The sequence below is a fragment of the Pandoraea terrigena genome (genome assembly GCF_902459705.1).
GTDB classification, from domain to species: domain Bacteria; phylum Pseudomonadota; class Gammaproteobacteria; order Burkholderiales; family Burkholderiaceae; genus Pandoraea; species Pandoraea terrigena.
Genome location: NZ_CABPRU010000010.1, coordinates 55,906 through 113,576, shown reverse-complemented (window position 1 = coordinate 113,576; position 57,671 = coordinate 55,906). Strand labels below are relative to the sequence as shown.

50 protein-coding genes and 2 tRNA genes (2 of these 52 only partly in view) are annotated in these 57,671 nt (G+C 64.6%); 30 read left to right on the top strand and 22 right to left on the bottom strand.

Going from position 1 to position 57,671, the window contains the following annotated elements; translation table 11 throughout:
* Positions 1-272 carry the start of an acyl-CoA dehydrogenase gene (locus tag PTE31013_RS18540; protein ID WP_150614240.1) on the bottom strand. It extends 922 nt beyond the left edge of the window, so the window shows 272 of its 1,194 coding nt (coding positions 1-272); the start codon lies at positions 270-272; its stop codon lies off the left edge, out of view.
* A gap of 231 nt (positions 273-503) precedes the next feature.
* Here PTE31013_RS18540 and PTE31013_RS18535 point away from each other — a divergent pair, with 231 nt between their 5' ends.
* Positions 504-1,352, top strand: a complete 849-nt coding sequence (locus PTE31013_RS18535; protein ID WP_246174694.1) for an IclR family transcriptional regulator — start codon at positions 504-506, stop codon at positions 1,350-1,352.
* 34 nt (positions 1,353-1,386) lie between these two features.
* Here the strand turns inward: PTE31013_RS18535 and kynA are convergent, their stop codons facing one another.
* The 5 genes from kynA to PTE31013_RS18510 form a co-directional block, all read right to left on the bottom strand.
* Complete coding sequence (gene kynA / locus PTE31013_RS18530) at positions 1,387-2,355, bottom strand: tryptophan 2,3-dioxygenase (RefSeq protein WP_150614239.1); 969 nt, start codon at positions 2,353-2,355, stop codon at positions 1,387-1,389.
* Between the two features lie 16 nt (positions 2,356-2,371).
* On the bottom strand, positions 2,372-3,625 hold the full coding sequence (gene kynU / locus PTE31013_RS18525) for a kynureninase (RefSeq protein WP_150614238.1): 1,254 nt from the start codon (positions 3,623-3,625) through the stop codon (positions 2,372-2,374).
* A gap of 76 nt (positions 3,626-3,701) precedes the next feature.
* Complete coding sequence (gene kynB, locus PTE31013_RS18520) at positions 3,702-4,367, bottom strand: arylformamidase (protein WP_150614237.1); 666 nt, start codon at positions 4,365-4,367, stop codon at positions 3,702-3,704.
* Positions 4,368-4,624: 257 nt separating this feature from the next.
* A complete protein-coding gene (locus tag PTE31013_RS18515) occupies positions 4,625-5,098 on the bottom strand; it encodes a MarR family winged helix-turn-helix transcriptional regulator (RefSeq protein ID WP_150614236.1) in 474 nt (157 codons plus the stop codon).
* 8 nt (positions 5,099-5,106) lie between these two features.
* Positions 5,107-5,625 carry a flavin reductase family protein gene (locus tag PTE31013_RS18510; protein ID WP_150614235.1) on the bottom strand — a complete coding sequence of 173 codons (519 nt, stop codon included), beginning with the start codon at positions 5,623-5,625 and terminating at the stop codon, positions 5,107-5,109.
* A 160-nt stretch (positions 5,626-5,785) separates the two neighbouring features.
* On the opposite strand from PTE31013_RS18510, the gene PTE31013_RS18505 reads away from it, so the two are divergent.
* The 10 genes from PTE31013_RS18505 (at position 5,786) to msrA (ending at position 15,580) form a co-directional block, all read left to right on the top strand.
* Complete coding sequence (locus PTE31013_RS18505) at positions 5,786-6,835, top strand: 2,5-dihydroxypyridine 5,6-dioxygenase NicX family protein (protein ID WP_150614234.1); 1,050 nt, start codon at positions 5,786-5,788, stop codon at positions 6,833-6,835.
* Positions 6,832-7,647, top strand: a complete 816-nt coding sequence (locus PTE31013_RS18500; protein ID WP_150614233.1) for an alpha/beta fold hydrolase — start codon at positions 6,832-6,834, stop codon at positions 7,645-7,647. The genes PTE31013_RS18505 and PTE31013_RS18500 overlap by 4 nt, the downstream gene beginning before the upstream one ends.
* A gap of 10 nt (positions 7,648-7,657) precedes the next feature.
* Complete coding sequence (locus tag PTE31013_RS18495; RefSeq protein ID WP_150614232.1) at positions 7,658-8,902, top strand: acyl-CoA dehydrogenase family protein; 1,245 nt, start codon at positions 7,658-7,660, stop codon at positions 8,900-8,902.
* A gap of 117 nt (positions 8,903-9,019) precedes the next feature.
* Positions 9,020-10,570, top strand: a complete 1,551-nt coding sequence (locus PTE31013_RS18490; protein ID WP_150614231.1) for a class I adenylate-forming enzyme family protein — start codon at positions 9,020-9,022, stop codon at positions 10,568-10,570.
* A gap of 243 nt (positions 10,571-10,813) precedes the next feature.
* Positions 10,814-11,560, top strand: a complete 747-nt coding sequence (locus tag PTE31013_RS18485; protein WP_150614230.1) for an IclR family transcriptional regulator — start codon at positions 10,814-10,816, stop codon at positions 11,558-11,560.
* A gap of 37 nt (positions 11,561-11,597) precedes the next feature.
* Entirely contained in the window at positions 11,598-12,335 is a 738-nt protein-coding gene (locus tag PTE31013_RS18480; RefSeq protein ID WP_150614229.1) for a transporter substrate-binding domain-containing protein, read from the top strand.
* Between the two features lie 102 nt (positions 12,336-12,437).
* Complete coding sequence (locus tag PTE31013_RS18475) at positions 12,438-13,106, top strand: amino acid ABC transporter permease (RefSeq protein ID WP_150553077.1); 669 nt, start codon at positions 12,438-12,440, stop codon at positions 13,104-13,106.
* Complete coding sequence (locus tag PTE31013_RS18470) at positions 13,103-13,879, top strand: amino acid ABC transporter ATP-binding protein (RefSeq protein WP_150614228.1); 777 nt, start codon at positions 13,103-13,105, stop codon at positions 13,877-13,879. Before PTE31013_RS18475 ends, PTE31013_RS18470 begins: the two co-directional genes overlap by 4 nt.
* Before the next feature lie 19 nt (positions 13,880-13,898).
* On the top strand, positions 13,899-14,846 hold the full coding sequence (gene hutG, locus PTE31013_RS18465) for a formimidoylglutamase (RefSeq protein ID WP_150614227.1): 948 nt from the start codon (positions 13,899-13,901) through the stop codon (positions 14,844-14,846).
* 158 nt (positions 14,847-15,004) lie between these two features.
* Complete coding sequence (gene msrA, locus PTE31013_RS18460) at positions 15,005-15,580, top strand: peptide-methionine (S)-S-oxide reductase MsrA (protein ID WP_246174692.1); 576 nt, start codon at positions 15,005-15,007, stop codon at positions 15,578-15,580.
* Between the two features lie 111 nt (positions 15,581-15,691).
* Here msrA and PTE31013_RS18455 read toward each other — a convergent pair whose 3' ends face one another.
* Positions 15,692-16,051 (bottom strand): hypothetical protein, encoded by a 360-nt coding sequence (locus PTE31013_RS18455; protein ID WP_150614226.1) that lies wholly within the window; start codon positions 16,049-16,051, stop codon positions 15,692-15,694.
* Between the two features lie 430 nt (positions 16,052-16,481).
* Between PTE31013_RS18455 and PTE31013_RS18450 the strand changes: the two genes are divergently transcribed.
* Positions 16,482-18,020, top strand: a complete 1,539-nt coding sequence (locus PTE31013_RS18450; RefSeq protein WP_150614312.1) for an MFS transporter — start codon at positions 16,482-16,484, stop codon at positions 18,018-18,020.
* Positions 18,021-18,188: 168 nt separating this feature from the next.
* Complete coding sequence (gene fabV, locus PTE31013_RS18445; RefSeq protein ID WP_150614225.1) at positions 18,189-19,382, top strand: enoyl-ACP reductase FabV; 1,194 nt, start codon at positions 18,189-18,191, stop codon at positions 19,380-19,382.
* Positions 19,383-19,558: 176 nt separating this feature from the next.
* Here the strand turns inward: fabV and PTE31013_RS18440 are convergent, their stop codons facing one another.
* The 4 genes from PTE31013_RS18440 to PTE31013_RS18425 form a co-directional block, all read right to left on the bottom strand.
* Positions 19,559-20,704: a DUF72 domain-containing protein gene (locus tag PTE31013_RS18440; RefSeq protein ID WP_150614224.1), complete on the bottom strand. Its 1,146-nt coding sequence runs from the start codon at positions 20,702-20,704 to the stop codon at positions 19,559-19,561.
* Complete coding sequence (locus PTE31013_RS18435; protein ID WP_150614223.1) at positions 20,701-21,912, bottom strand: SAM-dependent methyltransferase; 1,212 nt, start codon at positions 21,910-21,912, stop codon at positions 20,701-20,703. Before PTE31013_RS18435 ends, PTE31013_RS18440 begins: the two co-directional genes overlap by 4 nt.
* A gap of 113 nt (positions 21,913-22,025) precedes the next feature.
* Entirely contained in the window at positions 22,026-22,673 is a 648-nt protein-coding gene (gene pdxH, locus PTE31013_RS18430; RefSeq protein ID WP_150614222.1) for a pyridoxamine 5'-phosphate oxidase, read from the bottom strand.
* A 293-nt stretch (positions 22,674-22,966) separates the two neighbouring features.
* Positions 22,967-25,045 (bottom strand): AsmA family protein, encoded by a 2,079-nt coding sequence (locus PTE31013_RS18425; protein ID WP_246174690.1) that lies wholly within the window; start codon positions 25,043-25,045, stop codon positions 22,967-22,969.
* Between PTE31013_RS18425 and tcdA the strand changes: the two genes are divergently transcribed.
* On the top strand, positions 25,044-25,880 hold the full coding sequence (gene tcdA / locus PTE31013_RS18420) for a tRNA cyclic N6-threonylcarbamoyladenosine(37) synthase TcdA (protein ID WP_150614221.1): 837 nt from the start codon (positions 25,044-25,046) through the stop codon (positions 25,878-25,880). The two genes, PTE31013_RS18425 and tcdA, sit on opposite strands and share 2 nt — an antisense overlap.
* A 204-nt stretch (positions 25,881-26,084) precedes the next feature.
* Here tcdA and PTE31013_RS18415 read toward each other — a convergent pair whose 3' ends face one another.
* Positions 26,085-27,737 (bottom strand): AMP-binding protein, encoded by a 1,653-nt coding sequence (locus PTE31013_RS18415; protein WP_150614220.1) that lies wholly within the window; start codon positions 27,735-27,737, stop codon positions 26,085-26,087.
* 406 nt (positions 27,738-28,143) lie between these two features.
* On the opposite strand from PTE31013_RS18415, the gene PTE31013_RS18410 reads away from it, so the two are divergent.
* Positions 28,144-28,220: transfer RNA gene (locus PTE31013_RS18410), tRNA-Arg, on the top strand.
* Positions 28,221-28,375: 155 nt separating this feature from the next.
* Positions 28,376-28,452, top strand: a tRNA-Arg gene (locus tag PTE31013_RS18405).
* A 188-nt stretch (positions 28,453-28,640) separates the two neighbouring features.
* On the opposite strand, the gene PTE31013_RS18400 is transcribed toward PTE31013_RS18405, so the two are convergent.
* From PTE31013_RS18400 to PTE31013_RS18390, 3 genes are all read right to left on the bottom strand, one after another.
* Positions 28,641-30,095, bottom strand: coding sequence for an efflux transporter outer membrane subunit (locus PTE31013_RS18400; RefSeq protein ID WP_150614219.1), 1,455 nt, complete (start codon positions 30,093-30,095; stop codon positions 28,641-28,643).
* Between the two features lie 6 nt (positions 30,096-30,101).
* The gene (locus PTE31013_RS18395) at positions 30,102-31,616 is read right to left on the bottom strand and encodes a DHA2 family efflux MFS transporter permease subunit (RefSeq protein WP_246174723.1); all 1,515 of its coding nucleotides are present in this window, start codon (positions 31,614-31,616) and stop codon (positions 30,102-30,104) included.
* Between the two features lie 178 nt (positions 31,617-31,794).
* Entirely contained in the window at positions 31,795-33,111 is a 1,317-nt protein-coding gene (locus PTE31013_RS18390; protein ID WP_246174689.1) for an HlyD family secretion protein, read from the bottom strand.
* Positions 33,112-33,213: 102 nt separating this feature from the next.
* Between PTE31013_RS18390 and PTE31013_RS18385 the strand changes: the two genes are divergently transcribed.
* Complete coding sequence (locus PTE31013_RS18385; RefSeq protein WP_150614218.1) at positions 33,214-33,963, top strand: CerR family C-terminal domain-containing protein; 750 nt, start codon at positions 33,214-33,216, stop codon at positions 33,961-33,963.
* Here PTE31013_RS18385 and PTE31013_RS18380 read toward each other — a convergent pair.
* Positions 33,938-34,216 (bottom strand): hypothetical protein, encoded by a 279-nt coding sequence (locus tag PTE31013_RS18380; protein WP_150614217.1) that lies wholly within the window; start codon positions 34,214-34,216, stop codon positions 33,938-33,940. The two genes, PTE31013_RS18385 and PTE31013_RS18380, sit on opposite strands and share 26 nt — an antisense overlap.
* On the opposite strand from PTE31013_RS18380, the gene PTE31013_RS18375 reads away from it, so the two are divergent.
* Entirely contained in the window at positions 34,216-34,689 is a 474-nt protein-coding gene (locus PTE31013_RS18375) for an Lrp/AsnC family transcriptional regulator (RefSeq protein WP_017235024.1), read from the top strand. The genes PTE31013_RS18380 and PTE31013_RS18375 overlap by 1 nt on opposite strands.
* A gap of 65 nt (positions 34,690-34,754) precedes the next feature.
* On the top strand, positions 34,755-35,942 hold the full coding sequence (locus PTE31013_RS18370; protein ID WP_150614216.1) for an alpha-hydroxy acid oxidase: 1,188 nt from the start codon (positions 34,755-34,757) through the stop codon (positions 35,940-35,942).
* Positions 35,943-36,033: 91 nt separating this feature from the next.
* On the opposite strand, the gene PTE31013_RS18365 is transcribed toward PTE31013_RS18370, so the two are convergent.
* Together PTE31013_RS18365 and PTE31013_RS18360 are read right to left on the bottom strand one after the other, a co-directional pair.
* Positions 36,034-36,462 (bottom strand): hypothetical protein, encoded by a 429-nt coding sequence (locus PTE31013_RS18365; RefSeq protein ID WP_150614215.1) that lies wholly within the window; start codon positions 36,460-36,462, stop codon positions 36,034-36,036.
* Between the two features lie 133 nt (positions 36,463-36,595).
* Complete coding sequence (locus PTE31013_RS18360; protein WP_150614214.1) at positions 36,596-37,522, bottom strand: LysR family transcriptional regulator; 927 nt, start codon at positions 37,520-37,522, stop codon at positions 36,596-36,598.
* 305 nt (positions 37,523-37,827) lie between these two features.
* Between PTE31013_RS18360 and tcuC the strand changes: the two genes are divergently transcribed.
* The 3 genes from tcuC (at position 37,828) to PTE31013_RS18345 (ending at position 41,775) form a co-directional block, all read left to right on the top strand.
* Positions 37,828-39,147, top strand: coding sequence for an MFS transporter (gene tcuC / locus PTE31013_RS18355; RefSeq protein WP_150614213.1), 1,320 nt, complete (start codon positions 37,828-37,830; stop codon positions 39,145-39,147).
* Positions 39,148-39,254: 107 nt separating this feature from the next.
* Entirely contained in the window at positions 39,255-40,070 is an 816-nt protein-coding gene (locus PTE31013_RS18350; RefSeq protein ID WP_150614212.1) for a substrate-binding domain-containing protein, read from the top strand.
* Between the two features lie 148 nt (positions 40,071-40,218).
* Positions 40,219-41,775 (top strand): amidase, encoded by a 1,557-nt coding sequence (locus PTE31013_RS18345; protein ID WP_246174687.1) that lies wholly within the window; start codon positions 40,219-40,221, stop codon positions 41,773-41,775.
* A gap of 34 nt (positions 41,776-41,809) precedes the next feature.
* Here PTE31013_RS18345 and PTE31013_RS18340 read toward each other — a convergent pair whose 3' ends face one another.
* Positions 41,810-42,052: a DUF3820 family protein gene (locus PTE31013_RS18340; protein ID WP_150614211.1), complete on the bottom strand. Its 243-nt coding sequence runs from the start codon at positions 42,050-42,052 to the stop codon at positions 41,810-41,812.
* Positions 42,053-42,159: 107 nt separating this feature from the next.
* Between PTE31013_RS18340 and PTE31013_RS18335 the strand changes: the two genes are divergently transcribed.
* The 3 genes from PTE31013_RS18335 to PTE31013_RS18325 all read left to right on the top strand — a co-directional run bounded on the left by PTE31013_RS18335 (position 42,160) and on the right by PTE31013_RS18325 (position 45,932).
* Positions 42,160-42,816 carry a cysteine dioxygenase family protein gene (locus PTE31013_RS18335; protein WP_150614210.1) on the top strand — a complete coding sequence of 219 codons (657 nt, stop codon included), beginning with the start codon at positions 42,160-42,162 and terminating at the stop codon, positions 42,814-42,816.
* Positions 42,817-43,054: 238 nt separating this feature from the next.
* Positions 43,055-44,635, top strand: a complete 1,581-nt coding sequence (locus tag PTE31013_RS18330) for a rhodanese-related sulfurtransferase (protein ID WP_246174720.1) — start codon at positions 43,055-43,057, stop codon at positions 44,633-44,635.
* Between the two features lie 172 nt (positions 44,636-44,807).
* Positions 44,808-45,932, top strand: a complete 1,125-nt coding sequence (locus tag PTE31013_RS18325) for a glycosyltransferase family 9 protein (RefSeq protein ID WP_150614208.1) — start codon at positions 44,808-44,810, stop codon at positions 45,930-45,932.
* 155 nt (positions 45,933-46,087) lie between these two features.
* Here PTE31013_RS18325 and PTE31013_RS18320 read toward each other — a convergent pair whose 3' ends face one another.
* A complete protein-coding gene (locus tag PTE31013_RS18320) occupies positions 46,088-47,248 on the bottom strand; it encodes an iron-containing alcohol dehydrogenase (protein WP_150614207.1) in 1,161 nt (386 codons plus the stop codon).
* Positions 47,249-47,371: 123 nt separating this feature from the next.
* Positions 47,372-48,820 carry an NAD-dependent succinate-semialdehyde dehydrogenase gene (locus PTE31013_RS18315; protein ID WP_150614206.1) on the bottom strand — a complete coding sequence of 483 codons (1,449 nt, stop codon included), beginning with the start codon at positions 48,818-48,820 and terminating at the stop codon, positions 47,372-47,374.
* Positions 48,821-49,067: 247 nt separating this feature from the next.
* Here PTE31013_RS18315 and PTE31013_RS18310 point away from each other — a divergent pair, with 247 nt between their 5' ends.
* On the top strand, positions 49,068-49,892 hold the full coding sequence (locus PTE31013_RS18310) for an IclR family transcriptional regulator (protein WP_150614205.1): 825 nt from the start codon (positions 49,068-49,070) through the stop codon (positions 49,890-49,892).
* Positions 49,893-50,229: 337 nt separating this feature from the next.
* Complete coding sequence (locus PTE31013_RS18305; RefSeq protein WP_150614204.1) at positions 50,230-50,871, top strand: flavodoxin family protein; 642 nt, start codon at positions 50,230-50,232, stop codon at positions 50,869-50,871.
* Positions 50,872-50,922: 51 nt separating this feature from the next.
* Here the strand turns inward: PTE31013_RS18305 and PTE31013_RS18300 are convergent, their stop codons facing one another.
* Positions 50,923-51,639 carry a GntR family transcriptional regulator gene (locus tag PTE31013_RS18300; RefSeq protein ID WP_150614203.1) on the bottom strand — a complete coding sequence of 239 codons (717 nt, stop codon included), beginning with the start codon at positions 51,637-51,639 and terminating at the stop codon, positions 50,923-50,925.
* Positions 51,640-51,814: 175 nt separating this feature from the next.
* Between PTE31013_RS18300 and PTE31013_RS18295 the strand changes: the two genes are divergently transcribed.
* From PTE31013_RS18295 to PTE31013_RS18285, 3 genes are all read left to right on the top strand, one after another.
* The gene (locus PTE31013_RS18295; RefSeq protein ID WP_150614202.1) at positions 51,815-53,035 is read left to right on the top strand and encodes a pyridoxal-phosphate-dependent aminotransferase family protein; all 1,221 of its coding nucleotides are present in this window, start codon (positions 51,815-51,817) and stop codon (positions 53,033-53,035) included.
* A 191-nt stretch (positions 53,036-53,226) separates the two neighbouring features.
* Entirely contained in the window at positions 53,227-54,504 is a 1,278-nt protein-coding gene (locus PTE31013_RS18290) for an MFS transporter (RefSeq protein WP_150614201.1), read from the top strand.
* Between the two features lie 172 nt (positions 54,505-54,676).
* Positions 54,677-57,671, top strand: partial view of an FAD-binding and (Fe-S)-binding domain-containing protein gene (locus PTE31013_RS18285; protein WP_150614200.1) — the 5' portion only. Its footprint extends 68 nt past the window's final position; 2,995 of the gene's 3,063 nt are visible here — the first part of the coding sequence; it begins with the start codon at positions 54,677-54,679; the stop codon falls past the right edge of the window.

Below are 57,671 nucleotides of genomic sequence, written 5' to 3'. Positions count from 1 at the left end.
TCGACTTCACGCGCGATCAGACCGTAGGCCACGTAGTTCAGGCCCGGGCCACCGTACGTTTCAGGAATCGTCGGGCCGAGCAGGCCAATCTCGCCCATCTCCCGGAAGATGGCTGCGTCGGTACGCTCGTGGCGGAACGCCTCGAGCACGCGCGGCGCGAGCTTGTCGTTCGCGTAAGCGGCGGCCGCGTCGCGAATCATGCGCTCCTCGCTGGTGAGCTGCGCGTCGAGCAACAGCGGATCTTCCCAATGAAACTGTGCATTGCCTGCCATGACCTATCTCCTCCGATGTTCTCGAAAAATGCGCTGACACAATCCTCGTCGGCCCCGCCCCATTGTCCGGCGGACGTTGGGGCACGCCGAACCCATAAAGCGCTACGACTTGACTAAAGTTCCGCAATGCGGAACAATGTTCCGAAAGTGAAGTTAGTTTAACACTAAAATTTTTCGCTCGGCAACGGTCAGTTGTTGCATGGGTCGACCCTTTTTGATGTGGAGCGCGCGATGGTTGTGGTCAAAACGTCCCTGTCTGCCTTTTCCGGCGCGCCGGCGCATGGTGTGCCGCCGTCGCACGACGAGCGCAAGTTCGTGACGGCGCTTGCCCGTGGTCTTGAACTGCTGCGCGCCTTCGGCCCTGACGACGTTCTGCTGGGCAATCGCGACTTCGCTGCCCGCACCGGGCTGCCGAAGGCGACCGTGAGCCGGCTGGCCTATACGCTCACCGAGCTGGGCTATCTGCGTTACGACGCCGAACTGGGCAAGTACGCGCTCGATGCTGGTGTGCTGGCCCTCGGATACGCGTTCCTGAACGGCACCGACATGCTGACGTTGGCACGTCCGCACATGCGCGCGTTGGCCAAGGAAATGGGGTGTTCGATTTCGCTGGGTTGCCGGGAGGGCATCGACATGATGTATCTCGAGACCATCCGCAGTGATTCGGCGCATCTCACGCTCGGCCTGACGGCGGGTTCACGCTTGTCGATGTTGACCAGTTCCATGGGGCGCGTCCACCTGGCGGCCATGACGCCGGTCGAGCGGGAGACGATGCTGGCTGATCTGCACGACGCCTACGACGCGAATCCGGCGGCGCTGCGCCATGTCGGTTGGGACGCGCTGCGATCGGGCGTCGACAAAGGGATCGAGACATACAAGCGCGAGGGGTGCTGCTACTCGTTTCGCGAATGGCATGAGGGCGTGAATGCGGTGGCGGTGCCGCTGCGCGACGTCAGGCAAAACCGGTGGCTTGCGATCAGTTGCAGCGGCCCGTCGTCATCGATCCCGGATGCGGTCTTTCGCGAGGAGATCGCGCCGCGTTTGAAGCAGCTTGCCGCGCGTCTCAGCGGGCAAGCGTAAGTCGGTGGGCGTGGTCACTGCACCGAAAAAAACCTCACAGCAACGTCCGCACATGCCAAAGCTCGGGGAACAACACGACATCGAGCATCTTGCGAAGATAGGGGGCGCCATTGGTGCCACCGGTGCCTTGTTTGAAGCCGATGATTCGCTCGACGGTCGTAACGTGACGGAAGCGCCATTGGCGGAACGCGTCTTCAAGATCGACCAACTCCTCGGCCATCTCGTACAGTTCCCAATGTTGCGACGGGTTGCGATACACCTCTAGCCAGGCGGCCTCGACGGTCGCGTCGTGCGGCGTCGGCATCGTCCAGTCGCGTTCCAGGCGTTCAGATGCAATGGCAAATCCGCGACGCGCCAGCAGACGCACCACCTCGTCGTAGAACGACGGAGCACACAGCGCGGCTTGCACCTGCTCGAAGAGATCCGGGCGATGCGAATGGGGCTTCAACATCGCCGCATTCTTGTTGCCCAGGATGAACTCCAGAATGCGGTACTGATACGACTGAAAGCCCGATGAACTGCCGAGCGACGGGCGCATCGACGAATACTCCGACGGCGTCATCGTCGCCAGAACGCTCCACGCCTGCACCAGTTGTTCGAGAATGCGCGACACACGGGCGAGCATCTTGAACGCGGGTGGCAGGTCGTCGTTGTGCACCGCTGTACGTGCCGCCTGCAGCTCGTAGAGCGCGAGTTTCATCCACAACTCGCTCGTCTGATGCTGAATGATGAACAGCATCTCGTTGTGGTCGGTCGAGCGCGGATGTTGCGCATTCAGAATCGGATCGAGCGACAGATAGTCGCCGTAGCTCATGCTCTTCGAGAAATCTAGCTTCGCCTCGTGCCATTGCGTGGCATCGGTCGACGCGTCCGTCGGGGCGGACGACGCGCCCGGTGTCATGTCGTCCGTGTCCTGATGCCCGAACGGGCACCCGCCCGATGCGGGGGTCGTCTGGGGCGGGGTGTCCTGCGGGGCATGCGCGCGGGGAGGGGTCTTGCTCATGTTCATGACTCCTCGTTCAGGTCACCGCACCGCGGCGATGGAACTCGGGCTTGTCCCATGAGCCCGTCGTCAGCAAGTCGCGCAGAATCTCGACCGAATCCCAGACATCGGCAAAGCTCGTGTACAGCGGCGTCATGCCGAAGCGCATGATGTGCGGCTCACGATAGTCGCCGATCACCCCGCGGGCAATCAGCGCCTGAATCACGGCGAACCCTTCCGGATGCTCGAAGCTGACTTGCGACCCGCGCGCCGCGTGATCGCGCGGCGTCACCAGCGTGAGCGGGAATTCGGCGCAACGCGACTCCACCAGTTGGATGAACAGGTCGGTCAGCGCGAGCGACTTGCGACGCAACGCCTCCATCGAGGTCTGCGCAAAGATGTCCAGACCGCACTGCACCAGCGAGAGCGAGACGATAGGCTGCGTGCCGCACAGGTATCGCCCGATGCCGTTGTCCGGCGTGTATTCCGGCTGCATGGCGAACGGCGTGCGATGGCCCCACCAACCCGACAGCGGTTGCCAGAACGTATCCTGAAGACGCTTGTTGACCCACACGAATGCCGGCGCCCCCGGGCCGCCGTTCAGATACTTGTACGTGCAGCCCACCGCGTAGTCGGCATTGGCACCATTCAGGTCGACCGGCACCGCCCCTGCGGAGTGGCACAGATCCCACACGCACAATGCACCGGCCGCGTGAATCTCGGCCGTGCGCGCGGCCATGTCGTACATGGCGCCGGTGCGGTAGTTCACGTGTGTGAGCAACACCACGGCGACATCATCTCCGAGCGCAGCCGGCAGCTCGTCCGGCGAATCGATCAGGCGCAGCGAGTAACCGTCGTCGAGCAGTCGTGTGAGGCCCTGCACGATGTACAGGTCGGTCGGGAAATTGCTGCGCTCTGAGACAATCACCTTGCGGTGCGGCGCAAGGGCACGCTGCGCGTCGAGCGCGGCAGCCATCACCTTGAACAGGTTGCTCGACGTGGTGTCCGTTACCACGACTTCGCCTTTGCCGGCACCGACGATCGGGGCCAGCGCGTCGCCCAGCGTGCGCGGCAGCGCGAACCAGTCGGCCTCGTTCCAGCTTCGAATGAGGCCCACGCCCCATTCGGCCGTAATCACCTCCTGGGCACGCTTGGCCGAGGCGGCCGGTCGCGCGCCCAGCGAGTTGCCATCGAGATAGATCACGCCGGGCGGCAGATCGAATTGAGCGCGCAGCGGGGCGAGCGGGTCGGCCGCGTCAAGGGCCAGACAATCGTTGCGAGAAGACGTCATGGTTTGCGTTGTGTCAGTGAAAGCAATGCAAGAAAGGGAAGTCGTATGTCGTGCGCCCAAACCCGGGCGGGACCGCTTAGAGTGAACGCAGCACCGCGCGCACCGGACTCGCATCGAGCCGCATGAACTTGAGCGGCAATGCGATGAGTTCGTAATCGGACGGTGCGATGGCATCGAGCACCAGTCCTTCCAGAATGGCCATGCGATGTGCCCGAATGCGGTGGTGGGCGTCCATCGTCTTGCTCGCCTGAGGATCGAGCGACGGCGTGTCGATGCCGACCAACTTCACCCCGTGCGACGCGAGCAGGTCGATGGTCTCGGGCGCCACGGCGCAGAAGTGGCTGTCCCAGTGAGCGACGGGCGCCTGGGTATAAGTGCGCAACAGCACGCGCGGCGGCACGTTCGCCAAGTGCGGCGCGACCCTGTCGGGCGTGACGAGCGGCGATGCGCCGAGGCAATGAATCACACGGCATGGGCCCAGATAAGTCTCGAGCGCCACTTCTCCGATGTACGCGCCGTCATCGTCGTAGTGGCGTGGCGCATCGGCGTGCGCCCCGGTGTGCGGCGAGAGCGTGATGCGCCCGACGTTGACCGGGCAGCCCGGTCCGATTTGCCACACCGCCGCTTCCGAGAACGGGGTGTCGCCGGGCCAGACCGGCGTGTCGCTCGAGAGCGGGGCGCTGATATCCCATACGCGGCGCTCGTTGCGCGCATCGGCTGGTCGGTGGCTGGGTTCGGTCATGGGCGTGCGCAAAATCGTGAATCGATATGCGCATCTTAGAAGAATTCGCGTTGCAAGTGCTTGCGTATTCGGGGATGGCGGGACGTCGAATTGATTGCAAAAACTGTATTTTCTGGATTAAATGAAAGAATATTCGAAGATATCGTGATGTGGTCGAATATTCGACGATTCCCAGCGAAAGGCTTTTCGAGATTTCAGACCCCGCCGCGCGGTGATAGGACTGCGCCCACGGGGGAGCGTTGTGTGCCCTGCGCGCTTTACTTCCCCGACGTTCCTGATGTTCCCGACGTCCCTTGCGCCATCTCGTCGATCAACCGGCGCAGCGTCGCTTTGAGCAGGGTGGATTGTTCCGTGCCGAAGCGAGCGAGCACACTGGCCTCGTGGCGTCGCGCGCTGGCGAGCAATGGGGTAACGCGTTCGCGTCCGACATCGGTGAGCGAGACCAGCGACTGACGCCGGTCCGTGGCGCTTTCGCCGCGCACCACGTCGCCGGTTGCCGCCAGCCGGTCGACGATCTTGGTGAGCGTCGGCTGCTTGGCGAGCACGATGTCGGCCAGTTGATTGATGGTGCGTGCGCGACCGTCGGAGAGCGTGGCGAGAACACGCCACTCTGTCACCCCGAGTCCGGCCGCAGCAACTTCACGGTGGAATTCATCGGACACCAGCGTGCTCGCGCGGGCGAGCAGATACGCCAGGTAGTCGTCGACGAACGGCACACCGGCGGCAGACACGAGGCGGCTCAGCCGAGCGACTGCGGCTTGTGGAAGCCGCCCGCGTGGAAGATCAACGGCATGCGCTCGGCAACGCCGGCATGCACGCCGCAGCGCTCGACCTCGCCGACGAAGATGACGTGATCGCCCTCATCGTAGCGGCTCCGGTTATGACATTCGAACCAGGCCAGCGCGCCGTCGAGTACCGGCGTGCCTGACGCCGAGAGCGTATAAGGCACGCCCGCAAAACGGTCGCCCTTCATGCTGGCGAAACGCTTGCAGATCTCAAGTTGATCGGACGCCAGCACATTCACGGCATAGTGCGAGTTCTCGCGGAAGACCGGCATGCTGCCTGCGCGCGCGGCAAGACTCCACAGAATGAGCGGTGGGGTGAGCGATACTGAGTTGAACGAACTGGCGGTGATCCCGATGAGCGAGCCGTCGTCGGCGCGCGTGGTGATCACAGTCACCCCGGTCGCAAATTGACCGAGCGCATGACGAAAGGCTGCACTGTCGAAATCTGGCGCCGAGGCGCGTTTGGCGTTCACTGTCCCTGCACTCCCGTCCGGCAAATTTGATCGGGTTGATTTGTATGAATATTCATATACTATGGCATGAACAACAGATCGACAAGACGCATGACGGCCCGCCGCGTGTCGTGGGGCAAAGCCCCCGACGGGCGAGAGGGTCACACGCTCAGGAGACGAAATGCTGATCGAGCGAATCGAGCATAAGTGGATCGACGTATTCGCCGAGACCTTGCGGCGCTGCGACATTGGACCCGGTGATGTGGTGGCGATTGTAGCCGAAACGCAATCCCGGCCTGTCAACGTGGAATTGGCGCAACTTGCCGCCGAGTCGCTTGGCGCGGCGCCTTTCCGACTGGTCGTACCGAGTCCGCGCCTGCGTGCGCCGGTGCCGGTGCGCTCGACTGGCGCCAGCGATGCGCTGGGCGGATTGGCGCCTGTCGTCGCCGCGCTCAAGGCCGCCACGCTCGTCGTCGACTGCACCGTCGAAGGCTTGCTGCACGCCCCCGAACTGCCCGAAATACTGGGCGGCGGCGCGCGCGTGCTGATGGTCTCGAACGAACATCCCGAAATTCTGGAACGCTGCGCTACCGACCCGGCGCTCGAGCCGAAGGTGCGCGCTGCGATCAAGCGCTTGCGCGCGGCCGCGCAAATGCACGTCACCTCCCCTGCCGGAACCGATCTGCGCATCGGGCTTCGCGAGGCGCGCGTGGGCGGAGTCTGGGGCTGGTGCGCCAAACCGGGGCAGGTGGCGCACTGGCCGGGCGGCCTGGCACTGGCATTTCCCGCCGCGCATAGCGTGAACGGACAACTCGTGCTCGCGCCGGGCGACATCAACCTCACGTTCAAGCAGTACTTGCGCGATCGCATCGCGCTCACCGTCGAAGACGACTACGTTGTCGCCATCGACGGTGAAGGCGTGGACGTCGATCTCATGCGCGACTACTTCGCGGCGTGGGGTGATCGCGATGCCTATGCCGTCTCGCACGTCGGCTTCGGCCTGAACCCCCGGGCGCGCTGGGACGCACTCGCCTGTTACGACAAGCGTGATTGCAACGGCACCGAGCAGCGCGCCTTTGCGGGCAACTTCCTGTATTCGACCGGTGCCAACGAAGTGGCGGGACGTCATACGCTCGGGCACTTCGATCTGCCGCTGCGGCGTTGCACGATCGCGCTCGACGGCGACGTCGTCGTACGCGACGGGCAACTGCAAGGAGCGTTCGCCGCATGACGCTTCCCGTGTCCGCCTGTCGCATCGCCGGCGACGGCCCGCTCACGCTCGTGTTGTTGCATGGCATCGGCGGCAATTGTCAGGTGTGGCCCGCGCAATTCGAGGCGTTCGTGGCGGCGGGCTATCGCGTCGCCGCCTGGGACATGCCCGGTTACGGCGAGAGTGCCATGCCCGCGGAGCCGACGATGGCGGCGTTGGCCGACAGGTTGCGGAGTTGGCTCGATGCGTTGGGGCCGTCACGTTTCGTGCTCGTCGGTCACAGCATGGGCGGCATGGTCGCGCAGGAGCTGATGGCGCGCGGCGCGCCGTTCACGCGCGATATCGCCGCGCTCGTCCTGTGTGGCACCTCGCCCGCGTTCGGCAAGCCCGACGGCGACTTTCAGCGCGAATTCGTGCGGCAGCGTACGGCGCCGCTCGACGCAGGCAAGACCTTGCGCGAGATGGCCGAAGCCATCGTCCCGGGCATGCTCGGCGAACCCAGTGAATCCAACGAACCCGCCGCAGCCGGGCGGGCGCGCGCGCACGCGCTGGCCGTCGATGCGATGGGCGCGCTCACGCCTGCCGCCTACCGCGCGGCGCTCCAGGCGCTGGTCGGTTTCGAGCAACGCGCCGCACTCGCACGTCTCGCGGTGCCGGTACTGCTCATCGCCGGCGAGCACGACGCCAACGCACCGGCGAAAGTCATGGCACGCATGGCCGAATCGATCCCGCATGCGCGCTACGTCTGCCTGCCCGGTGCCGGGCATCTCATGAACCTGACGCATCCTGCGGACTTCAATGCCGAGGTGCGCGCCTTCCTCGCAACACTTTAGGAGACAACCCGTGGCCTATCAGCCCCCTTCGATCGTCGGTGAGCATTTCCCGCTCACGGACAAGCAGCGGCGTCTACTGGCGCTGGCCGAACAGGTGGGGCGCGAGTCGCTCGCGCCGCGCGCTGCCCGGTGGGATCGCGAAGCGTCGTTCCCGTTCGAGAACTACGACGACATGCGCGCCGCCGGCTTGCTGAAATTGTGCATCCCCGAATCGGACGGTGGCCTGGGCGCCGACTTCGCCACGTACATGATGGTTTCCGCGGAACTTGGCCGCCACTGTGGTGCAACGGCGCTCACCTTCAACATGCACACGTGTTCGATGATGTGGACCGGCATTCTCGCCGACGATCTCGACATGACGCCCGAGCAACGCGCCGACCATGCGCGCTATCGCGCGCATCACTTCGCGCGTGTGATCCAGGACGGGGCGATCTATGCGCAACCGTTCTCCGAGGGCAGCGCGGCCGCGGCGGGCAAGGCGCCGTTCGGCACGACGGCGACGAAGGTCGACGGCGGGTGGAAGATCAATGGACGCAAGATCTTCGCATCGCTTTCGGGCGCGGCCAACTACTACGGCGTGCTGTGTACCGAAGAGACGCCGGAGCTGTCGATGAAGGACACGTTCTACATCGCCGTGCCGGGCGACGCCCCGGGCGTCACCGTGACCGGCGACTGGGATCCGCTCGGCATGCGGGGCACCGTCTCGCGCACGTTGCTCTTCAAGGACGTGTTCGTTCCCGACGAATTGCAACTGATGCCGCGCGGGGTCTACTATCAGGCCGCGAGCCGTTGGCCGCACATGTTCATGACGCTCGCGCCGACGTACATGGGCATCGCGCAGGCGGCGTACGATTTCACCGTGCGCTATTTGCGCGGGGAAGCCGAGGGCATGGGGGCGCCGGTCAAGCGTCGCATGTATCCGACCAAGCAGATTGCCGTCGCCCAGATGCACATCATGCTCGAGCAGACGCGTGCGCTGTTCCTGCGTGCGTTGCAGGACGGCCGGGCCGACCCGGGCAAGGAGGCGCGTCTGCGTGCCTATGCGGCGCAGTACACGATCATGGAGAATGCCAACGAATTGTGCCGTCTGGCCATCCGCACGTGCGGCGGGCAGTCCATGCTCAAGTCGCTGCCGCTCGAGCGCCTGTATCGCGATTCGCGTTGTGGCGCGCTGATGCTGCCGTGGACCGCCGAGCTGTGCCTGGATCGCATCGGCCGCGAGGCGCTCTACGAACCCGGCGAGCGCGACGAATAAGCCGCGCACCGACAGCGCGACGCCGTGAACCACGGGGACGTGCGCGGAATCGCAGGACATCACCGAAGCCGGGCGCAGCACTGACGCCTTGCCGTCTCTCTTGTTACGGAGAACACGTTGACGCCTTTTGTAGAAGCGCTTGCCCGTCACGCACGTGCCACGCCGCAGCGGCTGGCGCTGCGCTGCGGCGTGGGCGACGAAGCGCAGCAGACCGACTTTGCTGCATTGTGGCGCCGCATCGAGCGCGTTGGCGGGCATCTGCGCGGCACGTGGCACATCGCCCCGGGCGACCGCGTTGCGTGTCTGGGGCTGAACGACGAGCTGCAACTGGCGCTGCTGTTCGCGTGCGCACGTGCGGGTGCCATCTTCCTGCCGCTGAATTTCCGTCTCGCCGTGCCCGAACTGGCGGCCATCGTGCGCCACGCGGGCGTGCGCGTGCTGTGGTCAGACGCGGCACATCGCGACATGGCCCGTCAGATTCGCGACGCGCTCGAACCCGTCACCAGCACCGACGTGCCGCCGCCGTCGATTGCGTCGATCGAAGGGCTGATCGCGGTGCCGTCGATCAAGCCGGTCGACTACCCCGACGTCGCGGCCGACGCCCCCGTGCTGCTCGCCTATACGTCGGGCACGACCGGCGAGCCCAAGGGCGCGCTGCACACGCAGTCCGGCCTGCTGGCCAACGCCGGGGCCAGTTGGTGGGCGCATGAGATGTGCGCCGACGACCACGTGCTCTCGACCTTGCCGATGTTCCACGTCGGCGGTTTGTGCATCCAGACGTTACCGGCGTTGTTGTGCGGGGCGAGCGTCACGCTGCATCCGCGTTTCGATCCGGCAGCCTGGCTCACCGATGTCCTAAAACATCGTCCGACACTGTCGTTGATGGTGCCGGCCACGATGCGCGCGGTGCAATGCCATCCGCTATGGCAAACGACTGACCTGTCTTCATTGCGCGGGGTGATGGCCGGATCCAGCGTGGTGCCGATGTCTGCCATCGACGCCTTCCATGCCCGCGGCATTCCGCTTGGGCAGGTCTATGGCGCAACGGAGACCGGCCCGGTGTCGATCGCGTTGCGGTTCGGCGAAGCGAAGGCACATCCCGGCGCGGTGGGCCGGCCGTGCCCGGGCGTGGACATCCGCCTGATCGACGCCGCAGGCCAGGATGTGCTCACCGGCGAGGTTGGCGAGATTCTCGTGCGCGCACCGAATGTGATGCGCGAATACTGGCGAGCACCGAACCACGTCGCGTTCGAAGACGGCTGGTTTCACTCCGGTGATCTGGCGCGGTGGGGCGAGGACGGCTGCCTCGAAGTCGTGGGCCGCAGCAAGGACATGATCATCTCGGGCGGCGAGAACATCTACCCGGCAGAAATCGAAAACGCGCTCATCGACTGTCCGGGCGTGCTGGAGGCGGCTGTCGTGGGGGTGCCGGATGAGCGATGGGGCGAGGTGTCCGTTGCCGTCATCGTGGCCGCGCCGTCGGCGAGTGCGACACAACAATCCGTGCTTGATTTCCTCGGCACACGTATCGCTCGCTTCAAATTGCCGAGACGGGTTGTCGTCGTCGACGCGCTACCCAAGAGCGCGCTTGGGAAAGTACAAAAGCCGATTCTCATCGAATGGTTATCGAGCGCGTACGAATCTGGAAAATCGACGGTACGTCCTTAACAAAAAGCGCCTCCCGGTTTTCAATGTAAAACGCCAAACCCCTTGCCACGTAAGGGGTTTGGCGTTTTTTGTGGGACGCGCTCGTTATGCGTAAGGGAAAATACCTATGCGTAATCGTTCGGTTTGTTACCATCTGCTGAGAATTCAATTTTTTACTTTGGGAATTGCGTCGCAAGATAGCGCCCATGTCGTCATCAACGGGGCAGCCCGCTGATTTTCTTGCTTTTTTGGGTCTTTAAGACGATGGACACCACCGAAGCGCAATCGGTCTCAGAACGTGTGTTGCAAGTCCTTGTGACTGTCGCACGTCATGGCCGACCGATCGCCGCGCGCGAGATCGCCGCGCAAACGAGCCTCCCGCTCTCTACGGTTTATCGCCACCTCGTGCCGCTCAAGAAGTGGGGCCTGGTGCAGGAGCACGCCCATGAGGCGCTCTACGAACCGGGTCCGGTCGGCGTGCAATTGGCATGGGGTTTCGACCACAACTCGCATCTTGTCACCCAGGCGCGCGAAGAGATCGAAGCCCTCGTGCAGCGCACCGGCGAGACCGTCGGCCTGCTGGTAGCCGCGAACGGTCAGGCCGTTTGCCTGGACATGCATGAGAGCGAGCAATCGCTGCGTTGCTCGTTTGCGAAGGGGCGCGCGCACCCGTTGGTGCATGGCGCTTCCGCCAAGGCGCTGCTCTCGTTTTTGCCGCAAGCCGCCCGCGAGAGTCTGATCGCCCGACAACTGGCGGGCCAGCCGGTGGCGCAGGAGCGCCTGGTCGCGCAGGTCGAAGAGATCCGTCAGCAGCGGTATGCGGTGTCCGAGAGCGAAGTCGACTTCGGCGTCTGGGGCGTGTCGGCCCCGGTGTTCGCCGCCAAGGAGCGTCTGGAAGGCACCATCACCCTGATGGCGCCGGCCGTGCGTGTGGCTCAGCGCCACGATGAGCTGATCCGCCTCACGGTGGCGGCAGCCGAGCGTATTTCGAATCGATTGCAATACTTTTAACCGGTTATCCGACCGAGACTACACGAAGGAGTCCCAGATGAAATTGCGTCACATCCTGTTCTCGATGGCGCTGGCCGTCACCTGCTCGAGCAAGGTTTTCGCGGCTGACGACGTGCTGCGTGTCGCCACCGACGCGACCTTCCCGCCGTTCGAATACGTGGAAAACGGCAAACGCACCGGTTTCGACGTCGAGATGATCGAAGCCCTCGGCAAGGTCATGGGCAAGAAAATCGAGTGGACGGACATCGATTTCAAGGGCCTGATCCCGGCCGTGCTGTCCAAGCGCGCCGACGTGGCCGCATCGGCGATCTACATCACCGATGAGCGCCTGAAGGTCGTGAACTTCACGCATCCGTACTACACCGGGGGGCTGGCGATCCTGGTCAAGGCCGACAACACGGCGATCAAGGCACCGGCCGATCTGAACGGCAAGAAGGTGTCGGTCCAGGTGGGCACGAAGTCGGTGCAGTTCCTGAAGGACAGCTACCCGAAGGTCGAGCGCGTGGAAGTCGAGAAGAACGACCAGATGTTCGAACTCGTCAAGATCGGCCGTGCCGACGCCGCCGTGACCGGCAAGCCGGCGGCGCTGCTGTACGCCAAGGCCAATCCGGTGGTGAAGGTGCTCGACAAGACGCTGACCGTCGAGCGTTATGGCTTCGCCGTGCGCAAGGGCGACACGGAACTGACCAACGAGATGAACAAGGCGCTGGAGACGTTGCGTGCCAACGGCACCTACGCCGCCCTGGTCGCCAAGTACTTCGGGACTGCAAAGTAATTCATTCGCCAACGCAATACCGGGCGGGCTGACCGTCGCCCCCGAGTGGGGCGGCGGTGCCCGCCGACGCAATAAAGCCGTAGAACTACTGACGGAGTATGCATGGAACTCGATTTTTCGCCGGTGTGGGCCAACTGGCAGGACCTCGCTCGCGGCGCGCTCGTTACGGTCGAAGTCACGGCCTGCGCACTGGCGCTGGGCTGCGTGTTGGGTTTGCTGATCGGCATGGGCCGCCTGAACCCGGCGTATCGCATTCGCTACAGTATTTGTACCGCCTACGTCACATTCATTCGCGGTACGCCGCTGCTGGTGCAACTCTTCATCCTGTTCTTCGGCCTGCCGCAGTTCAACATCCTGCTGCCGGCATTCCTGTGCGGCGTGCTGGGCCTGGGCATCTATAGCGGTGCCTACGTCTCGGAAATCGTGCGCGGTGCCATCCAGTCGATCGAGCGCGGTCAGATGGAAGCCGCCCGCTCGCTCGGCATGCCTTACGGCATGGCCATGCGCTCGGTGATTCTGCCGCAGGCGATCGTGCGCATGATCCCGCCGCTGGGCAACGAATTCATTGCGCTGATCAAGAATTCTGCGCTCGTGTCGCTGCTCACGATTCATGACGTGATGCACGAAGGCCAGAAAATCATCAGCGTGTCGTATCGCTCGCTGGAAGTGTATTTGGCGATCGCGTTTGTCTATCTGATTCTGACCGGCACCACCACGCTGCTGCTGCAGCGCGCCGAGAAGTCTCTGCGTGCCGGAGGTGCCGTGCAATGAACCAAGAGAAGAAGGAATTCGGCGCGCCGATCCTGAAGATTGAAGGACTCGGCAAGGCTTACGGCAGCCTGCAGGTGCTCAAGGGCATCGATTTCGAAGTTGATGCCCGTCAGGTGGTGGTTGTCATCGGCCCAAGCGGCTCGGGCAAGAGTACGTTCCTGCGCTGCTGCAACGGGCTGGAGACAGCCGAGCAGGGCACCATCGAGATCGTCGGCCAGAAGCTCGTCAATCACGGCAAGATGATGGGCGAGAACGCCCTCAATCATCTGCGCACCGAGGTGGGCATGGTGTTCCAGTCGTTCAATCTGTTCCCGCATTTGACGGTGCTCGAGAACGTTGCGCTCGCGCCGCGGAAGCTGCGCGGCATGAAAGCCGCCGAGGCCGAGACGCTGGCGCGTGAACTGCTTGCCAAGGTGGGGCTGGCCGCGAAGGCTGACGTCTTCCCGGGCACGCTCTCGGGCGGCCAGAAGCAGCGTGTGGCGATCGCCCGCGCCCTGGCCATGAAACCGCAGGTCATGTTGTTCGACGAGCCGACGTCGGCACTCGATCCGGAACTGGTGGGCGAAGTCTTGCAGGTCATGAAGGCGCTGGCGAACGATGGCATGACGATGCTCGTCGTCACGCACGAGATGGGGTTCGCACGCGAAGTGGCGGATGTGGTGGTGGTGATGGACCAGGGCCGGATCATCGAAGCCGGGTCGCCCGAGCAGATTTTCACCGCGCCGCGCGAAGCGCGTACGCGAGAGTTTCTGCAAGCGGTCATTGCACGGTAAGGCAAGGCAGGCAAAACGTATGACAATTGATCGAACGGTCTGGCAAGGCCGCGTGGATACCGGCGAGGCCGGCCCGACGCTGCGTCTGCACCAGGTGCTGCGCGACTACGATGTGTCGCAGGTGGCCGGTGGCGCCGTCGTGCTCGGTTTTTGCAGTGACGAAGGCGTGCGTCGGAACCATGGACGTCAGGGGGCGGTCGCCGGCCCTGACATGCTGCGTCGCGCCCTGGCGAGCTTGCCTGTGCAGGGCACGCCCGCCGTGTTCGACGGCGGCAATATCGTGTGTGCCGACGGTCGGCTCGAAGCGGCGCAGGCCGCGCTCGGCCATCGCGTGGCCGAGGTGCTGGCCGCGGGCGCGCGCCCGGTAGTGCTCGGCGGCGGACACGAGATCGCCTACGGCACGTTCCTCGGCGTGGCCGAGCATTTCGGCGACCGACTGCGCGACGAGCCGATCCTGATCCTCAACTTCGACGCGCACTTTGATTTGCGTGCCCAGCCGACCGCCAGTTCGGGCACGCCGTTCTGGCAGATCTCGCAGTGGCTCGCGGGCCACCAGGCGCCGTTCCGTTATGCGTGTCTCGGCGTGAGCCGCTACAGCAATACCGACGCGCTGTTCGAGCGGGCGGCGGCGTTGCAGGTGACGTATTGGCTCGACGACGCGATGCTGGCCCATCATTTGTCGCAGATGTGCGAGCGACTCGAGGCCATGCTCGACCCGGTGAGCCATGTGTACCTGACCATCGACATGGACGTGTTGCCCGGCGAGAAGGCCCCGGGGGTGTCGGCACCGGCGGCGCATGGTGTGGCGCTCGAAGTGGTCGAGGCGCTCATCGGCGTGGTGCGTCGGTCGGGCAAGCTGCGCGTGGCGGATATCGCTGAATACAACCCGACGTATGACCGGGACGGTCTCACGGCACGTGTCGGCGCGCGTCTGCTGCATCCGCTCATCACGCAATTCCAGGACTAGGACGTCAGACTTGCGAGGGCGCGACATGCATGGCGCATAGGGTTATTTGCGCCATTCACCGGACTTCTGCGCGACAATAGGGCGGGCGATCCAGGCATGGATCGCCCGCCCTATTGGTTTGGTGCGCCGCCGCAAAATCATTGTCGACAAGCGAGGTCATGATGACAGAGCAGACGAACTCCCTGAGCAATACCCATATGGAAGTTGCCACGCTGGCTGGTGGTTGTTTCTGGTGCCTCGAGGCCTGCTACCAGCAGCTCGACGGCGTCAAGTCCGTGGTCTCGGGCTATGAAGGCGGTCACGTCGACAACCCGACCTACGAGCAGGTCTGCGAGGGGGAAACCGGTCACGCGGAAGTGGTGCGGCTGACTTACGATCCCGATGTCGTCAGCTTCGAGGAACTGCTGATCGTGTTCTTCCAGATCCACGATCCGACCACCGTCAATCGGCAGGGCAACGACATTGGCACGCAATATCGCTCGGCCATCTTCTACCAGGACGAGGCGCAGAAAACGGCGGCAGAACATCTCATCGCCGAATTGATGGCGGAGATGACCTATGCGCACCCGGTCGTCACGCAAGTGGTGCCCGCGCAGACGTTCTGGCCGGCCGAAGCGTATCACCAGAACTACTTCCGCCAGCATCCCGATCAAAGCTACTGTGCTTATGTCGTGGCACCGAAGCTCAAGAAATTCCGCGAGAAGTTTGCGCGCCGGCTCAAGACGGCGGCGTAACCCGGGCATTTGCCGGGCGGAGTCTGGGCGGACCAGCCGGCGGATTGTGACGTCGTCGCGTGCCTTGCCTGCCGGAACCCACCGCGCAGGCGGGCGACGCACCCGGGCGCCTCAACCGACGATGTGCGCGGGCGCGCCCGCCGCGTCGGCGCCCAGGATCACGTACGGTTCGTCCACTTCGGCGGCATGCCCGTATGCGGCGTCGACGCTGTCGAAGTAGAACGCGTCGCTGGCGCGGGGCACCTGCTGCGTCACGATTTCGAAGCGATCGTGATCGAAGCGGATGTCGAGATAGGTAAGGCTCACGTAGAACCAGACGACGTACCCTGTCAATGGCAAGGCAGCGGGGAGCGCGGGGAGTGCGGGGCGCGTGGCCGTCGCGAGCGACCTGTTATGTGCCGCCATCGTGGTCGGCGCGCTCGGTGTCGTCAGCCTGCGTCGATCGTCTTTGAAGGCGGGGCGTGGGTTCATGGGCGTATCTCCTGATAGGGGCCTGCGGCGAATGAGGTCCGGCGAGGATCGTCAATGATCTTTGGTAGCCGGGACACCTTCATGATGCCGGGCTCGCGTGCCGTTGGGCTAAAGGCGCGTCCGAAACGGGTATCGGACAATGCCTGGTTCTGGCGATACCGATGAGACGACGTGCCCCGAGGCGACTGCCGTGATGGTGAAGGTGGCGCTGTCTGCCGTTGAATTGTTTTCGGAGCGCGCTGCCATCATCGGTTTTGCATGGCCGGATCGCCGCCCACCGGGGCATGGCGGGCAATAGGACCCGGAAACCCGCGCCGTGCCTGACCATTCATATGTTCATTATTTTTCACGTAGAATGGCGACTCCCCTCCATGTCGTCTTCAGGTAGCCCGCTGTGCGCCCCCTGCCTTTTCGCGATGCGTTGATGGCCATGATTGGCATTGCGCTCGTCAACATGCTGGTCGCTCTCGACCAGACCGTCGTCAGTACGGCACTGCCGTCCATCGTTGCCGAACTCAAGGGTTTCGAGTATTACGCCTGGATCGCTAGCATTTACCTGCTGGCCTCCGTCGTGACCGTGCCGGTGTTCGGGCGGCTCGGCGATTACTTCGGCCGTCGCCGGTTCGTGATCGCCTCGGTGCTGACGTTTACCGCCGCCTCGCTGCTGTGCGGCCTGGCCCCCAACATGCCCTTCCTGGTGTTCGCCCGCGGGTTGCAGGGGATCGGTGGCGGCATGATGGTCGGTACCGCCTTCGCGTCCGTGCCCGATCTGTTCCCCGACGCCCGCTCGCGCGTGCGTTGGCAGGTCGTGATCACCACGGCCTACGGCATCGGAACGGCAGCGGGTCCATCGCTGGGTGGCCTGCTCTCCGAGCATTTCGGCTGGCGCTCGACATTTTTCGTGAACCTGCCGGTCGGTCTGGCGGCGCTGTATTTCGTGTGGCGATACCTGCCCAAGTTCGCGCCGGTTCACCGGGGTGACGTTCGCGTCGACTGGCGCGGTGCCCTGTGGATCGCCGTGGTGCTTGGCGGTTTCCAGGTGCTCATCGAGAACTTGCCGGCCCACGGCGCATCGCTCGGGAATGGGCTGCTGATCGTCGGCGTGGCGATCGGCGTCTGGGCGTTGCTGCGCACAGAACGCCTTGCCACCCATCCCATCGTGCCGCTCGACATGTTTCGTCACCCCCAGCTCGTGGTGCTCTTCACGTTGTCTGTGCTGATCGGCTTCGTGATGTTCTCGCTGATCTTCTTCGCGCCGCTACTGTTGCAGGGCGGCTTCGGTCTGAGTCCGCAGGCCGCGGGCTTGATCGCGACGCCGCTTGCCGCGTGTATTGCCCTGGGCAGCTTCATCAATACGCCGATCGTGGTGCGTCTGTCACGTCCGACCAACATGCTGATGCTCGGCTTTTGTCTGCTGGCGGTTGCGTCCGCGGGCGTGGGACTGTCCCATCGCGTGACGTCTCACGGCATGATCGCCCTGATGATGGGCTGTGCGGGTATCGGCATCGGTTTCATCCTGAACAACATGAACGTGTTCGGGCAGGAGATTGCCGGGCGCGAACGTTTCGGCATCACCACTGCGCTGTTGCAGTCGACGCGCATGGTCGGCGGCATGCTTGGCACGACGATCGTGGGCACGCTCGTCAATCACTGGTATGCCAACGGGGTGGCCGGTGTGGTGTCGGGCTACGACGGCACGCCGGCGGCGCACGCCGTCGGGCGCGCGCTCGACCCGCGCATCCTGATCGATCCGGCGTTGCGCGCCGACCTGTTGACCGATCTGCGGGCCATGGGGATCGACGGCATGCCGCTGGTCGAAACCGCCCGCCAGACGCTTGTGAATGCCGTCCATGCGGGGGTGCTGCTCACGGGTATCGCGGCGATTGCTGCCGCAGTGCTGGTGCGCCGCATTCGGCAGATTCAGTTTCCCAAGCGACGCGATCGTTCGGCCGTAGTGGCGCCCGAATAAGCCGAGAACGGACCGGCGTTGTCCGATCGGGCGGCGCCGTGCGTCTGAATACCAAAGCACGGGGTGAGAGAGCGTCCGTCAAAATGCCGGGTCGGTCCCGACCTCGTTTACAATGCGCGGTGTTTGCCGGGTGAGCCGGCATCTCCGATTTTTGTGAATGAGGTTTCCATGATCATCAAGCCACGCGTGCGCGGCTTCATCTGCGTCACCACCCACCCTGTCGGCTGCGAAGCCAACGTCAAGCAACAGATCGCCTATGTGCAGGCGCAAGGCGCGATTGCGAACGGTCCGAAGCGGGTGCTCGTGATCGGTGCGTCGACCGGCTACGGCCTGGCTGCGCGCATTACCGCCGCTTTCGGCAGCGACGCTGCAACGCTGGGCGTGTTCTTCGAGCGCGCGGGCAGCGAGACCAAGCCGGGCACGCCGGGTTGGTACAACACGGCAGCCTTCGACAAGTTCGCCACCGAGAAGGGGCTTTACGCGAAGAGCATCAACGGCGACGCCTTCTCCAAGGAAATCAAGGCCAAGACCATCGAGACGATCAAGCAAGATCTCGGTCAGGTCGATCTGGTCGTGTATAGCCTGGCCGCGCCGCGCCGCACGCATCCGGAAACGGGGCAGGTGTTCAGTTCGGTGCTCAAGCCGGTGGGCAAGTCGGTGACGCTGCGTGGCCTGGATACCGACAAGGAGGTCGTCAAGGCCTCGGTGTTCGAGCCGGCCACGCAAGAAGAAATCGACAACACGGTGGCCGTGATGGGCGGCGAAGACTGGCAGATGTGGACCGACGCGCTTGCCGAGGCAGGCGTGCTCGCCCCGGGCGCCAAGACGACGGCGTTCACTTATCTGGGTGAGAAGCTCACGCACGACATCTACTGGAATGGGTCCATCGGCGCTGCCAAGAAGGATCTGGACGAGAAGGTGCTGGACATTCGCGCCAAACTCGCGGCCAGTGGCGGCGACGCCCGCGTGGCCGTGCTCAAGGCGCTGGTCACGCAGGCCAGCTCGGCCATCCCGATGATGCCGCTCTACCTCTCGCTGCTGTTCAAGGTAATGAAGGCCAAGGGCACGCACGAAGGTTGCATCGAGCAGATCTACGGCCTGTACAAGGACAGCCTGTATGGCGCAACGCCGAAGCTTGACGATGAAGGCCGTGTACGCACCGACCAGAAGGAGCTTTCCCCCGACGTGCAAAGCGAAGTCGCGGCACTGTGGGACAAGGTGACCGACGAGAACCTGTACGACCTGACGGACTTCGCGGGCTACAAGCATGAATTCCTGCGCTTGTTCGGATTCGAGATCGACGGTGTGGATTACGAGGCCGATGTGAATCCGGACGTGTCGATTCCGCATCTCGTGGCGTAAAGCGTCAGGGCGTCCAAGGCCGCTCAAGGACTTCCGCAGGCGTCCGGCAACGTCGCAGCGCAATCACGATGGCCCGAGTCTGGTGCAGATGCCGGCTCGGGCCATCGTCGTTTTTGAGGGGCGCGCGCCAGGTGCCGCGTGCCTGGCGTCGCGTCATCGCGTCGGGCAGGCCGGCGTCACGCCGCACTGGCGAGCGACGTCGTCGGCGACAACTCGACGATGCGTTCGGCCAACGCGTGGCACGACAGCGGCGACGAGCCTTCGGCCTTGTTGTTGACGATCACGTAGACGGGTTGGCCGGCGAGGGCGTAGTGCGCGGCCAGCGCGGCCAGTACGTCGCGCGTTGCCGGGTCGGGATCGACGATCTTGTCGAACGGCGCATATTTCGCCTTGGCTTGCTCGTAGTGATGGGCGCTGTTCAAATTCCAGCGAACTACGAGTGGCCCGGCGCTCGCTTCGTCGAGCATGGCCAGCGCCGCGGCCTGACGCTCCACATGGGGCATCCGCGCGTGCAGGCCGACGCAATAGCGCACCCCCAACTGCCCGAGCGACCGCATCAGACGCGGCGTGAGCAACGCGCCATCGCGAATTTCCAGCGCGTAGCATGGCCCCGGGTCGGCGGGGCCTTCAGGCGTGGACGGCGCCGTCTCGCCCGGCGGCAGCGGCGGCAGTGCGGCGAAGAACGCTTCAATACGGAGAATCAGGGCGGGAATATCGCGCAGCAGTTCCAACGGCAAGGGCGACACTTGGAATACCAGCACGCCCGCCTTCGGCCCGAGCCCGGTCAGGCACGGGGTCACGAATTGCTCGGTGGCGATTCGCGCGTCGAGAAAGCAGGGGTTCGCGCCCAGGCCTTCGCCTTTTTCTCCGCGCACGCGTGCGTCGGTCACAACGCTCGGCGCCTTGACGAGGAAACGGAAGTTCTCCGGCACCTGCTGCGCGTACTTCTGATACTCGACGATCGACATCGGCTTATAGAACGACCGGTCGATCCCCACGCAACGCAGCACCGGGTGGCTCGCGTACGCGGCGAGTCCCTGACGCGAGAGCTTGGTGTCGCTGTAGTCGTCGTCCCAGACGATGCCTTTCCAGCCCGGGAACGACCAAGACGAAGTGCCCAGGCGAATCGGGCCGGGCAGCCGTTCGCCCAACGTCTGCACGGCGCGGGAAACGGCGGCGGCACCGACGCCGCCGCGGCGCGTTTGGCTTGCGCGAGGGGCGTGGCTCGTCGGCGCAACGGTGTCGTTGCCATCGACCCGCCTGGCACGTCCGCCTGTCGGGGGGGCGTCAGGCGCCGTGCCAAACAGGTCGAACTGGCTCATCGATTCTCATACATGTAACGGCGCGACCAGGGCAGGCGCGTGGCGGACTGGCCGGCCTTGCGGCAGACCACCTGATAGAGCGAGACGTGATCGTGCTCGAACGCATACGCGCAGCCCGCCAGATACACGCGCCAGACGCGAAAGCGCTCTTCGCCCGCCAGTTCGCGCAGGCGCGGCGCGTGCGCTTCAAAGCGTTCGGACCAGAGCGCCAGCGTGCGCGCGTAATGGCGGCGCAGGCTTTCCACATCGCTCGCTTCGAGTCCGCCGCGCTGCATCGACTCGAGCGCAAGGCTGATGTGCGGCAGCTCGCCGTTCGGGAACACGTACTTGTCGATGAAGTCGCCACCGCCCATCGCGGTTTCGCCGCTATCCGGATCGGTCGACGTGATGCCGTGGTTCATGGCGACGCCGTCATCCTTGAGCAACGACGCCATCTTGGCGAAGTAATCTTTCAGGTGCTTGCGCCCAACGTGCTCGAACATCCCCACACTCGTGATGCGGTCGAACTGACCCTCCACGTCACGGTAATCCTGGATGCGGATCTCGATCCGATCCGTCAGGCCGAGCTTCCTGACCCGTTCGGTGGCCAGCGCGAACTGATTCTGCGAGAGCGTGACGCCGATACACTTCGCGCCGAATTTCTGCGCGGCACGAATCACCAGGGCGCCCCAGCCGCAGCCGATATCCAGCAGCGTCTGCCCGGGCTGCAACTGGATCTTGGTGAGGATGTGATCGATTTTCTTCTCTTGCGCCGTGTCGAGGTCTTCGTTGCCATTCTCGAAATAGGCACACGAATAGACCATGTTCTTGTCCAGCCAGAGCTGGTAGAACTCGTTCGATACGTCGTAGTGGAACTCGATCGAGCGTTTGTCGGACTTCTTGCTGTGGTTGAAGTGACGTACTGCGCGCTCGAGCGGGCCGAGCGTCGTGAGGCTGCTGCCGGCGAGCGCGTAACTCATGTCGATCACGTCGACGAGCTTGCCCTCGACGTCGATCTCGCCCTTCACGTAGGCCTCGCCGAGATTGTCGAGGCTGGGACTCAGCAGCCGGGTCATGGCCGCAGGGCCATTGATACGTAACGTTACGCTGGGGTTGTCGAACGCGCCGAAATCGTAGTGCTGTCCATTCCAGAGCGCGAGGCGGATCGGCAGGTTGGAGGATGTCTTGACGCCGCTGACCCAGTTTTCGAGTTTTTTCTCCCACAACATGGATATGCTCCAAGTGTCACCAAAAAAACTTCAATCCGTACCGCGCGGCACGGTGACGTCCCCTCGTCAAACGGGCAGGCAGGCGTACCGCGTCGGCGTCGCCGACATCACGATTACGGGGACAGGCGCGCCACGCGCCAGGACCCGTCGGCAAGCTGGAAATATTTGATGCGATCGTGCAGGCGCGACTCGCGCCCTTGCCAGAATTCAATCGTCTCCGGCACGAGCCGGTATCCGCCCCAGTGCGGCGGACGTGGCGGGGCGTCGCCGAACTGGCGCCGGAACTCCGCCTCGCGTTGCTCGATGATGCTGCGATCCGCCACTTCGGTGCTTTGCGCCGAGGCCCATGCCCCCAGACGAGAGCCCACCGGGCGCGAATGGTAATAGGCGTCGCTTTCCGCTTCGCTCACCTTCTCGACACGTCCCTCGATGCGCACCTGGCGCTCGAGTTCGATCCAGTGAAACAGCAGGCAGCCGTACGGCGTGGCTGCCAGCTCCCGGCCCTTGCGCGACGCGTAATTGGTGAAGAACGTGAACCCGTTCTCGTCCGCGCCCTTGATGAGCACGATGCGTGCGTCTGGGCGGCCGTCGGGCGTGACGGTGGCGAGCGTCATGGCATTCGGCTCGGGCAGTTGGGCCGCGAGCGCTTGCTCGAACCAGCGTCGGAATTGATCGAACGGACTGGGCGCCGCATCGGCTTCGGAAAGTGAGCCGAGTGCGTAATTTTTGCGCAGGTCCGTGAGAGATAGCGTCTGGGTCACGACGAACGGGTTCGGTCTGTTGCGGTTGGGGTTGCGACACAGTATAGCGAAGAGTCGCTGAATGTGCGCAAGTGACGATTTGCCACGTTGCCTTCCCGTCAATCCGCCGAATGTGCCGTGGGATGGGCATCTCACGGCATGTGCTTGATATTTAAGGAGTGAAGCAATTTATACCGCCGGCGCGGTTATGGGCGACATGGCGTGGCGTGGCGGCGACAAATCCCTCGGACTGGCATGGGCATTGCTTCGGCGCTGCGAGGCGTTTGTGATCGAGGTCGGCGGGCCGGGCAGGCTCACGGCGCGTCGCGCACCGGCCCCAGCTCGGGGGCCGTGGCCGAGGTGCGTGCGTCGCGCTTGCCGCCGGCCGGGTGGCCGTTCGCACCGGACACCGGCTTGACCGCAGACGGATGGCGGCTGGGCGGACGCTGCAGGCGGGCGAGCAGTTCGCCGCATGGGCTGTCCTTGCCCGGGCCGAGTTCCAGCAGCGGCACGAGGGCGGTGTACGGCGCGAGCACGCCCAGCGCAATGGCGCCCCCGGCGCGGGCGATCAGCGTTGGCACATTGACGCCGACGTCCGGATGCTGGAAGGTGCCGCGCACATAGAGCGGGGAGCGCAGGGACAGGAGGCCGAAGTGCTTTGGCTCGGGACGGATGGTCAGGTTGAAGTGCTCGCGCTTGAGATCGATCTGTCCAGTGACGCCGATGCTCGTATCGTCGGTATCGATCACGAACGTGCGTGCGTCCATGACCCCGTCGCGCACCGCGAAGTCCGCGGCCGCGCACCGCATCTCGATCTGCTTGTCGCCGAAGAGCTTGGTCAGCACGATATTGCCGACGTTGAGCCCCAGATACTCCAGCATCAGCTTGCTCATCGAGCCGCGATCGATCAGTGACTTGATCTCGCCATTCGACGAGCCGGCCAGCGCGGCAATCGAGTTGCCGGTCGCCGTGAGCGCGGCATCGCCATTGACTTCGCCCACGCTTGTCTTCATCAGGTCGACGTCGGGCAGCAACTGCTTTATCTGCAGGTGCCGCAGCGAGACCTGCGAATCGACCTTCATCGGCTCGGTCTGCCCATCGAGTACGAGGGTCGACGTGATGCGTCCGCCCGCGACGCCGAATTCCAGTGGGCGGAGCGAGAGTACGCCATCGTCGAGCACGAGATGGGTGACGAGGTTGTCGATCGGCAGACGCTTGTCCTTGATGATCTTGCGGCCGGTGAACTGTACGTCGGCGTCGATGGCACGCCAGCGATCGGTCTTGAACGGATCGACCGGCAGTACCTTGCCGGACGGCGGCGCTTTCGGCTTGCCCGTCAGATCGCCTCCGCCGGAAGGGTTCCGTGTGCCGATGACCGGACCGAGATCGACCAGCCGCAACTGATTCGACACAACGGCACCCTGCAGGATGTTGCGCGGCTGCCGCTGACGAAAGACCAGCGTGCCGGACAGATCGCTCTGGCCGACCTTGCCCTGGAAGCGCTCGTAGCGCCATACGCCGGCCGTATGCAGCAGATGGCCGTTGGTCTCGTAAGCCGGGGTTTGCGGCAGCAGCACGCCGGTGATCGGATACAGGTCGGCCATCGTCGGTCCGGACAGGCGCAGGTGCATGTCGAGCGCGGAGAGCGTGGCCGGATTCGTGAACGTGCCGTTGGCGGCGATCTGCGTGCGCCCGATACGGACATCGGCATCGAGCGGATAGGGATCGCCGGTATCTTCGAGCGAGAGCACGTCGCCCGCGCGGGCCTTGCCGGAGACGGCGACCTTGCGGAAAGTGCCCTTGAGCGAGAGGCCGATGCCGTAAGGCGCCTGGGCGTCGATGGTGGCGATGTTCGCTTGCAGATCGAGTTGCTGGGGCACGAGATTGACGTGTACCGCGCCGTCTTCGAGCAGCAGCCGGCCGATGCGCAGTGTCCACGGCGACGGTTTGCCGTCGCCCTTCGCGAAGGTCCAGTTGTTCTGCCCGTCGGACCGCTGCTCGATGACCACCTTCGGCGCGGACAGGGTGACTTCAGGCAATACCACGCGCTTGTCGAGCAGCGGCAGCCATTCGAGGGAGAACGTGAGTTGGCCCACCGTGATCATGTTCGGCGTCTGGCTCCACGCAACGTTGCCTAACACGATATCATTCGCGATCAGGCGAGGCCGCGGTAGCCAGCGCCCCAGTCCCGGGGCCTTGGCGTTCGGCGCCAGCCAGTGCAGCGAGAGGTCGCCCCGGATGTCGAACGGACGACCAGTCGCGGTGCTCACTTCCCGGTTGATGAAGGGCCGGGCGTAGTTCCAGTCAAACCACGTGATGAACGCCGCGAATGCCAGCACGATGGCGACCATCGTGATCGCCAGCCATTTCAAGGACGTTACCCATCGCATCATGAACAGTACCCCGTCGATTGTTGTTCCTCCGGCGCCTGCCGCGCCATCGGAGGATGATTTTGACGCGAGCCGCCGTTTCGGCGGCATCGCGCGTTTGTATGGTGACGACGGTCTCGCGCGTCTGCGTGAGGCGCACGTGGCCGTCATCGGCATCGGCGGCGTTGGCTCGTGGGTGGCCGAGGCACTGGCACGCAGCGCCGTGGGCCGGCTCACGCTCATCGACCTGGATAACGTCGCCGAAAGCAATACCAATCGTCAGGTGCATGCGCTCGACGGCAACTTCGGCAAGCCGAAAGTCACCGCGATGGCCGAGCGAATCCTGGCCATCAATCCGGCCTGCCAACTCGCGCTGGTCGAAGACTTCATCGCGCTGGACAACCTCGACGTCATGTTGGGCGGTGGCTTCGACTGGGTCGTCGACGCCATCGACAGCGTCCGCGTGAAGACGGCGCTCATCGCGTGGTGCGTGGCCCATGCGCAGCGTCTGGTCACCGTTGGCGGGGCCGGCGGTCAGATCGATCCGACCCGCATCCGTATCGACGATCTCGCCCGCACGATCCAGGACCCGCTGTTGGCGAAGGTCCGCGCGCAATTACGCAAGCAACACAGTTTTGTCCGTGGGCCGAAAGCCAAGTTCAACGTACCCGCCGTGTACTCGGACGAGCCCTTGCAGTACCCGGAAGCGGCGTGCGCAGCCGTGGAAGGCGGGCATGCCGCTGCGGGGCCGCAGGGCCTGAACTGCGCTGGTTTCGGCTCGAGCGTGTGTGTCACCGCTACCTTCGGCATGGCGGCCGCTGCCTACGTTTTGAAGCGAATCGCGACGCGCACGGCCTGAAGGCGTCCCTGACGTGCCCCTGTTGTACCAAGGTGCGCTTGTCACGTCTGTAACCAAAGGTTACGAATCGGGGCCGACGATCGCGATATCAATGTGTCGTTGTCTGAAATGACAATGGCCGGATTGCTCCCGGCCATTGTCAATGCGGTGCCCACGTCTCGCATCGTCGTGACGCACGACGACACACCACGCAGACGTGAATCGTCAGCGCAATTCGCGGCGCAGCACCTTGCCGACCGGGGTCTTGGGCAGTTCCGTGCGGAACTCGATCACGTGCGGCACCTTGTAGTTCGTCAGGTGCTCGCGGCAGAAGTCGACAATGGCCTTCTCGGTGAGGTCTTGCGCCTTCTTGACGATCACGGCCTTCACGGCTTCGCCGGTTCGCTCGCTTGGCACACCGACCACCGCCGACTCGAGCACGCCCGGGCACATCGCCAACACGCTCTCGACCTCGTTCGGGTACACATTGAAGCCCGACACGATGATCATGTCCTTCTTGCGATCGGTGATGCGCACGTAACCCTGTTCGTCCATCGTGCCGATGTCGCCCGTGCGCAGCCAGCCGTCGGGGGTGACGGTCTTGGCGGTCTCGTCAGGGCGGTTCCAGTAGCCCTTCATGACTTGCGGGCCGCGCACACAGATTTCCCCTTCCTGTCCGAACGCGAGCGCCTCGTTGGCATCGTTGCGGATACTCACTTCCGTCGACGAGATCGGCAGGCCGATGGAGCCATTGAACTCGCTGCCGAGCGGGTTGATGCACACGGCAGGCGACGTCTCCGTCAGTCCGTAGGCTTCGATCAATGCATGGCCGGTGACTTTCTGCCAGCGTTCGGCCACCGCCCGCTGCACGGCGGCCCCGCCACCGAGCGCGCACTTGAGTGCGCTGAAGTCGAGCTGGTCGAAGCCCGGTGTGTTGAGCAGCCCGTTGAAGAGCGTGTTGACCCCGGTGATGAACGTGAACCGCCACTTCCCCAGCTCCTTGACGAAGCCGGGCATGTCGCGCGGGTTGGTGATCAGCAGGTTCAGCGCGCCCAACTGGAGGAACACCAGACAGTTCGCGGTCAGGCAGAAGATGTGATAGAGCGGCAGGGCGGTGACGATGATTTCCTTGCCTTCCTCGAGACCCTCACCGATCCAGGCACGGGCCTGCAACATGTTGGCGATCATGTTGCGATGCGTGAGCATGGCGCCCTTGGCCACGCCGGTGGTGCCGCCCGTATATTGCAGGAAAGCGATGTCGTCGTGACCCAGCGGCACTTCCTGATGTGTGGCGCGCGCGCCCTGGGCCAATGCGGTGCGAAACGATACCGCGTGCGGGATGTGCCACTCGGGCACCATCTTCTTCACATGGCGCACGACGTAGTTCACGATCCAGCGCTTCGGCGCCGGCACGAGGTCGCCGATGGCGGTGGTGATGACATGCTTGACCGGCGTATTGGGCAAGGCCTTTTGCAGCGTGGCGGCGAAGTTCTCGATCACGACGATGGCCCCGCAGCCGGCGTCCTGGAGTTGATGCTCGAGTTCGCCCGCGGTGTAGAGCGGATTGACGTTGACGACGACCATGCCGGCCCGCAGGATGCCGAAGACGGCGACCGGATATTGCAGCAGGTTCGGCGACATGATCGCTACGCGCGAGCCGCGCTCCAGTCCGGGCAGGCTTTGCAAATAGGCAGCGAAGTGGCGCGATTGGCGTTCGAGGTCGGCGAAGGTCATCGTCACGCCGAGATTGGTGAACGATGGGCGATTCGCAAACTTCCGGCAGCTCTGCAGGAAAAGATCGTTCAGCGAACGATACGTGTTGACATCGATCTCGGCCGGCACGCCGGGCGGATAGCTCTTGAGCCAGACTTTTTCCACGAGCGCCTCCTTGAATTTGGTTTTTATCGCACCGTCGTCGCCGGGGGAACCGAGTGGGCGCGCGGTGCGTGGTTTCACTGCATTTTCTCTGGCCGCGCGAGAGAGGGTTCCGAACCGGTCGTCTTCCCGATCCGGTCTCGCGAGCGCGGCAAACGCGCCCTTCGACGCGCCGCAAAAAGCCGTAGCATACCGTGCCGTTTCGCGCAGGCGCACATGGAAAGCCCTGATTCGATGCGGGTTTGCATGGAGTAATTGTTCTAGCGGTAAAGCCTTGCCAGTGTGAACGATTCCGCGCTAATCCCGCATGGAATGACGATCGCATTGGGCAAATCATAGATATGACAAAAGAATTGCAAAAATCACTTGCATGGCAGGCCGGTTTCTTACATAATTCTGTTCTCACGACGCGGCTGTAGCTCAGTTGGATAGAGTACTTGGCTACGAACCAAGGGGTCGTGGGTTCGAATCCTGCCAGCCGCGCCACTTATTTCGAGGGTCTCCTCACGGGGAGACCCTTAGTTTTTCGGGAAAGTCCTTCCCAGTGACGCGCCGCATGTCATGTACATTCGGCCCGCGTCGATGAGAAGGGTCACTGGCAGTCGTTGTTTTGTCTGATCGGTGTCTCGTATGCAGTATGTGCGGCTGTAGCTCAGTTGGATAGAGTACTTGGCTACGAACCAAGGGGTCGTGGGTTCGAATCCTGCCAGCCGCACCAACTCAGTTGGAAAAAACGCTCCAGAGGCGAAAGCTTCTGGAGCGTTTTTCATTGGTGCCGAGGATAAGCACGGTGCCATGTCGATGACTGTCGCGTTGGCGACATCGGGCAAGACGACGCCCGCACTCGAACGTCATCCCGTCCGGCGACGAAGCGTCACTCGTTCTCCCGCTATCCTCACCCCGGTCTCACCCCGTCGTCGTGTCGACCTGCCATCCGAGACCCAGCGCCTTCTGCAGCGTCACGAACGTCTTGAGCAGTTGCGCATCGCCCGCGACCCGATCCTGCTCGGCGGAAAAGCGCGTGCGCTCCGCGTCGAGCCAATCGAGCGTGCTCGCCGTGCCGGCACGATAGCGCTGGCGCGTGAGCGCCGCGGCGCGTGCGGCCGAGGCCTCCACGCTGCGCAGGAGGTACACGTTCTCGCGCTGATGCCCGTACCGTGCCAGCGCCACGTCGGCGTCGCGCAGTGCGGTGAGCACGGCGCTTTCATACTTCGCCTGCGCCTGATCGCGACCGGCCTTCGCGCCATCGACGCCCGCCTGCACGCGCCCGAAGTCGAGCGCATTCCATTGCAGGCGCGGCATCGTCATCCAACTGAAGTTGTCCTTGCGCACGAGATGGCCGGGATCCAGTGCCGAATACCCGAGTTCGCCCATGATCGAGAGTTTCGGAAACCAGTTCGCCGTCTGCACGCCGATCTGTGCGTTTTGCGATGCCAGGCGACGCTCCGCCGCGCGGATGTCCGGCCGCGCCTGGAGCAGGGCGGACGGATCGCCAACGGCCACCGTCTTCGGCACGCTCGGCAGGGCCTTGGGCGCTTTCAATTCGGTGTCCAGCGTACCCGGTGCGCGACCGGTGAGCAGCGCCAACTGGTCGAGCGATTCGATGACGTCCGCTTCGAGCGGCAGCACGTGCGATTGCGTTTGTTCCACTTGCGTGACGAGCCGTTCGACGTCGAGTTCCGACGCGACGCCGCCCGCGCGACGCTGACGGGTGAGCGCAAGCATCTCGCCTTCGAGCCGAGCCGAGTCGCGCACCAGTGACAATCGCGCCTGCTGGTCGCGCAACGCGACGTAGGCTTGTGCGACGTCGGCGGCGAGTTGCACGTGCGCGTCCGCGAGATCCTCAGACGCCGCATCGGCGTCGGCGCTCGCGGCTTCTACGGCGCGTCGCGTGCCGCCGAACAGGTCGATCTCCCAACTGGCGTCGAACCCGGCGACATACAGATCGAGTGGGCCGCGGCCACCACCACTGCTGCTGCCGTCGCCGCCAAGCAGGCTCAGATCGGGCGAGCGCGTGCGCAACGTCGCGAGATCGACACCTGCCTTGGGCAGCAGGTCCGCCTGATGATTGCGCAGGCTCGCGCGCGACTGACGCACCTTTGCCTGCGCCGCGCGAATGTCCGGGCTATGGGCGATGGCCTCGTCGATCAGCGCTGTGAGCTGCGCATCGCCAAGCGTCGTCCACCAGCGGGCGACGCCCGGCGTGTGCGCCGCGATGCCGTCTCCGGCATGGGCATACGTCGCACCTGCGCGCAGGGCGTCGGTCGCCACCTCGGGCGCGCCGCGATAGTCGGGCCCGACCGTGCAGCCCGTGACGAGAATGGCGGCCGCGAGGGCCATCGTTCGTAGATGAAGCGTCATGATCGTTCAATGCCCGCCGGCGCTGAAGCCGGTCGGTTGCTTGAGCAGCAGGGCCAGCGGCACGCAAAGCAGCAGCGCGATCCCCAGTGCGTAGAAAGTTTCGGAAAACGTCATCACGCTCGCCTGCCGCGCGATATCGGCAGCGAGCTGTGCGGTCGCCTGCAATTGCGCGTGCACGCTATCCCCCGTTTGCGCGAAGAAGCCCGCCGCGTTGGTGGCAAGATGCGCCTGACCGAGCGGACTGTTGGCTGTGATCGTCTCGCGCAGCATGGCGTCGTGATAGTCGGTGCGACGGTCGATCAGCGTACCGAGCAACGCCAGCCCGACCGACCCGCCAAGGTTGCGCGCCATGTTGTACAGGCCCGCAGCGTCCCCGGCGTCCTGCGCCTCGACGGCTGCCATCGATGCCTGGTTGAGCGGCATCATCGCGAGCATCTGACCCACGCCGCGCAGCAGTTGCGACATCGTGAAGTCATGCCCCACGCTTTGCGCGGTCAGGTCAATGTCGAGCATGCAACTGGCGAAGAAGCACAGCAGCCCAAGAATCACGAGCAGACGAATATCCACGCGGCTGATCAGGCGCGGCAGGAACGGCATCATCAGAAATGCGGGCAGCCCCGAGAGCAACATGATGTTGCCCGACTGCTGCGCGTTGTAGCCCGCGATGGTGGCGAGGAACTGCGGCAGCAGATAGGACACGCCATAGAGTCCTGCGCCCACCGTGAACACGATGTAGATCACGCTCGCGTAGTTCTTGTTACCCAGCAGCGAGAGCTTGACGATGGGCTTTTCGGCCGTGAACTGCGCCACCAGCATCATGCCGATGCCGACGACAGACGCGACCGAGAGCCAAAGGATCAGCGGGGAATCGAACCAGCGCTCGCGCTGGCCTTCCTCGAGCACCACCGTGAGCGAACTCAGGCCGATGGTCAGGCCCACGATGCCCAGCCAGTCCGCCTTGACGAACGCTTGCAGATGAGTCGGCTCGCGTTGCAGGCCGAGCATGAGCAACGTGACGATGGTCGCCGAGATCGGCAGGTTCAGGAAGAAGCACCAGCGCCAGTTGGCGTTCTCGGTGAGCCAGCCGCCGACCACCGGGCCGAGCAGCGGGCCGAGCAGCACGATCAGGCCGAACATCGCCATGCCCACGGGCATCTGGTGACGGGGCAGACGCGTGCGAATGATCATCTGCGCCGTGGGAATCATGGCGCCGCCGGCAAAGCCTTGTCCGATGCGGCCGGCGATCATCTCGGCCAGGCTGCTCGACGCACCGCACATCATCGAGAAGAGCGTGAAGAAGACGGCGTTGAGCATCAGGAAGCGTCGCAGCCCGAGCACGCGCGTGAGCCACGCGGCGAGCGGAATCATGACGATTTCCGACATCAGGTAGCCAGTCGAGATCCACGTGCCCTCCGTGCCCGACGCACCGATCTGGCCCTGAATCTGCGGCAGGGCGGAGTTGGTGATCGAGATGTCGAGCGTGGCCAGCAGGGCGCCCAGCGCGCCGGCCGCTACGGCGATCCAGTCCGATGCCGACGCATTGCGCGGCGCAGCGGCGTTCGCGGCGCTACTACCTGCGCTTCCTCCACGTCCCCCACCGCTGCCGGCGGCCACGACACTACGTGCTTGATCGCGCGTCAGCCCGACGGGCGAGGTCGGCGAAGGCGAGGAGCTCGACGATGTTCCCACCACGCCGCTTTCAGCCACGTTGCGCCCCGGCGTTCGGCGGCGCGCTTGTGACAGGACTGACGAGGGCGTTCAGTGGCGCGCTCAGCGCGATCTGCATCGGGGCGCGGTTGCTCGCCTGATCCACCTGACGGGCTCGACTCGCCTGCTTCGCGGGGGCGGCTGCATCACGGCGATGTGTGTCGACGTCCGCCGTGACCGACAGACCGGGCAGCAACACTGTGCGCAGCGACGCGGGCACCTCGAGACGGATGCGTACTGGCACGCGCTGCACGATCTTCGTGAAGTTCCCTGTGGCGTTCTGCGCGGGCAGCAAGGCGAACTGCGCGCCGGTGCCGGGCGAGAGCGAATCGACCACGCCGTGAATCGGCTCGCCCGGCAGGGCGTCGACGTGAACCGTCACCGGCTGGCCGGGCCGCATATGGCCGACCTGCGTTTCCTTGAAGTTCGCCGTCAGATACACGTTCTGCACGGGCACGACGGTGAGCAGCCGGGTGCCCGGCTGGGCGAACTGGCCGACGCGCACGGCGCGATCACCGACGCGTCCGGCCAGCGGGCTCTTGACCATCGTGTCGGCGAGATCGAGTTCGGCCTTGCGTGCACTGGCCTGAGCGACCGTCAACTGCGCCTTGGCCTGCGCCAGCGCGGCGTCGAGTGTGTCGGTCTGACGCTCGCTCGCCTGGACGCTGGCCTGATGGCTCTTGAGCGTGGCGTCGGCGCGAGTGCTGGCATTGCGCAGTTCGGCGAGACGCTCGTCGGTTTCCGCGCCGGTCGCCACGAGTGGCGCATAGCGTTGGACTTGACCGGCGCTATAGACCGCGTCTGCCCGCGCACCGTCGAGTTCGGCGCGCGCTTGCGCAATCGTCGCGACATGCTGGGCGCGTTCGGCCTCGGCGCGTGCGACATCGGCTTCACGCGCTTGCACCGTTGCCCGCGCCTCGTCGACGGCGGCCTGGTATTGGCGGGCATCGAGCCGCACGAGCGGCTGGCCGATGCTCACCGTTTCGTTGTCGCGCACCAGCACTTCCGTCACGTAGCCCGCCACCTTCGGGGCCACGGTCATGCTGTCGGCTTGCAGGTAGGCGTCGTCGGTGGACTCGATAAAGCGCGTCACGCGCCACCAGTGCGCGCCCCAGCCAAGGCCCGCGACGACGCCCAGCGCCAGCGCGCCGACCAGGATTCTCTTGCGGCGAGGATTGACGGGGGTCTTGGGCTGACCAGGCGTGCGAGCCGTCTCGGTGGCTTCTGCGGTCCTGGCCGCCGGGGCGTCGACCTGACGTGCCATCGACGCTGCCGAGGTCGTCGGTTTGACGGGGGCTGCGGTTGTCATGGGAGTTCCATCAAATTATTCCGTTCGGCAAAATTATTCCAGTTGATCGATTTGTGTCAAGTGTTATATTTTTGACGAAAGTTTTGGCAAGCAAGGACAGACATGACAGGGACTTCACGCGCTGGGCGGGCGACGCGCACGCCTGTGCGAACGCGGCACGCCGTCGACACGGGGTATCAACGTGGCGAGGAAACGCGTGCGCGCATCATTCTTGCGGCGATCAAGTGTTTCGGGGAATTCGGTTTTGCGGGGGCATCCACACGCGACATTGCGCACGAGGCCGGCGTGAACGCGCCCGCGCTTCAGTACTACTTCGACAACAAGGACGGGGTGTATACGGCGTGCGTCGAGTACATCCTGAGTCTCGTGATGGGACAGATGGGCGAAGCGATCGAGGCGGCCGAGCGCGTGGTGGCCGATCCGGACGCCACCGACAGGCAGCTCATCGATGCATTTTGCGAGCTACAGAACCGCAAGGCGGGGTTCATGGAGGACGTGCCGGAGATCGAGGGCTGGCACATGTTCATGGCCCGTGAGCAGGCGGGGCTCGGGCCGGAAGCCGGTTTCAAGGTGTTCTATGAGCGCTTCTCGAGCCGGCTCGCCGCCGTGGGGGCGAACATTGTGGCGCGCCTCGCGGGCGTGGCGACCGACGATGAGGCGATGCGGGTTCGGGCGGTGTGCATCAGCACGCTGGGCATGGCGTTTCGCGTAATGCGCCGTTCCGTCGATCGTTCGATGGGGTGGGCCAGCGAGCCGGATCCCGAACGCAACCGGATGGTGCGTGAGGCGGTGCTCGAACAGACGCGGCACCTGCTGGAGCGAATCGTCACGCAGCGCAAGTCGGGCGGGTAAGGGCAATCGGCGCCCATCTTGTTGCCGTCGAGCCTGTGATCGAGCGCACGCGCTCATCGACGATCCCGTATAGGGTGACGGCGTTCTGGGCGGCAGCGATCGTGCTGAAGGCGAGGCCGCCAGCGGCGCAGAGGATCGTCGAGTGCTGCGAGATCAACGCAAAAAGTTGAATTTTATGGCCAGTTGTGGCGAACATCTGGCGGTAGTTCGAAGGATCTGCCAAAATCCGGGGAAACTTGACGGATTCTGCCAATGAACCTCGATCTTGCCGATCTGCGCATCCTGCGCCATCTCGAACTCAACGGGCGCATTTCCAACCAGGAGTTGGCGGATGCCGTGGGCTTGTCGCCATCGGCCTGCCTTCGCCGGGTGAAATTGCTCGAGGACCGCGGGGTGATTTCCGGATACCGCTGCATCGTGGACGCACAGCATATCGGTCTCGAATTCGAAGCGTTGGTGCAAATTTCGCTGCGCCCCGACGTCGATCAATGGCACGAGAAATTTCTCGCGTGCGTTCAGAATTGGCCTGAGGTAGTGACCGCGCGCATCGTCACCGGCTCGGCCAATTACATCCTCACGGTCAGGGCCCGTAATCTCGCGCACTACTCGGATTTCATCGTGAACGAGCTGTATCGCGCGCCCGCGGTCATGGCGATCCAATCGAACATCGTGCTCAAGACCATCAAGCAAACCCAGTCGCTCGTCGATCTCGTCAAGCAGAAGTAAAAATATAGAAGATATTAACTAATTCCCGAGAGACGGTCGGGATTTCCAGGAAGAAGAGACGCAGCATGGCAGTGATTACGACCATTGAGGATCTGCGGGTTCTCGCGCAGCGGCGCGTGCCGCGCATGTTTTACGAGTATGTCGATTCCGGGTCGTGGACCGAATCGACCTATCGGGCGAATGCGGCGGACTTTGGCGGCATCGGGTTTCGCCAGCGTGTCGCGGTAAACATCGAGCATCGCAGCACGCGCACGACGATGTTGGGCACGCCGGTCGCCATGCCGGTCGCGCTGGCGCCGACCGGCATGACCGGCATGCTGCACGCAGACGGCGAGATTCTCGCGGCGCGCGCGGCCGAAGTGTTTGGCGTGCCGTTCACGCTCTCCACCGTATCGATCTGCTCGATCGAGGACGTGGCAGCGCATACCAAGGCGCCGTTCTGGTTCCAGTTGTACGTGATGCGCGATCGCGACTTCATCGAGCGACTGATCGATCGCGCCAAGGCGGCGGGGTGCTCGGCGTTGATGGTGACGATGGATCTGCAGATCAGCGGCCAGCGTCATCGCGACATCAAGAACGGCCTGTCGGCACCGCCGAAGCTCACGCTGCCGAACATTGCCAACATGCTGACCAAGCCGCGCTGGTGCCTGGGTATGGCGGGCACGCGCCGCCGCACGTTCGGCAACATCGTGGGGCATGCCAAGGGTGTGGACGACATCGGTTCACTCGCGGCGTGGTCGGCGGCGCAGTTCGATCCCCGCCTGTCGTGGGACGACGTCGAATGGATCAAGAAGCGCTGGGGCGGCAAGCTCGTGCTCAAGGGCGTGCTCGATCCGGACGATGCGCGCGCGGCGCGCGACACGGGGGCCGATGCGATCGTGGTGAGCAACCATGGCGGGCGCCAACTCGACGGCGCGATCTCGACGATCCGCGCGCTGCCCGACATTGTTGCGGCAGTGGGGCGCGACATGGAGGTGTGGCTCGACGGCGGGGTACGTTCCGGGCAGGACGTGATCAAGGCGATGGCGCTGGGCGCGAAGGGGGCGTTGATCGGACGTCCATTCCTTTATGGCCTGGGGGCGATGGGCGAGGCCGGCGTGCGTCGCGCGCTGGAGGTCATTGCCAGGGAGATGGACCTGACGATGGCACTGACCGGTCGCACGCGCGTCGACCGTCTCGATACGTCCATGCTTATCCCGGGAAGCTATCCGACGGGCATTGGCCCTTACCTGACGGAGCCCGGTGGGCGGTGAGCCGTCTGTCGGGCGAGTGGGAAATGATCGCGCAGAATGTACGAAACGCCGAGGTGGCTCGGCGTAGGCAGGTCGATCAGGTGCCGGCAGATCAGTGGTGATGCTTGCGATGGCCGCGGTGCTTGCCACGGTAGTGGCCATCGTCGTATGCGCTGGAGCGCGACATGTTGCCGCCGAGCGCCGCACCGGCGCCGCCGCCAACGGCTGCACCGATCAGGCCGCCGGAGCGCCCGCCCATCGCATTGCCCGCTGCCGTGCCGGCCCCACCGCCGAGCGCGCCGCCAATGATGGCGCCCGTGCGCTCGTGACGATTGGACGTCATTGCGCCGCCGGCGCCGCCGCCCACCGCGCCGCCCACCACGGCGCCGGTGCTGCCGCCGAGCGCGCCGCCAACGGCCGCGCCCGCGACGCCGCCCAGCGCACCGCCGAGGGCATTGTTCATATCACCGGCCGAAGCCGTCAGGGAAGTTGTTGCAGCCAGGGCGGCGATGACCGCCATCGGGAAAATTCGTTTGAGCATGAGCCTTGATTACGATTCGGATTGACGCGTGGCAAGTATAAGGACACGACGCCACGCCGCCGTCGCGCTAATGTTTCGCGTCTCGTAAGGCGGGTAACAAAATGTTTCCATACGTGCATTCCGCGCAATTCGCCTATATCGCATTGCTCCCCGCGCGACGCCGCGACAGCACTTTCATCTCGGCCACATAGCGATACAACTGCGCCGCCGCGGGTGAGAGTGGCCGTGCCTTGCTTCGTATCATGCCCATGCGTCGTGTCACTACGGGATTGACCAGCGGCACGCTTGTGAGCGACGGATGATCGTCGCCGGGCATCGCCATCGTCGGTACGGCCGCTACCCCGAGTCCCGCTTCGACCAGACCAAGCATTGTCGTGACGTGCTGCGTCTCGCAGAGGCTCGGAGGGCGCTTGGGCAGCGCGGTGAGCGCCTGGTCGAGCAGCAGGCGGTTGCCTGAGGCGCGGCCGACGGTAATGTAGTCGTATTCGTAAAGCTCACGCCACGTCACCCGCTTCTTGCCGGCGAGCGGATGGTCGCGCCGACAGGCCGCCACGTAGCGCTCCTGTAACAGGAGCTTGAACTCGATGTTCGGCTCCTGGCTGCCGATGAAATTCAGCCCGAAGTCGGCGTCGCCGTTCGCCACCGACGCGAGCACCTCGTTGGCGCTCGCGTCGAGTACCGAGATGCGGATGCGCGGAAACGCCTGGTGGTAGCGCGAAATCACCTGCGGCATGAAGTAATAGGCGGCGGACGGCACACAGGCGATGGTCACGTGCCCCAGGCTCGACGATGCCACATCGCGGATGCCCAGCAGTGCATTGTCCAGATCGTCGAGAATCCGTTCCGCGTCGCGGGCGAAGGCGCGTCCGACGTTGGTCAGCGCCACGCGTCGCGTGCTGCGCTCGAAGAGCTTGATCCCGAGCGCGTCTTCGAGCTTGTCGATACGGCGCGAGAGCGCGGGCTGCGAGATATGGATCGATTCGGCCGCGCGGCGGAAGCTCGCCAGCTGCGCCACCGCGCGAAAGGCCTGCAAATCGTTCAGATCGAAGTTGATCGCCATGATGTTTGGGGCAGAAAGTCATGCATACGCGTCGGCCCGCCGCGACATCAACGGCGGGCGGAGGATTCGGAAGCGGCGCAGAGTGTACCGTGCTACCGCTCGATAGACGCATCAGCATCTTACGATTGATAGCGCATGTGCATCAATCATTCCAAAACTTGCAATTCACAAGCGTGGAACTTCCGGCGCACCATTGGCAGCGTCAAAAAGCGTCCGTGACGGTCCACACGTTCCTGGTAGAGGCGCATTGCGACGATTCATTGGCGGCCCGATCCCCCGGGCTGCCGGCAACACGGAGACAGCGCATGTCACAGCGCCCCAACGACGCGGTTTCGCGTCGCCCCTCGAAAGCCGGCGCGATCCTGCGCGTCACGGCTGGCAACTTCCTTGAACAGTTCGATTTCTTCCTGTTCGGCTTCTACGCCACCCAGATCTCGCGCGTCTTTTTTCCGACGGAAAGCGAGTTCGCTTCGCTCATGATGACCTTCGCCGTTTTTGGCGCGGGCTTCCTGATGCGACCGCTCGGCGCGATCGTGCTCGGTGCGTACATTGACAATGTCGGCCGCCGCAAGGGGCTGGTCACGACGCTGGCGATCATGGCGAGCGGCACCGTGCTCATTGCCTTCGTGCCGGGGTACGCGACGATTGGCCTTGCGGCACCAGTGCTCGTGCTGATCGGGCGGTTGTTGCAAGGCTTCTCGGCCGGTGCCGAACTGGGCGGCGTGTCCGTGTACCTGGCGGAAATCGCCACGCCGGGCCGCAAGGGCCTTTATACGAGCTGGCAGTCGGCGAGCCAGCAGGTCGCCATTGTTGTCTCGGCGGCGCTCGGTTTCACACTCTCGCTCACGCTCACGGCGCAACAGATCGCGACGTGGGGCTGGCGTGTGCCGTTCCTCGTGGGCTGCATGATCGTGCCGGTGATCTTCGCGCTGCGCCGCTCGCTCGAGGAGAGCGACGAATTCAAGCAGCGCAAGCGTCACCCGGCCTTGGGCGAAGTGTTCCGCTCGATGATCGCCAACGCCAGCGCCGTGATCGGCGGAACGATGCTCGTGGCACTCACTACGACGGCGTTCTACCTGATTACCATCTACGCGCCGACCTTCGGCAAGCGCGTGCTGCACCTGTCGAGCGCCGATGCGCTGCTCGTCACGCTGTGCGTGGGCGTATCGAACTTCATCTGGCTGCCTATCGGTGGCGCGTTGTCCGACCGTATTGGCCGTCGCCCGGTGCTGCTGATCTTCGCGGGGCTGACGCTGGTGTCCGCCTATCCAGTGCTCACGTTCCTCGTGCAGGCCCCGAGCTTCACGCACATGTTGATCGCGCTACTGTGGCTGTCGTTCCTGTATGGCATGTACAACGGCGCCATGATTGCGGCGTTGACCGAAATCATGCCGCCGGACGTGCGCGTGGCCGGCTTCTCGCTCGCGTATAGCCTCGCGACGGCGCTCTTTGGCGGCTTCACGCCGGCGTTGTCGACGTATCTGATTCACGTCACGGGCGACAAGGCCGCGCCGGGCTACTGGATGAGCTTCGCCGCGCTGTGTGCGATTTGCGCGACGCTGGCCCTTTACCGTGGCCGCGCCAGCGGGCAGGGCCGCCCCCGTACCGAACTCGCTGCTGGCTGAGCCACGCGGCAGGCGCGCCCCGTTCGCGGGCGCGCCCGGCAACACTTCCCGACCACGGATGCCATCGAGCGTCTATCCCTAAAAGCAATATTCAGAGAGACATTGCCATGAAAGCCATCGCCCTCCCGGCACGCGTGCGTGCGCCCCGACACCGGCTTGCCGCGCTCGGCGCAGGCATCGCCCTGACGACGCTGCTTGGCGCCACGGCAGCCAGCGCGGAAGACCTGCACGTGATGAACTCCGGCGGCTTCACTGCCGCCTACAAGTTGCTGCTGCCCAAGTTCGAGGTGTCGAGCGGCGACCATGTCGATACCGCGTGGGGGCCGTCGATGGGCAAGGCCCCCGAGGCGATTCCCAACCGGCTGGCGCGCGGCGAGTCGGCCGATGCCGTGATCATGGTCGGCTACGCGCTCGACGGCCTCATCAAGGCAGGTAAGGTGCGGGCGGATTCCCGCGTCGACCTGGCCGACTCGCGCATTGGCGTCGTCGTGAAAGCGGGCGACGTGGTGCCCGACGTCAGCACGCCGGACAAGCTCAAGGCCGCGCTGCTTGCCGCGAAGTCGGTCGCGTATTCCGACAGCGCCAGCGGCGTGTATGTCGAACGCGAACTCTTCAAGAAGCTGGGCATCGTCGACCAAATGCGAGGCAAGGGCGTGATGGTGCAGAAGACGCCCGTGGCCGAAAAGGTTGCCGCCGGCGAGTATGCGCTGGGGCTGCAACAAGTCAGCGAACTGCTGCCGGTCAAGGGGGCCGCGTTCGCGGGCAAGATTCCCGAGTCGCTGCAATCGGTCACGCGCTTCGCGGGGGGTGTGCCGGTGAATGCACCGCATCCCGAAGAAGCGAAGAAACTGCTGATGTACATGGCCGCGCCCGCGGTTGCGAAGGACGTCGAGTCCACCGGGCTCGATCCGCTGGCACATTGATGTCCTGGTCATCGTTGCCTGTGTGAACTAACGTGTTTGCGCCGCCGCGGGAGATCATTTCTCCTCGGCATCCTCGGCGGGTTTGACCGACAATGACGTGTCAGACAACGGCGTCGCACAGGACGACGCCACCGCCAAGGAGAGAGACATGGCCGCAGCGCCAGCCCGTCCAGCCCAACCCGCTCAGCCGCTTCAGGCGGCCGACTCGCGTGCCGCCGCCGGCACTATCGCCACCCATGCTCGGCCCGTGAACGACATCGTCGCGCTCGACGCGCTGGCGCTGTCCGATGCCATTCGCGCGCGCCGCGTCTCGTGCCGCGAGGTCATGCAGGCGTATCTCGCGCACATTGCACAGTACAACCCGGCGGTCAACGCCATCGTGTCGCTGCGCGATGGCGACGACTTGCTCGCGCAGGCCGACGAGCGCGACCGGCAGTTGGCCGGCGGCGTGTCTCTCGGATGGATGCACGGCATGCCGCACGCGGTCAAGGATTTCGCCGCTTGCGCGGGATTCCCCACGCGCAAGGGCTCGCCGCTCACCTCGGCGGCGCCCGACACCCAGGACAGCATCAGCGTCGCGCGCATCCGCGCCGCGGGTGCGATCTTCATCGGCAAGACCAACGTCTCGGAGTTCGGACTCGGATCGCACAGCTACAACCCCGTCTTCGGCACCACGCGCAACGCCTATGATCCGACGCGCAGTGCGGGGGGCAGTAGCGGCGGGGCGGGCAGTGCGCTTGCGCTGCGCATGCTGCCGGTGGCGGACGGCAGCGACATGATGGGGTCGCTGCGCAATCCCGCCGCATTTGGCAACGTGTATGGCTTTCGGCCCTCGCAGGGCCGGGTGCCCTATGGCCCGGCACCGGAGCTGTTCGTCCAGCAACTGAGCACCGAAGGACCCATGGGACGCACCGTCGCCGACGTCGCCCAACTGCTGGCCACGCAAGCGGGGTACGACGCGCGCAGTCCGCTCTCCCTGGCGCAGGATCACGGCGCGGTGCCGTTCTTGAGTGCGCTGCAACGCGACGTCAAGGGGTTGCGGCTGGGCTGGCTGGGCGACTATGGCGGTCATTTGCCGATGGAAGACGGTGTGATGGCCCTGTGCGAGGCATCGTTGCGAGACTTCACGGCGATAGGGTGCGAGGTGGAAGCGTGTGCGCCCGACTTTGCGCCGGCGCGGCTCTGGCAGACATGGCTCACGTTGCGTCACTGGCTCGTGAGCGGATCGCTGGGCGAGCTGTATGCCGACCCTGCCCGTCGCGACAAGCTCAAGCCGGAGGCGCAATGGGAAGTCGAGGGGGGACGCGCGTTACGCGCTGCCGATGTGTATCGCGCCAGCGTCGATCGCAGCGAGTGGTATCGCTCGCTCGCGCGGCTGTTCGAGCGTTATGACTTCCTGCTGCTGCCCTCGGCCCAGGTCTTTCCGTTCGATGCGCAATGGCATTGGCCGTCGTCGGTGGCGGGCAAGCCGATGGACACATATCACCGATGGATGGAAGTCGTTATCGGGCCAACGCTGGCCGGGCTGCCGGCGATCAGCGTGCCGGTCGGGTTCGATGCCCGCGGGTTACCGATGGGACTGCAAATTATCGGGCCGGCGCAGGCCGATCTTGCGGTGCTGCAACTGGCACATGCCTATGAACGGCAAACGCAGTGGGTGCGTCGCCATCTGCCGCCGATGCTGACCAATACCGCGCGGCGCTGAGCCACGAGGGGGGAGGGGCGGACGGCCGTGCGGCTTACCGGGGGCGAGCGGCTTGCGCCTGCGCGCGTAGCGGGCGCAACAACTCACCCAGTGCGTTGTGATCGATCTCGTGCATGAGGGCGAGCAGGCGGCCGATGTCACCTGGCGGGAAGCCTTCGCGCGCGAACCAGCTCAGGTAATTGCCCGGCAGATCGGCGATGAGCGTGCCCTTGTGTTTACCGAACGGCATGGGCGTGGTGACGAGGCGCATCAGCGCGGCGGCGTCGAAATCGAGCATAAGGAGCGGGCGCGGCAGGCGCGCGCGCACGAGGGGACACAAAGCGTTACGCTACCACATGCGTCGCCCGGTTCGCGGGCGCCCGCAACCAACTTACGGGAGTTCGTATGGGGCAAGAAGGGGATGACATCACCGCCTCGGGCGATTTGCCCGACCCGGATGACAAAACGCTCGATCCGTTGCGCACGTTTGTCGCGGGGCTTTCGCGACTGCTGGCGTGTGATCCGGTCGAGACGACGCTGCTCGACGCCGGCGCCGGCCTGCTGGCGCAACTCGTCGTGCGTGACGACTGGCTGCCCGACGCGTTCGCGGCGCCGCATCCCGAGCACTATCAGCAATACCTGTTGCATTGCGATCCGGCGCAGCGCTTTTGCGTCGTGAGTTTCGTCTGGGGGCCGGGGCAGGTCACGCCGATTCACGATCACACCGTGTGGGGCCTGATCGGCATGCTGCGCGGGGCAGAGGATTCGCAACCTTATCGGCTCGACGCGCAAGGCGTGCCGGTCATGGCGGGCGAGCCGGTACGCCTGTCGCCGGGCGATGTCGAGGTTCTCTCGCCGCGCCGCGGGGACATTCACCGGGTGAGCAATGCCTACCCCGACCGGGTCTCGGTGAGCATTCATGTGTATGGCGCGAACATCGGCACGGTGCGTCGTAGCGTGTTCACGGAATCCGGCGAACGCAAGTGCTTCGTTTCCGGCTATGCGAATGCGTCATGGCCGAATCCGCGCGGTACGGCGCCGCAGCGCACTCAAGGCGCCTGACGCGACCCCGGTTCGCGCGGCGCATGTCAACGGGGAGTGGTGTCGCGCGCCACCGGGGCGGGCGGGTTCTGCCACAATAGCTGTCCGGCTGCGCGGAGGTACAAGCGCGCCGCGCCGAGACTCAAAACGAATCGACGTTAGACGAATCCAAGGAACCGCCGTGTCCTCTTTCTCGACCGAAGCGCCGTCGCAAACGGCAGCCCCGACGTCCGCCGCTGACGATTTCACCTTCCCCGAACTGACCTTCGCCGACGTGCGCGCCGCGCTGCTCGCCCGTGAAGAAATTGCCCTGCTCGACGTTCGCGAAGAAGACCCGTTCGCGCAGGCGCACCCGTTGTGGGCGGCGAACCTCCCGCTCTCGCGCATCGAAATCGACGTATGGGCGCGCATTCCGCGGCGTGACACGCGCATCGTCGTCTACGGCGAACATGGCGGCGAGGATCTGGCACCGCGTGCCGCCCGCGTGCTGCGCAGGCTCGGCTACACCAATGTCAATGGCCTGGCGGGCGGCCTCGAGGGCTGGATCGCGGCTGGCGGTGAAGTCTTTCGCGACGTCAACGTGCCGAGCAAAGCCTTTGGCGAATGGGTCGAAGGGTTGCGTCATACGCCGTCGCTGTCGGCGCAGGAAGTCCAGGCATTGCTCGATGCGCACGCCGATGTCGTGGTGGTGGACGCGCGCCGTTTCGACGAATACCAGACCATGAACATTCCCGGCTCGACCAGCGTGCCTGGCGCCGAACTGGTGCTGCGCGTGCGCGAACTCGCCCCGGACCCGGCCACCCGAGTGATCGTGAATTGCGCTGGACGCACGCGCAGCATCATCGGCACGCAATCGCTCGTCAATGCCGGCCTGCCGAATCCGGTGGCGGCGCTGCGTAACGGCACTATCGGCTGGACGCTCGCCGGTCAGGCACTCGAGCGCGGGGCCGATCGCCGGTCTCCGGCCGCGGTGAGCGACGCCACACTGGCGGCCGCGCGTGCCGGGGCCCGCGCCGTGGCCGATCGTGCGGGCGTGCGCCGTATCGCGCTGGGCGACGTGCCCTCGCTGAATGCGCCGGGGCGCACCGTCTACCGATTCGACGTGCGCACGCCGGAAGACTACGCGGCCGGGCACTTGCCGGACTTTGCCAATGCGCCGGGCGGACAACTCGTGCAGGAGACCGACCATCAGGCGCCGGTGCGCGGCGCGTGGATCGTGCTCGCCGACGACGATGGCGTGCGGGCCGACATGACTGGCTCGTGGCTTGCCCAGATGGGCTGGACCGTCTACGTCGTCGAGCCGCATGGCGACGAGGCGCGCAGTGCCCAGGGCGGCTGGCCGTTGCATACGCCCAGCGCGCCCGAGGTAGCGACCGTCTCGCCGAGCGAGCTTGCGCGCTGGCTTGACGCGTCCGAGCCTGGCCAGATTGCGGTGCTCGACGTCACCTCAGGCGTCAACTACGTCAAACGTCACATTCCGGGGGCGTGGTTCGTCATTCGCGCACGCTTGACCGAGGCATTGCGGGAGGTGGGGCCTGCGCAGCGTTACGTGCTCACCTGCGGCTCCAGCTTGCTCGCGCGCTATGCGGCGGCCGATTTGCGGCGTCAGACCGATGCCGAGATCGTTGTGCTCGATGGGGGGACGCAGGCGTGGATCCACGCCGGACTGCCACTCGAATCGGGGCCGACCCGACTGGCGAGCCCGCGCGACGATCGCTATCGTCGCCCGTACGAGGGCACCGACAACGCTGCGGCGGCGATGCAGGCGTACCTCGACTGGGAATATGGACTCGTCGACCAGTTGCATCGCGACGGAACCCACCATTTCCAGGTGGTGTGAGCGAGTCCATGGGGAGCGCCGGTTCGAGCGGTTGGGGAGCGCTGCGTTGCCGTCAAGCCGGGGCAGACGTGGCATACTCCCCAACTTCTGACGCCGCCGCCTGACGCCTCGACGTGACCCCGGTTCACTTGCTGAGGGCTGGTGCTGCGGCCGACTCGCTTTCGACTCCATCATGCCATTGCAGCGCTTCATAGCCCGTCGACTGGGCGCTCTCACCGAACCGAGCACCCGCATCCCTTACGCCTGGGTGTATCACGAACCCGACGTCTTCCTGCAACGCACGTCGTCGCTTACCGTTGCCAAGAAATACTTGCATCGCCGCTTGCGTCTTGCGCTGAGTGGGCAATCGGGCCGTGAGGTGCGTCATGTGATATCGAGCGCGCGCGTGCTGTGGATCTACGGTGGCAAGGCGTCGGTTGGCGACGCGGTGATGGATATGTCGGGCCGTGCGTTGTTGCGGGGGCGCGAGGGGCCTGTCGACCTGCTGATTGCGCCGGGGTTGAAGGCCGTGTTCGAGGGCGACGATATCTTCCGGCATGTCTACGACGATCCGGCCAGTGTGAAGCCGGGCGATTACGACGTTGTCGTGATGCAGGAGTTCAACTATCCCACGCTGCGAATGAAGCGGAAGTATTTCCCCTCGCTGCCGTTCGCGTGCTTGTTCCGATATTTTCACGGACCGGACCGCAACCAGACGCAATTCAGTCTGGCGGCGGTCAACGACGTCTTTTCGCTGGGTCTGGCGTCCGACGACTTGTTCGTGCGCGCCAAGCCTTACTTGCGGCAGGAGTCGGCGTTACCGGAGGCGATGGCGGGGCAACTGTCGCCGGGGTCATTCCTGGTGTTGGCGATGGGGGGTGTCGAGCCGCGGCGAACATATGCGCATTGGCGCGAATTCTTGCAGGCGTACGACATTGCGTACCAGCCTGGGATGCCGGATGGCGTAGTGCTATTGGGTTCGGGCAATGGTGTCGACGCGGCGAATGCGTTGATGGAGGCAAAATTCATCCATTTGCATCTGACGTCATTCGTTGGTCAGTTGACGTTGCGCGATGCGAAGCGGGTCATCGCGAATGCGGCGCTGTTCGTGGGGGCTGACGGTGGCTTGATGCACGTGGCGCACACGACGCCGACGCCGAGCGTCACATTGTTTGCAAAAGCGGAGCCGCCGTACCTCCGGCTCACACCGGGGTGCCGGTCGACGCCGTTGCAGACCGATTCGGACGTGAGTGCGGTGGATGCCACCGAGTTGGCGGAGACGGTCGTGGCGACGTTGGCGAGCGAGTCGACGCGGTAAGCGGTAGCGAGGGTGTCAGGGAAAGAGACGGACCGGGGCCCCTTTCTGCAGCGAGTTGGGTTTATGTCTGAGAGGCGGAAAGGGGCCCCGGTCCGTCGTGGAAGCACTGAGGGGGCATGAAGCAGGAGGGGGCAGAATCAGCCGCCGAACCCTGATCAAAGCGCCGCATTATAAATAGCAAAAGCATCGGCCTCCGTCACGTCGCGCGGGTTATTCACGAGAAGTCGGGTTTGCAGCATTGCGTCGCTGGCCAGGCGTGCGAGGTCGGTTGGTTTCACGCCCACTTCGCGCAGCGTGCGGGGAATGGCGGTGTCGACGATCAACGATTCGATGTGTCGGATGAGGGCATCGGTTTTGGCGTCATCGCTGCCGGAGGCCTTGGTGGGCAGGATCACGTCGGCCAGTTCCGCGTAGAGATGGCTGGCGGCGGGGGCATTGAAGCGCATGACGTGAGAGAGCACGAGGGCGTTCGAGAGCCCGTGCGCGACGTGAAAGATGCCGCCGATCGGGTAGGCGAGCGCGTGAACGGCGGCGACGGGCGAGTTGGCGAACGCTTGACCGGCGAACATCGCGCCGACCAGCATGGCTTCGCGAGCGGCGCGGTGGTGGCCGTCCTGGCAGGCTGTCAGCAGATTGCGTGAGAGCAGCGCGAGTGCTTTTACGGCGAGCGTGTCCGAGATCGGATTCTTCAGATGCGCGGACGTATAGGCTTCAATCGCATGCACCATCGCGTCGATTCCGGTCGCGGCCGTGGTAGCGCGGGGCAGGCCGAGCGTGAGTTCCGCGTCCAGAATCGCGAGATCGGCGAAAAGCTGTGGCGACACGACCCCCATCTTCGTCGTCTCGCCGGTCGTCACGATCGAGACGGCCGTTACTTCCGAGCCTGTGCCCGCGGTTGTCGGCATCTGCACCAGCGGCAGGCGCGTGCCCGTCACCTTCTTGATGCCGTACATCTCCTTGATCGACTGCGAGCCGGGCAGTAGCACCGCGAGCAGCTTCGCCACGTCCATCGACGAGCCGCCGCCCAACCCCAGCACGATCTCCGCGTCGGCGGCGCGGGCGCGTTGCGCCGCTTCCAGCACCACGTGCTCGGGCGGGTCGGCGATCACATCGTCGATCACCGACACCTGCCAGTCATGCCTGGCCAGATCCGCGAGTGCGGGGGCCAGCAAACCGCTCTTGTGCAGAAAACCGTCCGTCACCACGCACAAACGCTGGCCCGTCGGATACTGCTCGCGCAACAGGGCGCCCAGACGACGCGCCGCACCAAATTCCACCACGACGGTTGGAACCGTCTGGAAACGAAAAGCGTTCATGACCGACTTCCTCGTGAGTGCTTCACAACCCCAAACATGACATTCCGGTCGCGCTCGACACGGTCGACACCGTCGCGCGCCCCGCCGGATCGAACCATGCGAGCCGTTGATCCTGCGTGGCCGTCACACTTGCAGACAAAGGTACTTCAACTCGAGGTATTCCTCGATGCCGTAGTGCGACCCTTCGCGGCCCACCCCCGACTGCTTGATACCGCCGAACGGCGCGACCTCATTCGAGATCAGCCCCGTATTCAGGCCTACCATGCCGTACTCGAGGGCTTCCGCCGTACGCCACGCACGTGCGATGTCGCGCGTGTAGAGATAAGCGGCGAGTCCGAACTCCGTGTCGTTCGCGAAGGCGACGGCGTCCGCGTCGTGCTTGAAACGGAACAGTGGCGCGACCGGGCCGAAGATTTCCTCACGTGCCATGCGCATCTGCGAAGTCGCGTCGCCAATCACCGTCGGCGTGTAATACGTCCCGCCCAGCGCGTGCGCCGTGCCACCCACCAGCACGTGAGCGCCGTGCGTCTTCGCGTCGTTCACCAGCGCCACCACCTTCTCGATCGCCTTGCGTTCGATCAGCGGGCCGATGACCACACCGTCGTCCAGACCGTTACCCACCTTCAGCTCGGCGACACGCTTGGCGAATTTCTCGGCAAAGGCGTCGTAAATGCCGTCCTGGATATAGAAGCGGTTCGCGCACACGCACGTCTGCCCGCCATTGCGGTACTTCGCCGCGATCGCGCCTTCGACGGCGGCATCAAGGTCGGCATCGTCGAACACGATGAACGGTGCATTGCCCCCCAGCTCCAGCGACATGCGCTTGACCGTCGGTGCGCACTGCGCCATCAGCAGGCGGCCCACTCCCGTGGATCCCGTGAACGACAACTTGCGCACCCCGGGGTGCGACGTGAGCACACCGCCTACCGCGCGGGCCTCGCCCGTCACCACCTGGAACACGCCCCCCGGAATCCCGGCGCGGTGGGCCAACTCGGCCAGCGCAAACGCCGAGAGCGGTGTCAGTTCCGACGGCTTCACCACGATCGCGCAGCCCGCCGCCAGCGCCGGGGCCACCTTCCGCGTAATCATCGCTGCCGGGAAATTCCACGGCGTGATCGCCGCGCACACACCGACCGGTTGCTTGAGCGTGACCAGACGCTTGTCCGACGCCGGTGTGGCGAGCACATCGCCATCCACACGCTTGGCTTCTTCCGCAAACCACTCGATAAAGCTTGCCGCATACGCGATCTCGCCACGCGCCTCGGCCAGCGGCTTGCCTTGCTCCCGGGTCATCAGATACGCCAGATCGTCGGCGTTGGCGACCATCAGATCGAACCAGCGACGCAGAATCCCCGCGCGTTCCTTACCCGTGCGCGCCGCCCATGGCCTTTGTGCCACTTCGGCGGCCGCCACGGCGCGCGTCGTTTCGTCCGCTCCGAGATCCGGCACCTTGGCCAGCACGTCACCGGTGGCCGGGTCCACCACATCGAGCGTCTTGCCGCTGTCGGCCGCGATCCATTGGCCATCGACCCAGGCGAGTGTCTTGAAGAGAGAGGTGTCTTTAAGTTGCATGGCAGTGGGCCGGGCTCGCCGGCATTTCCGGTTGGGGAAACGGCACGCGACGCTGTCTCGAATCTTCGCTTGCCGTTCCATCTATTGAACGATATTCTATGTATTGAATTTCATTCTACGTATCTAACGTTGCCGGTGCAACTCAGGGGTTTTCCGAGGACGGAATCTCCATGACTTGCTCATACCCCGACGGATGGCGTAGTTCGTCCCGATCCATCGCCACCATTCTGAAGCCGATTGCCGATTCATGCCCAAGCGCACACTTCCCGCCAATGCCGTCACCGACGCCCGTGACGGCGAACCGCTCAAGACCACCGCGCCCGCCGTGGTGCGTGCCGTGCATATCCTCGATGTGATTGCGGCGGCGGCCGAGCCCATCGCATTGGCCGATCTGGCAAGGCAGACGAGCGTGCCCAAGAGCACACTGCACGGTCTGTGCGACACGCTGGTCAAACTCCGCCTCGTGAAACGTCACGCCAATGGCGGCATGACGATGGGCTCGTATGTCATGGGATGGGCGAACGCGTTCCTGTCGCAGACCCACATCACCGAAGAATTTCGGGCGGTCTGGGAGACATCGTCCGCCTTCGCGCAGGAAACCGTGACGCTTTCCGTGCTCGATGGCACCGACGTGATCTATCTCGCCTGTCACAACGGCAATCGGCCGCTCGGCGTGACCTTCCGCATCGGCATGCGGCTGCCCGCGCCATACACGGCGACCGGCAAGGCCATGCTTTCGACGCTACCGGGAAGCGAGGCCGCCGATCTGCTCGCCGGTGTCTGGCCCGCGCCGCTCACGCGTGCCAGTGTGGGGACGTATGCGGCGCTGGTCGACGAGATGGCGCAGACGCGTCGCGATGGCTACTCGATCGACAATGGGCAAATGCGCGAAGGCATGATCTGTTTCGGCGCACCGGTGTTCGATGCGAGCGGTGAGCGCGCCGTTGCGGGACTCGCCGTCAGTTTCGTCACGAACGACATCGACTTGGCAACGGGCCAGCGCATTGGGCATCAGATCCGCGACCTGGCCGATCAGTTGTCGGTGCGGCTGGGCGCGTCGGTACGACGCTGAGATGTCGCGCGCGGATCGGGTCGCTCCGACACGAAGCGGGCGCGTCCGAGGCGAAGCATCGGTGGCTCGCCCCGGCTCCGGCGTCCGGCGATATGGCGTGTCGTCAGCGGCGTGTCATGTTCCTGTCAGGCCTGTGTCAATGGACTGACAGCGTGGCGTCGCCGCTCGATTGTTATCGTTGGCGGAACAGTCATGTTCGATTCTACTGGCTATTCCCTAAGGGTTTTCACTGGCATCATTTGGCCTTGACCGATGTCCAGACAAGCCAGCGGACGCGTGGGGAAGCGCGATCCGGGCGGTGCCATGGGGCGGACATCCATTTGGGAAGCACTACGCCATGTCCAATATCGCAATCGTCTATTACTCGCAAGGCGGCGCGACCGCCATGATTGCGCATTCCGTCGCCCAAGGCGTCACCGACGCCGGCGCGCACGCGCAATTGCTCAGCATCGAGCCACACCAATTCACCGACGGGCAGTGGCACGACGAGGCCACGCTCATGCGTCTGGCCTCCGCCGACGCCATCATCTTTGGCGCACCGGCCTTCCAGGGCGGGATTGCCGCGCCGTTCAAGGCGTTTGCCGATGCGACGACCGGCATGTGGCGCGCGCACGGCTGGCGCAACAAAGTGGCTGGCGGGTTTTCGTTCAGCTACCGTCCTGGCGACGACAAGCGCGACACGCTCGACTACTTCGCGGCGCTTGCTGCCCAGCACGGCATGTTGTGGGCCGATGCCGACGAGGTGGACGTCACGCCGCGCGCGGCCCTGTCCTCGCGACGTCGCGGCAATTTCCCGGCTGTCACGGCGCCGGGCGGAGATATTGACGCCGCCTATGCGCTCGACCCGGCGGACGTAATTGCCGGCAAGCAATACGGCCGCTATGTCGCGGCGCTCGTTGCGCGTCTGGCTGGCGAAGTGCTGGAATCGCCCTCGGCGCTGGCACGTCGCGCGCGCGAAGCGGCAGAGCGCCGACTGTGAATGACGGCGGTGCCTGAGCACCGCCGATACGCGCCGGGTGGCTGCTCGAACTCAGTTGGTGGGCGCGTTGTCGGCCGGTTCGGCGTGAATTTGCAGCACGGCGTCGCGCTTGGCGAGCAAATGCTTGCGCAGGATCTCGCCGAGGCGTTTGCCGTCGTGCTTTTCCAGCGCGTCGATCATTTGCTCGTGCTCGGCAATCGCGCGATCCCACTTGTCCGCATGGAAGTTCGAGCGAAAGCGCAGTGCCATGAGCCGACGGTTGATCGCGACATACGTCTGGCGCAACGCCCCGTTGCGGGCCGCTTCATTGATGCGATCGTGAATCGCTTGATTGCGCGCGTAATAGCCTGGCAGATCCTGCTGTGCGCGGCACGCGAGCATCGCGTAATGCAGTGCCTTGATTTCGGCCAGCTCCACGGGCGTCATCCGCTCGGCGGCCAACTCCCCTGAGAACGCTTCGAGCGCGCTCATCAGCTCGAACATCTCCCGGATCTCCTTCTCCGTCATGCGGGCAACGCTTGCCCCGCGATTCGGTGCGATCTCGATCAGCCCCTCTGCGGCCAGCACTTTGAAGGCCTCGCGCAGCGGCGTGCGCGAGATGCCCAGGGTCTCGCACAACTCCCGTTCGTTGAGTTTTACGCCCGGCGAGAGCACCCCCTCGATGATGAGCTTGCGCAGATGCTCGACGACCGTGTCGTGCAAACGCAGGCGCTCCACACGCGGGATGTCGGGCGTGGCAATCGTCGACGTGTTTTCCATTTTTTGCATTCAAAATCCGTAAACCACTATGGTCGTGATTGTACCGTATGGCGAGGCACGCTCGCCGGTTTAGGGTAAACGACTGTATTAAAAGCGCTTCCTACCTCTTGCGAAAGCTGCCTGCTCTGCTAAAGTATTTTGAATGCAAAATTCAAAACGAATTTTCAAGAGGAGAACGACGTTCATGTTGAAGCTTGATTTCCATCCCTCCGGCCGCCACTTCCTGCAGATTCCGGGGCCCAGTCCGGTGCCCGATCGCATTTTGCGTGCCATGAGCTACCCGACGATCGATCACCGTGGCCCGGAGTTCGGCGCGCTCGGTCGCAAGGTGCTCGCCGACATCAAGAAGATCTTCAAGACCGAACAGCCAGTGGTGATCTACCCGGCATCGGGCACCGGCGCGTGGGAGGCGGCGCTGTCGAACACGCTTTCGCCGGGCGATTCGGTGCTGATGTTCGAGACGGGGCACTTCTCCACGCTCTGGAAAAAGATGGCCGAAAGCCTCGGTCTGACGCCGGCGTTCATCGGCCTGCCGGGGACCGACGGCTGGCGTCGCGGGGTGCAGCCGGACATGATCGAAGCGCGCCTGCGCGCCGACACCATGCACACCGTCAAGGCCGTGTGCGTGGTGCATAACGAAACCTCGACGGGCGTCACGTCGGATATCGCCGCGGTGCGCCGTGCCATCGATGCGGCCGGGCATCCTGCGCTGTTGCTCGTCGATACGATCTCGGGCCTGGGCTCGGCCGATTACCGTCACGACGAATGGGGGGTGGACGTCACCGTCTCTGGCTCGCAGAAGGGACTGATGCTGCCGCCGGGCATCAGCTTCAATGCGGTCTCGGCCAAGGCGCTCGAGGCCAGTCGTCACGCAAAGCTGCCGCGCGCCTTCTGGGGCTGGCAGGACATCATCGAAGCGAACAAGCACGGCTACTGGCCGTACACGCCGAACACGAACCTGTTGTACGGCCTGTCCGAAGCGCTCGACATGATCTTCGAGGAAGGGCTGGATAACGTGTTCGCGCGTCACCAGCGTCTGGCCGAGGCCACGCGGCGCGCAGTGCGCGCGTGGGGGCTGGAGATCCAGTGCCAGGATCCGGCGGTGTACAGCCCGGTGCTCACTGGCGTGGTCATGCCGCAAGGCGTCGATGCCGACGAGGTGCGCAAGCGCATCTACGAACGCTTCGATATGTCGCTGGGGCAGGCGCTGGGCAAGATTCGCGGCACGATGTTCCGCATCGGTCATCTGGGCGACTGCAACGACCTCACGCTCATGGCCACGCTCTCGGGTTGCGAAATGGGACTGCAGATTTCCGGCGTGAAACTCGCCGGGTCGGGTGTGGTGGCGGCAATGGACTATCTGGCGCGGGCGCAGGACACGCCGTCGCTCAAGGTTGCCGCCTGAGACACCCTCGTCGCCCGTCCTCGGGGGCAAAGGGGCGCCGCCGGCGATTGGCGGTTGCCTCGCAGTGAACGGTTGACTTGTCGTTCAGACGGCACTGGGCCACGCCATAGAAGGGCCTTGGCCGCCGCAACACCTCTTGCGCTGCCGGCATGTTGCGGGCGCGCTTCACAGGCTGTTTCAGGAGACATGCAATGAAGCTTTTCAGAGCGACCAGGGTCGTGCTGGTGATGCTATGCGTCATGTATTTCATCACCTATCTCGATCGCGTCAACGTCAGTACGGCTGCGGCCGGCTTCGGCAAGGAATTCAATCTCAACAAGACTGAGATCGGTCTCGTCTTCTCGGCATTTGCCTACCCCTACCTGGTCTTTCAAATCATCGGCGGCTGGGTGAGCGATCGCTTCGGTGCGAAGCGCACGCTGCTCGTATGCGGCGCCTTGTGGGCCGTCGCCACGATCCTCACCGGCATGGCGGGCGGGCTCGTCGCAATGCTGCTGGCGCGTCTGCTGCTCGGCCTTGGCGAGGGTGCCACGTTCCCGGCCGCCACGTCGGCCATGTCGCGCTGGGTCGCCAAAGAAAAGCGCGGCTTCGCGCAGGGCATCACACATGCGGCGTCGCGCATCGGCAACGCCGTCGCGCCAGCGGTCGTCGTGTTCATCATGGCCACGCACGGCTGGCGTGAATCGTTCTACCTGTGCGGGATCGTGAGCCTGGTCTGGGTGGCGGTGTGGGGACTGACGTTTACCGAGCGCCCGCAGGATCATCCGCGCATCACGACGGACGAACTGGCCGTGTTGCCCGCCGTGAAGGCCAAGCGCGCCTCGGTGCCGTGGGGGCCCCTCTTCAAGCGGATGATGCCGGTCACCATCGTGTATTTCTGCTACGGGTGGACGCTTTGGCTCTTCCTGTCGTGGATTCCGCAGTACTTCCTGCACAGCTACGACCTCAATCTGAAGAAGTCGGCGCTGTTCGCTTCGAGCGTGTTCTTTGCCGGTGTGATCGGCGATACGCTGGGCGGTATCGTGACCGACAAGCTGTACGAGCGCACCGGTAGCCTGAAGCGTGCCCGTAGCTGGATGGTGTCGATTTGCATGTTGCTCACGCTGCTCTCGCTCGTGCCGATGTTGTTCACGCACCATCTGTATGTGTCGATGGCATGTCTGGCGTTCGGCTTCTTCTTTGCCGAGATGACGATCGGGCCGATGTGGTCGATTCCGATGGATATCGCGCCGGAACACGCGGGCACGGCCAGCGGCATGATGAATACCGGGTCGGCATTGGCGGCGATCCTCTCGCCGGTGCTCTCGGGGTATCTCATCGATCGCACGGGCAATTGGGAATTGCCGTTCGTCGGCAGCATGGTTCTCATGGCCGTCGGTGTCGTGCTGGCGTTCCGCATGCAGCCCGAGAGCAAGTTCGCGCTCGACGGCGAAGCCGCCGCGGCGAGCAACACCCGTCAGCCGGCCTGACTTGCGTCGGGTGCCGGTTGGATCGTCGTCTCCCGGGCCGTTTCCGACGACGCCGACGGCATTCCGCGCGAACCACCTGCCGGGCCAGCGTCACACGTGCCCGGCAGGTCCGCTACCGCTTGATTTGTGCCCGGTGAGTGCACGGTCCGGCCAGTCCAACGTCCCCAATGTCATGAACGCCCAATCGAACGCCAGCGCGAATGCGCACACGAACCTCATCAGCCAGCCCGTGCATCTGATGCCGATGCAGCGCGGCGGGGTCGCCGTCACGCCGCTGCAGGATCGTCTGCGTCGCGAGTTGCGCGGCGATGTGCTTTTCGACCACGCGAGCCGTGGCCGCTATGCGACCGATGCATCGATCTACCAGATTTTCCCGATCGGCGTGGTGGTGCCGCGCGATCAGGACGACCTGATCCGCGCCCTCGACATCGCGCGTGACCAGCACGTGCCGATACTCGCACGTGGCGCGGGCACGAGCCAGTGCGGTCAGACCGTCGGCGAAGCGCTCGTCATCGATAACAGCAAGTGGCTCAACCGCGTGGTGGCGTTCAATGCCGACGCGCGCACCGTCACCGTCGAGCCGGGCATCGTGCTCGATCATCTGAATGCATGGCTCAAGCCGCACGGCTTGTGGTTCCCGGTGGATGTGTCGACGGCGGCGCAATGCACCATCGGGGGCATGACGGGCAACAACTCATGCGGCTCGCGCTCGCTCGAGTACGGCAACATGGTGCACAACGTGCTGGCCATCGATGCGGTGCTGGCCGACGGCGCGCAACTGCACTTCGGCGCGCTGCATACGCCGCCCGCCGACGCCCGCACGCAGGCGATTCTCGCAGGCGTGCATGCCATTGCCATGCGTGAGCGCGAGGAACTGCGCGAGCGTGTGCCTCGCGTGCTGCGCCGTGTCGCGGGCTACAACCTCGATCTGTTCGACTGCCTCAACCCGCGTGCCTATACGGACGACGGTGTGGCCAACTTGTCGCACCTGCTGGTCGGCTCGGAAGGCACGCTGGCATACAGCCGCCGGATCACGCTCAAGCTCGTGCCGCTGCCGGTGCACAAGACGCTGGGCGTGGTGAACTTCCCGACGTTCTATCAGGCGATGGATCTCACTCAGCACATCGTCAAGCTGGGGCCGGTGGCGGTGGAGCTCGTCGACCGCACGATGATCGATCTTGCGATGGACAACCCGGCATTCCGCCCCGTGATCGAGACGGCGCTCGTTGGCGATCCGCAAGCGATTCTGCTCGTGGAATTCGCGGGGGACGATGCCGGTGCGCTGCGCGCCAGGCTCGACGATCTCGCCACACTCATGGGGGATCTCGGGTTGCCGGGTGTCGTGGTGAAGATGCCCGAGGCGGGGCCGCAGAAGGCGCTCTGGGAAGTGCGCAAAGCGGGCCTGAACATCATGATGAGCATGAAGGGCGACGGCAAGCCGGTGTCGTTCATCGAAGATTGCGCGGTGCCGTTGGAACACCTTGCCGAGTACACGCGGCGTTTGACCGAAGTGTTCCATCGCAACGGCACCGAGGGCACGTGGTATGCGCACGCGAGCGTCGGCACGCTGCACGTGCGGCCGATTCTGGACATGCGTCGCGACGGCGCGGCGAAGATGCGTGACATCGCGCAAGAGGCGGCGGCGCTCGTGCGTGAATACAAAGGCGCTTACTCGGGGGAGCATGGCGACGGGCTGTGCCGCGGCGAGTGGGTGGCGTGGCAATATGGTCCGCGCCTGAATGCGGCGTTCGGCGAGATCAAGCACCTGTTCGATCCGGACAATCGCTTCAATCCGGACAAGATGATTCGCCCACCGAAGATGGATACGCGCGAGCTGTTTCGCTTCGCGCCGGGCTACGCCGCCCAACCGATGACACCCGCGCTCGACTGGGCGGCATGGAACGTGCAGCGCAACGCGCTGACCGGCGCGCAGACGGCGCCCGGCACCGGCGCCGATGCGACGCACGGGCTCGCGTCGGCCGTCGAGATGTGCAACAACAATGGGCACTGCCGCAAGTTCGATGCGGGCACGATGTGTCCGAGCTACCGCGTCACGCGCGATGAGCAGCACGTCACGCGCGGGCGCGCGAACACGTTGCGCCTGGCTGTCTCGGGACAGTTGGGCGAGGCGGGGCTCGCGAGCGACGAGGTCAAGGCCGCACTCGACCTGTGTGTGTCGTGCAAGGGCTGCAAGCGCGAATGCCCGACGGGCATCGACATGGCGCGCTTCAAGATCGAGGCGCGTCACGCACGGGCCAAGCGTCACGGCGTGTCGCTCAGGGACACGCTGATTGCCTATCTGCCGCGCTACGCTGCGTGGGCCAGCCGCGTGGGCGGCCTGCTCGACGCCGCGCAGCGTCTGCCGGGCAGCCGCGCGGCGAAGCGCTGGCTCGGCCTGGCGCAGGAGCGCTCGCTGCCAGCGCTGAGAGCGTCGTTCCTGGAACGTCAGGCGCCGCTGGCGGACGCTCCCATGTCGGATTCGGCCGGACAGCGCCAGGTGCTGCTGTTCGTCGATACGTTCAACAACTACATGGAGCCGGAGAATGCGCGTGCCGCGAAGCGCGTGCTCGAAGCCGCCGGGTACACCGTTCACGTGAATCGGCGCCCGGGCGAGCGGCCGTTGTGCTGCGGGCGCACGTTCCTTGCCGCAGGATTGGTGGACGAGGCGAAGGCAGAGGCGCAGCGCCTGCTCGACGCGCTGATGCCGTTCGTCGAGCGCGGTGTGCCGATCGTGGGGTTGGAGCCGTCGTGCCTGCTGTCGCTGCGCGACGAAGTGCTGGGCTACGGTTTCGGCGATGCCGCCCGCAAGGTGGCCGACAACGCGTTTCTGTTTGAGGAATTTCTGGTTCGCGAGAAGGCGGCGGGGCGTCTCGACGTGGCCTGGCGCGCGCTGCCCGACGGGGTGGGCGAAGCCCTGGTGCACGGGCACTGCCACCAGAAGGCGTTCGACGCGTTCTCACCCGTTACGGCCGTGCTTGGTTGGGTGCCGGGGCTGAAGGTATCATCGATCGAATCGTCATGTTGTGGCATGGCGGGCAGTTTCGGTTATGAAGCCGAGCACTACGACACGTCGCGAGCGATGTCTGAATTGACGCTGTTACCGGCCGTCAGACGGCGCGGCGCGAACGCCATCGTGGTCGCCGACGGCACCAGTTGCCGGCATCAGA

Bases quoted from the DNA above. Each gene is read 5' to 3' on its own strand.
- PTE31013_RS18375 (WP_017235024.1), top strand. From the start codon at position 34,216: ATGAACCTCGATCTTGCCGATCTGCGCATCCTGCGCCATCTCGAACTC.
- PTE31013_RS18535 (WP_246174694.1), top strand. From the start codon at position 504: ATGGTTGTGGTCAAAACGTCCCTGTCTGCCTTTTCCGGCGCGCCGGCG.
- PTE31013_RS18310 (WP_150614205.1), top strand. From the start codon at position 49,068: ATGCCCAAGCGCACACTTCCCGCCAATGCCGTCACCGACGCCCGTGAC.
- PTE31013_RS18365 (WP_150614215.1), bottom strand. From the start codon at position 36,462: ATGCTCAAACGAATTTTCCCGATGGCGGTCATCGCCGCCCTGGCTGCA.
- PTE31013_RS18475 (WP_150553077.1), top strand. From the start codon at position 12,438: ATGGAACTCGATTTTTCGCCGGTGTGGGCCAACTGGCAGGACCTCGCT.
- tcdA (WP_150614221.1), top strand. From the start codon at position 25,044: ATGAACAGTACCCCGTCGATTGTTGTTCCTCCGGCGCCTGCCGCGCCA.
- PTE31013_RS18440 (WP_150614224.1), bottom strand. From the start codon at position 20,704: ATGAGCCAGTTCGACCTGTTTGGCACGGCGCCTGACGCCCCCCCGACA.
- PTE31013_RS18425 (WP_246174690.1), bottom strand. From the start codon at position 25,045: ATGATGCGATGGGTAACGTCCTTGAAATGGCTGGCGATCACGATGGTC.
- PTE31013_RS18350 (WP_150614212.1), top strand. From the start codon at position 39,255: ATGAAAGCCATCGCCCTCCCGGCACGCGTGCGTGCGCCCCGACACCGG.
- PTE31013_RS18385 (WP_150614218.1), top strand. From the start codon at position 33,214: ATGACAGGGACTTCACGCGCTGGGCGGGCGACGCGCACGCCTGTGCGA.
- PTE31013_RS18370 (WP_150614216.1), top strand. From the start codon at position 34,755: ATGGCAGTGATTACGACCATTGAGGATCTGCGGGTTCTCGCGCAGCGG.
- PTE31013_RS18450 (WP_150614312.1), top strand. From the start codon at position 16,482: ATGATTGGCATTGCGCTCGTCAACATGCTGGTCGCTCTCGACCAGACC.
- PTE31013_RS18315 (WP_150614206.1), bottom strand. From the start codon at position 48,820: ATGCAACTTAAAGACACCTCTCTCTTCAAGACACTCGCCTGGGTCGAT.
- hutG (WP_150614227.1), top strand. From the start codon at position 13,899: ATGACAATTGATCGAACGGTCTGGCAAGGCCGCGTGGATACCGGCGAG.
- PTE31013_RS18505 (WP_150614234.1), top strand. From the start codon at position 5,786: ATGCTGATCGAGCGAATCGAGCATAAGTGGATCGACGTATTCGCCGAG.
- PTE31013_RS18500 (WP_150614233.1), top strand. From the start codon at position 6,832: ATGACGCTTCCCGTGTCCGCCTGTCGCATCGCCGGCGACGGCCCGCTC.
- PTE31013_RS18400 (WP_150614219.1), bottom strand. From the start codon at position 30,095: ATGACGCTTCATCTACGAACGATGGCCCTCGCGGCCGCCATTCTCGTC.
- PTE31013_RS18305 (WP_150614204.1), top strand. From the start codon at position 50,230: ATGTCCAATATCGCAATCGTCTATTACTCGCAAGGCGGCGCGACCGCC.
- PTE31013_RS18340 (WP_150614211.1), bottom strand. From the start codon at position 42,052: ATGCTCGATTTCGACGCCGCCGCGCTGATGCGCCTCGTCACCACGCCC.
- PTE31013_RS18295 (WP_150614202.1), top strand. From the start codon at position 51,815: ATGTTGAAGCTTGATTTCCATCCCTCCGGCCGCCACTTCCTGCAGATT.
- PTE31013_RS18300 (WP_150614203.1), bottom strand. From the start codon at position 51,639: ATGCAAAAAATGGAAAACACGTCGACGATTGCCACGCCCGACATCCCG.
- PTE31013_RS18470 (WP_150614228.1), top strand. From the start codon at position 13,103: ATGAACCAAGAGAAGAAGGAATTCGGCGCGCCGATCCTGAAGATTGAA.
- PTE31013_RS18480 (WP_150614229.1), top strand. From the start codon at position 11,598: ATGAAATTGCGTCACATCCTGTTCTCGATGGCGCTGGCCGTCACCTGC.
- kynU (WP_150614238.1), bottom strand. From the start codon at position 3,625: ATGACGTCTTCTCGCAACGATTGTCTGGCCCTTGACGCGGCCGACCCG.
- PTE31013_RS18345 (WP_246174687.1), top strand. From the start codon at position 40,219: ATGGCCGCAGCGCCAGCCCGTCCAGCCCAACCCGCTCAGCCGCTTCAG.
- PTE31013_RS18335 (WP_150614210.1), top strand. From the start codon at position 42,160: ATGGGGCAAGAAGGGGATGACATCACCGCCTCGGGCGATTTGCCCGAC.
- kynA (WP_150614239.1), bottom strand. From the start codon at position 2,355: ATGAGCAAGACCCCTCCCCGCGCGCATGCCCCGCAGGACACCCCGCCC.
- kynB (WP_150614237.1), bottom strand. From the start codon at position 4,367: ATGACCGAACCCAGCCACCGACCAGCCGATGCGCGCAACGAGCGCCGC.
- PTE31013_RS18435 (WP_150614223.1), bottom strand. From the start codon at position 21,912: ATGTTGTGGGAGAAAAAACTCGAAAACTGGGTCAGCGGCGTCAAGACA.
- PTE31013_RS18320 (WP_150614207.1), bottom strand. From the start codon at position 47,248: ATGAACGCTTTTCGTTTCCAGACGGTTCCAACCGTCGTGGTGGAATTT.
- msrA (WP_246174692.1), top strand. From the start codon at position 15,005: ATGATGACAGAGCAGACGAACTCCCTGAGCAATACCCATATGGAAGTT.
- PTE31013_RS18455 (WP_150614226.1), bottom strand. From the start codon at position 16,051: ATGAACCCACGCCCCGCCTTCAAAGACGATCGACGCAGGCTGACGACA.
- tcuC (WP_150614213.1), top strand. From the start codon at position 37,828: ATGTCACAGCGCCCCAACGACGCGGTTTCGCGTCGCCCCTCGAAAGCC.
- PTE31013_RS18325 (WP_150614208.1), top strand. From the start codon at position 44,808: ATGCCATTGCAGCGCTTCATAGCCCGTCGACTGGGCGCTCTCACCGAA.
- PTE31013_RS18290 (WP_150614201.1), top strand. From the start codon at position 53,227: ATGAAGCTTTTCAGAGCGACCAGGGTCGTGCTGGTGATGCTATGCGTC.
- PTE31013_RS18485 (WP_150614230.1), top strand. From the start codon at position 10,814: ATGGACACCACCGAAGCGCAATCGGTCTCAGAACGTGTGTTGCAAGTC.
- PTE31013_RS18390 (WP_246174689.1), bottom strand. From the start codon at position 33,111: ATGACAACCGCAGCCCCCGTCAAACCGACGACCTCGGCAGCGTCGATG.
- PTE31013_RS18360 (WP_150614214.1), bottom strand. From the start codon at position 37,522: ATGGCGATCAACTTCGATCTGAACGATTTGCAGGCCTTTCGCGCGGTG.
- fabV (WP_150614225.1), top strand. From the start codon at position 18,189: ATGATCATCAAGCCACGCGTGCGCGGCTTCATCTGCGTCACCACCCAC.